The organism is Paraburkholderia sp. SOS3 (genome assembly GCF_001922345.1).
Taxonomy (GTDB): domain Bacteria; phylum Pseudomonadota; class Gammaproteobacteria; order Burkholderiales; family Burkholderiaceae; genus Paraburkholderia.
On record NZ_CP018812.1, the window covers coordinates 170,117 to 226,298 of the forward strand.

The following is a 56,182-nucleotide window of genomic DNA, read 5'->3' on the forward strand; positions in this document are numbered from 1 at the left end:
CGGGTTCTTGGCGATTTTTTGTCATTCGACGAACAGGCGTCCGTAAGGTTACGTCGGTCAGGACGTGCGGGTCGCCGGGTCCGGCCCGCCGCGCGCCCGCCGCGTTTTCCTGATTCTGTGGATTATGTAGACGCGTTGTATCGTATCCGTGACATACAGGCAAGCATATCCGCGACAAGCACGGGCACAGCCGCCATTTTCGCGTTACGTTTGCGCTTTTCCGCATTTTTCTGCGGGATCGTTTCAATGATGGGAGCGACCTTATGTACATGCCCGCGCATTTCGAAGAGCAGCGCTCCGACGTGCTGCACCGGCTGATCGACGCCAATCCGCTTGGCGCGCTCGTCACGGTGGGACCGCACGGGCTCGACGCGAACCATCTGCCGTTCGAGTTCGATCCGGCGAGCGGTGCGCACGGCACGCTGCGCGCGCATGTCGCGCGCGCGAATCCGGTGTGGCGCGAGGTGGCCGAACGGCCCGATGCGCTCGTCATTTTCCAGGGACCGACCGCGTATATCTCGCCGAACTGGTATCCGAGCAAACACGCAGCACACCGGCAGGTGCCGACCTACAACTATATGGTCGTGCATGCGCATGGCCGCGTCGCCGTACGCGACGACGAACGCTTCGTGCGCGGACTGGTCGCGCGGCTTACGCGCAAGATGGAAGCGAGCGAGCCCGCGCCATGGAAGATGGGCGATGCGCCTGAAGACTTCATTTCGCAGATGCTCGCGGCGATTGTCGGGATCGAGATCGAGGTGACGCGGCTAGTGGGGAAATGGAAGCTGGGGCAGAACAAGGAATCGGCCGACCGGCAGGGAGCGCTCGATGCGCTGCGCGAGCGCGGCAGCGACGCGCAGCTTGGGGTGTCGGTGGCAATGGAGCGGACGTTGCCGAAGGGGTGAAGAATTTCTTGACCTTCCCATCATTGGAACGTCGATACTGGGTTTTATCGAGCGGTCCATCGGCCGCTGCAGGAGCCCCATCATCATGACCGACCTTGCCACGCCAGCCACTGCGGCCGCGTCTCACACGGCGCCGGCCACCGAGCTCGAAATCCAGGGCATGACCTGCGCCTCGTGCGCGATGCGCGTCGAAAAAGCGCTCGCGAAAGTGCCGGGCGTCGCGTCCGTGTCCGTGAATCTCGCCACCGAAAAGGCCAGCGTTCAGCTGAACGGCGCGTCTGGCATCGATCAGTTGATCGCCGCCGTCGAAAAGGCCGGCTACCATGCGACGCCGCTCGCGGCCGAACCATCCGCTGCTGCCGCCGCTTCAACGGCCGGCCTCGCTAGCGCGGCGTCCGCCAAACCGCGCGACAGCGCGCGCCGCGACTTCATCGCGGTGCTCGTCGCTGCGCTGCTGACACTGCCGCTCATCGTCCCGATGGCGGCCGAACCGTTCGGCTACCACGTGATGTTGCCGGGTGCCGTGCAGCTCGTGCTCGCGACGATCGTCCAGTTCGTGTTCGGCGCGCGCTTCTATCGCGCCGCATGGCGCGCGGTGCGCGCGGGCGCCGGCAATATGGACCTGCTCGTCGCGCTCGGCACGTCGGCCGCGTACGGCGTCAGCCTTTATCAGCTCGCGATGCATCCGGGCGACACGATGCATCTTTACTTCGAAGCGTCGGCCGTCGTCATCACGCTCGTGCGCTTCGGCAAGTGGCTCGAGGCGCGCGCAAAACGCCAGACCACCGACGCAATCCGCGCGCTCAACGCGTTGCGGCCGGACCGGGCGCGGATCGTCGTCGGCAACGACGAGCGCGAGGTGCCGCTCGCGCAGGTGCGCATCGGCATGATCGTCGCGGTGCGGCCCGGCGAACGTGTTCCCGTCGACGGCGCGATCGTGCAAGGCCGCACCCATATCGACGAATCGCTGATTACCGGCGAAAGCATGCCGGTGCCGAAGCAACCCGATGACGCTGTCACGGCGGGCTCGATCAACGGCGAAGGTGCGATCACGGTGCGCACCGAGGCAATCGGTGCGGAGACGACGCTCGCGCGCATCATCCGGCTCGTCGAGACCGCGCAGGCGGAAAAAGCACCGATCCAGCGCCTCGTCGACCGCGTCAGTGCCGTATTCGTGCCCGTGATTCTCGCGATCGCCGCACTCACGCTGCTGGGCTGGCTGTTTGCGGGCGCCGGCGTCGAGACCGCGATTCTCAATGCGGTCGCCGTGCTCGTGATCGCCTGCCCTTGCGCGCTCGGCCTCGCAACGCCGGCCGCGATCATGGCCGGCACCGGCGTCGCCGCGCGCCACGGCGTGCTGATCAAGGATGCGCAAGCACTCGAGACCGCGCATCAGATCAATGTCGTTGCGTTCGACAAGACCGGCACGCTGACGGTCGGGCAGCCGTCGGTGACGGCCTTCGAGACCGTCGATGGCACCGATCGCGACGAGGCGTTGCGTCTGGCTGCAGCGGTACAACGGCATAGCGACCATCCGTTGGCGCGCGCGGTGGTCAAGGCGTTCGAGGCGCAGCGGGGTTCGCGCGCGAACGTGACGGTCCAGGCCGATTCGCCGGCATCCGGCGGCGCCCTTGCCACTGCTACTGCTGCAGCCCATGCCGTTGCGAGCGTCGGCGCGGATGCCGACGCCCACGCCGGTACCGCTCATGCCGCGCTCGCGGGAGCCACGGCATCCGCGACCGCACTTTCCGCGCGTGCGGTCCCCGGCCGTGGCGTCGAAGCCGATATCGACGGACGCACGATCGCGATCGGCAGCGGCCGCTGGCTCGCGGAACTCGATATCGCGCTGCCCGAGCGTCTCGCGTTGCGCGCGCAACAACTCGAACACGCGGGCAACACGGTGTCGTGGCTGATCGCTCGTCCAATCGCTAGCGGCAGCGCAGGCGCTCATGACGGAGCAGGTACGGGCCCCGGCGCCACGGCGCCCGCCGTGCTCGCGCTGATCGCCTTCGGCGACACCGTGAAACCGTCCGCGCGGGCGGCGATCGAGCGCCTCAGGCGAATGGGCATCAAGAGCGTGCTCGTCACCGGCGACAACCGCGGCAGCGCGGCGAGCGTCGCGGCTGCGCTCGGCATCGACGAGTTTCATGCCGAGGTGCTGCCCGCCGACAAGGCGCGCGTGATTCACGATCTGAAGATTCGCAGCGCGGGCGTCGTCGCGATGGCCGGCGACGGCATCAACGATGCGCCGGCGCTCGCCGCCGCCGACATCGGCATCGCGATGGCGACCGGCACCGACGTCGCGATGCATGCGGCCGGCATCACGCTGATGCGCGGCGACCCCGCGCTCGTCGCCGACGCGATCGATATCTCGCGCCGCACCTGGCGCAAGATCCAGCAGAACCTGTTCTGGGCGTTCGTGTACAACCTGATCGGCATTCCGCTCGCCGCGTTCGGCTTGCTCAATCCGATGCTCGCGGGCGCGGCCATGGCCTTCTCGAGCGTCAGCGTGGTGACGAATGCGCTGCTGCTGCGCCGCTGGAACGCGCGGCACAGCTGAACGGGCCGCCGCGCCGGCGCTGCGCGACCGGCACGGCACGGCACGGCACGGCACGGCACGGCACGGCACGGCCAGTCATTACACTTTGCTTTCGAAAGACTAAAGAAATCCGTCCGCGCTGCCGTTAACCCCTGACAGGTCGCGAGAACTTCAAGCGTTGGGCAATCTGCTCGCGACACGAAACTGCGCATGCAGTCCCGTCCCCGTTACCGCCAGCACTGACATGGAATTCCCCTCTTTGCGCCGCGCCAGCGTCGGCGCCAGGCTCGCCATGCTGTCGTGCGCACTGGTGGCGTCGATCTTCGCGGCTTTCACATGGGCCGTGACGCGCTCGGCCGGCGAGCAGATCAACGAACAGGTGCTCACCCGCATCGCCGAGAAAGACCGCTCGATCGCCGACACGATTTCGCTGTTCGACAAGGCGCTCGGCGCCGAAGTCGGCCGCTCGATGTCGTTGTTCGAACACTTCATGCCGTCGGACTTCGCGCTCGACGAAACGCAGAAGGTGGATATCAACGGTGTCGCCACGCCCGTCTTCAAGGCCGGCGACAAGACGCTCAATCTCGACTTCTCGATTCCCGACGACTTCCTCGCACGCAGCGGCGCGATTGCCACCGTATTCGCGCGCACCGGCGACGACTTCGTGCGCGTGACGACGTCGCTGAAAAAGCAGGACGGCTCGCGCGCGATCGGCACGCTGCTCGACCGCAAAGGCCCCGCCTACGCGCCGATTCTCGCGGGCAAGACCTACACGGGGCTCGCCGCGCTGTTCGGCAAGCGCTATATCACGCAGTACAAGCCGATCCTCGATGCGAACGGCCGCGTGATCGGCGCGCTGTTTGTCGGCGTCGGCGTCGATGCGCAGATCGATTCGATCGAAGACGGCATCCGCAAACTGAAGATCGGCGATAACGGCTACTACTTCGTGATCGACGCGTCCCATGGCGCGGATCGCGGCAAGCTCATCGTCCATCCGACCGCGGCCGGCCAGAAGGCCGACGACAACAACGCGCCGTATCGTCAGATGCTCGACGAGAAGGAAGGGCGAATCGCGTATACGTCACAGGACGCGGCGCTCGGCGAAACGAGTGCGTCCGACAAATACGCATCGTTCATTACCGTGCCCGAATGGCAGTGGCTGCTCGGCGGCATTGCGAAACGCGACGAAGTGATGGCGCAGGTCAACGCGACGCGCGACCGCTTCCTGCTGATCGGCTTCGTGCTCGTCGCGGTGTTCGTGGCGATCTTCCTGATCGTCGTGCGCCGCCTCGTGAGCCATCCGCTCGAAGAAGCGGCCAAGGCCTCCGAACGTTTCGCGGCCGGCGACCTCAGCGTGCGCGTGGGCGACGCGGGCCGCGGCCGTCGCGACGAAATCGGCCGGCTCATGCATGCGATCGACGGTATCGGCGAAGGGCTCGCGCGCATCGTGACGCAGGTGCGCGGCGCATCGTCGGACATCACCGACGGCACCGCGAAAATCGCCGCCGGCAGCGGCGATATCGCGGCACGCGTCGCGACGCAGGCGAGCAGCCTCGAAGAAACCGCGGCGAGCATGGAACAGTTGACCTCGACGGTGCAGCAGAACGCGGGGCATGCGGCGCAGGCCAATACGCTCGTCACAAACGCGTCGGCCGCGGCGGTGGACGGCGGCCGCGCGGTCGAGCGCGTCGTGTCGACGATGGGCGAGATCAGCCAGTCTTCGAAGAAGATCGCCGATATCACGTCTGTGATCGAAGGGATCGCGTTCCAGACCAACATCCTTGCGCTGAACGCGGCCGTCGAAGCCGCGCGCGCTGGCGAGCACGGCAAGGGTTTCGCGGTCGTCGCCTCGGAAGTGCGCGCGCTCGCGCAGCGCAGCGCCGCTGCGGCGAAGGAAATCGAAGCGCTGATCGCCGAATCGACGGCGCAGGTCGATAACGGTTACCGGATCGCGGAGGAGGCAAGCGTGACGATGCGCGGCATCGTCGATCGCGTCGGCCAGGTGCAGACGATCATCGGTGAAATCAGCGTCGCGTCGCGCGAACAGTCGGGCGGCATCGAGCAGGTCAATCTCGCCGTTACGCAGATCGGCGAAGCGACGCAGCAGAACGCGACGCTGGTGGTCGAAGCGGAACGTGCGGCTGCGGAATTGCGTGAGCAGGCGGACCGTTTGAGCAATGCGGTCAGCGTGTTCAAGGTCAGTGGAGCCGGGCGGAACTGAGGTAGCCCGGCATCAATCAGGCCGTCGGCCGGAACATCTCGAACATCGGGCCGATCTCCGCGTAATCCGCGCGATATCCGGCGCGCATCACCGGATGCGCGGCCATCGTATCGAACCGGCCATCCTTCAGATACTGGTTCTGAATGTGCACGCCGACCACTTGCCCGATCGCGAGGTAGTTGTCGATCGGTTTGCCGTCGAGCGAATGCAGCCGCACGACCTGCAGCAGTTTGCATTCGAGTGCTGCGGGCGATTCGCCGACGTGCGGCACCGATACATTGCGTCCCGGCACCGGCGTCAAGCCCGCGAGTTCGAATTCGTCGACTTCCGGCGGCACCGGCGCCGAAGTCTGGTTCATCTGCGCGGCGAGTGCTTTCGACGTCATGTTCCAGACGAACTCGCCTGTCTCTTCGATATTGCGGATGCTGTCCTTATACGACTCGCTGCAAAAGCCGATCATCGGCGGAAACGTCGCAAACGCGCCGAAGAAGCTGTATGGCGCGAGATTGAGCCGGCCGTTTGCGGCGCGCGTCGAAATCCAGCCGATCACGCGCGGCGCGACGATCGCTTTGAACGGATCGTGCGGCAAGCCGTGGCCGACGAGCGGATCGTAGAAGTGAACTTCGTTCATGTGGCGTTGCCTGATTCCCGGTGTGCGTTGGACGAAGTGCCCAGCATAGCGCACACACGATGCGCGTTGCCCGTAAAGGAAACCGGCCTGCCGCATGATGCGCGGCAGGCCGGTTCAACTTCGCATGCAGCGGCAAGCGCCGCTGCACTCACGGCCTGCATTCACAGCCGTTTCACATCGCACCGATTAACCGTGGTGATCGTGGTCATGGTCGTGACTGTGGAAGTCGCGGTGACGATACGGATCGTGTGCGTGCGGATGGCGGTGCATCCATTCGTCGTGCGACCAGTAGCGGTGGCCGTCCCAATAGCGGCCGTCGCCCTGCCAGCCGATGTTGATCGACAGGCCAACCGGCATCATGTGCGGTTCGCCATACACCACCGTTTGCGCAAATGCGCCGGTTGCGCCGAGCAAAGCGCCGCCCGCGAGCAGCGTGGCAATCAGGGTGCGCGACGTCTTGTTCAAGGCTTTCATGTTCGTTCTCCCGTTCAGAGTTGTTGCTGGCGCGGGCCGCGGATGCGAGTGCGTCCGGCTTTGGCCCCGCGCTTGAGACCCACTTTAGCGGCGCCGCCGATTTATAAACGTGAACACTTGTAAGCGCGCATTTCACAAAACGCCGGCCCATACGTCCCCGTTATCGGCGAATCGCCTGTCATTTCGGGACGAGGCTTGCGGCTGCACTGACAGAGTGCTTGCTTCGATGTCAGCGACCGTTACATCCCTTTCGTCCAAGAAAGCGTGGGAAAGCAGATTCGAAGGTGAAAATTTGACGGCAACGCGTTTGCGGACTACCTGCGCAGGACTGGAAAAACAAAAAGCCCGGCTTGCACCGGGCTTTCGTTACTCCGCTTTGACGACTTCGCGCGGATTACGCGTATGGGCGATACGACTTGCGCCCAGATTAGTCGGTAAGACGGACGCCGAACAGCGTGGCTTGCGCACGGCGCAGGCGCTCCGCTTCGCGTTGGCGTGCCTGGAACGAGTAATCCGAATCGAGCGGCAGGTGCGGCGACGCAAAGAGGTCGCTGACCTTTTGGTACAGAGCAAAAAGAAAGTTCATGGCGACTCCCGGCTGTTGATTGATTGGGGTTTTCCCTTAAGACCGAGTATAGGGTTTTCCCTAGATCGCGTCTAGTGCATCGCACAATTTTTTTGTAAATGCCGCGCGGCCCGGCGTCCCAGCGCTTTGTGCGTTGCATCATCGCAACAGAGGTGGCACCGGCGGGCGGTCTATGCGCCGCCCGCCGCGCTTCGGCATCAGCGCGGATGCGTCGTTGCCGTTGCGGCTGCGGACTTGTGTTTGCGCGCGTGCGCGGTCTTCGCCGGCGAATGGGGCTCGGCGGGCTGACGCGCGGCGGCCGCTGCCGGTACGTCCGGATTGGCTGGTGCATTGCCCGCGTTTCCTGCGCTGCCGATCGTCGCAGCCGGCGTCGCGGACGGACGCACGGAAGACGATTCGGTCTGCAGCAGCGTTGCGAAGGTCGCCTGCTGGCCGAGCAGCGTCTGTTCGATGCGTTGCTGCCGAACCGTCGTGTCATGCGCGAGGCGCACGAGCAACAGCATCTGCGCAACGCCGATCGCCACCGTCACGAGCAGCACACCGACGACGATCGACAGCATCCGCTTCATCCGGCGCGAATGCTCAGCGGCCGCGCGACGCTGGTCGGCAATCACGCCGTACAGCGCGTCGACGGTATCGGCGAATGCGGCCGCGCGTGCGTGGTCGAGTTCGGGTGTGGCGCGCGAGGGCGAGGGTTGCGCAGCGGCGCCGATGCCTGCAACGCCCGATGCGCCGAACGGCGTGCGAGGCGCCGAAGACGCGTACGGTTGCCTCGGCGGTGGTGCCGCGCGCGTGGCATCGGCGGCCGGTTCGGTGGTGGATCCGGTGGATCCGGTGGATCCAGCGGTGTCGGTGGTGTCGGTGGTGTCGTTTGGAGGCAAGGAGTTGGCGCCACGCGACGCGGCAAGCGTCTTCGTTTCAGTATCAAGCGCGGTCGCATTGCGTGCGGTGGATGCCGCCGCCATCGGCAGTGCATCGGACGAGACCGCACCCGCCGACGTACTCGGCTGCGCACTTGACCGCATACTCGGCCGCATGACCGGCGAAGACGCGACCGCGGACGTCTCACGCGCGCCGCCGCCGTCATTTTCACTGTTCGCCTTCGCTCGCGCCGTATCGGCAGTCGCGACAGTTGCGTTGCCCGGTTCATCTGCACGCGCTTGCAGCGGCGGCGCGTTCGTTTCGTCTGCGCCGCCCGCCGCTTCGCGTCCCGCATCGCGCACTGCATCCTGCGCATGTGCCGCGGCGCGCGCACTCCGGCGCACTGCCTTCGTCTCCACCGGCGCCTCGACAACCACCGCATCGCCGCCGTCCGCAGCCGCCGCCTCGACCGCGGCCAGCACCTCGTCGGGCAATTCGAACCCGGTCAGCGTGCCTTGCCGCACGTCGATGTTCATCGCCTCCAACGCCGCGCGCGCGGGATCGTCGGGGAACAGGTCAAGCGTGCCGTCGTCGGCGGGCACGTCGCTGAGTTCAGCGAGGCGCTGCGCCGAACGCGCGGCGCGTGCAAGCTTGTTTTCGGTTTCGGTCGAGACGGTGGAGGGAGCGGACGGGGTACGCGGCGCTTTCGAGCCGGAACGGGCGGGGCGGGAGGTCGTAGGTGCTGCGGGATCGGCCATGTTGTGTTCCAAAGTGTCCCCGGGAGAATCGGGTCGAGCGCCGCTATTATGGACGACAAGCCGCAGCGATTCGATCCCGCCGTCTCGGGTCGCCCGGTCACACGTTGTACAAAAGAGTCATTCCCGCGCGTTTTGCGCATCGCTTGCGCGTTGCTTCCCGACCGCGATCAGCCGTAACTTGCGGCTGCTTGTCCCAGCCCTTCGCATGCGCTTCGGCGAGCACCGCTGTCGTCGCGAGCCTTGCACGCACGAGGACCTGCCCGACCTGGCCTGTGCGATCGGGCCACACGCGCACTCTTAGCATCGGCAGATCGAACGGCAGCGGTGCGCCATCGGCCGTCTTTTGCGACGGCGCGAGCGTGCCGGCAGCGGTGTCGACCCAGTTGCTGAAGTAATCATTGAAGCGATGCGCGGTTTCCGTATCAAACGAAAGCGCCGTCTGCAGCGTTTCCGACACACGCCGAGCATAGGCAAGCCATGCTTGCGGCGCCTTCTCGATGCTCGCGTGATGCGCGCCCGTGCCGACCCACGCTGTGCGCGAACGCCAGCAGCGCCGCGCCGAGCGCGCCCGCTACGCCAAGCTTGCCAGCCTGATCATTGCGCGTCGGCCTTCGACGCGTCCGTCGCGCTGCTCGCGAGGCCGGCAACGGTGACGCCTGCGGCTCCTTCCCCCGCGGCCGTCGCCGGCCGGTCGCGCAGATGCAGCAGGAACTCGCGAATCAGGCGGTCCCACAGCTCGATCAGCGAACGCAGATTGCGCTCGCTCACGCCGCCCGCCACCACCACGTCCATTTCGAGCACGAGGAACGGCGCCTGTTCCCAGAGTCGCGCAAAGCGCTTCGTGCGGTTCCAGCTCGCGACGATCTCCGCCGGCAATTCGCCCTGCACCTGCAGCGCGCAGCTCAGCGTGAAGTCGAGGAACGTGCCTGCTTCGGCGGCCGCATTGCCGAAGCGCGCCGCGAAGCCGACGCCCTGGCTCGCACTCATCAACTGCACGACCCCATTCTGCTCGGCCGCCGTCACGCGGTAGCCCGCCGCCTTGAACACATCGGCCAGCTGGTCGACGCCGACGGCTTCGATGAATCTCTCGTCGTTTCCCTTCTCCAATACTGCGTTTGCCGCGGTCGTCATATCGTGTCCTGTTGTTTCGATCAATCGTGTGAACGGGCTGATTACATTTACGGGTTACGTCGATCGCCTGAGTCGAAGCAGAATGCAATGCCCGACCGCATATGGTGCGACGCCTTCGTGACTGTGTTATTTCGCCGCAGCGACTGCTGACGCGGGTTTCCCGATGCCGCTACGGCAGGCACCGGAAGCGCGTTCGGATCGTATTTGGCCGCATACAACTGATCGCCGTACCGCTGCGCGATCTCGTCGTACTTCACGCGTGCGCTGCTGCGCGGCCGAAGCCCTGTCCGCCTGCAATTGCGCCTGCGTGTGCTGCAGTTGCCGCAATTGCTCGACGGTCGAACCTGGTTGCGCGCGCAACCGGTGTTCAATGCTGCCGCTTTGCGCATGTGCCGGCATCCTGCTGCTGATCAACGCGCGCAGCGATTGCCCCTGCTTCTGGCCTTCGGCAATGTCGGTCGTCGCGTTGACCAATGCGCTCGCGATCGTCGACGCGAACCAGCGGCATCATCGCCGCCCGGTCGGTAGCCGCGTGCGTGTCGCGCTGCGCTACCGTTGCTGCCCTGGCGGGCATACGGCGCGCTTCGCCGGTTCGCTGGCGCAACCGCGATGGAGACTCGGCGCGACGGCCGCTTTCTGCGTGCTGTCGTTGCGCATGCATGCGTGGCTCGCATTCGAAGTGCCGATCTGGTGCTGGATTTCGCGCGGCACATTTGCACCCGATCGCGCAGAGCGCGCCGAGGGTCGTGCCGCCAGCGACACCGGGCCGCCCGCGCGCTGGCCGCCCGACTCCGGTTCATCGGCCGACACGCACCGCGGCGGCCATTCATAGCGCGTTCATGAGGCTGGGCAAACCCGCTTCGAATGACGACTCAAAGCTCGAAAGCAGCGCACGACATCACGCCTGCGAGCTATTGACAGCGTCATTGCCGTTGTCGCGAAACTCCTTGACACCCGGAAAGCGCCGCATCTGCTCGCACACCGCCTTGTATTCCTGCGGCGACACACGGCTGAGTACGATCACCACTTCATCGAGTTCGGGCGAGTCGTCGCACTGCTGCACGACGAACTGCTTGACGCGTACGGCCGACGGGCCGAGCGCATCGTGCAGCGAATGAAACGTCAGCGTGCCGCGTTCGACGAGCACCGTCATCTGGCGCCGCTGTCTCACGGTGATGAAGCGCCGCTCGATCGGCTTGATACCGGCCAGAATGACCAGGATGATGATCGTCGCCGCGATCGATGCGGTGTACAGACCGCCGCCGACCGCAAGGCCGATCGCCGCCACCGACCACAGACTCGCGGCCGTGGTCAGCCCGCGGACGATCTCGCCGCGCAACAGAATCGATCCCGCGCCGAGAAAGCCGATTCCCGAGACGACCTGCGCGGCGACCCGCGACGGATCGAGCACGACGTGCTCGTTCTGCAGCACATCGAAGAAGCCGAACGCCGACACGATCATGATCAGCGTCGAGCCGACGCAGACGAGCATATGGGTGCGCAACCCCGCCGCCCAGGACAGGCGCTCGCGCTCGAACCCGATCACGCTGCCGAGCGCGGCCGCCATCACGAGCCGTGCGATAAGTTCAAGATTGCCTGGCATATTGCCCCCTTGTTTTTGTTGATCAAGCAAGATGCGGTCCGCCGCGACCCGAGCGGCGTACCATAGCGGGTTATTCGGCTGCTGCGGTGCCGGCCCTGCGCCACCCGCGAGCAGCGTGCCTTATTTTCAACCTGAATTCGAAACATGAGCCGATCTGCTTCGACGCCCGCCACCGCACTCTCGCTTCGCGAACACTTTGCGCGTGTGGTCCTGCCGGCCTGGCGCGGCGCCGGTTTCAACGAGGCGCTGAATCTGCCTTACGAAGCGCTGGCCGCCGATGGCCGCCGGCCGCTGCCGGCCGTCCGTTACCGCGCGATGGCCTGTGCGCGCCAACTATTCGTATTTGCGCAGGCCGGCGAAGCCGATCACGCCCAACGGCTTTTCGAAGCGTTGCTGCATTACTTTCAGGACCGCAAAAACGGCGGATGGTTCTATAGCGTCGACGCACAAGGCGCGCCGCTCGATACGACGAAGGATCTGTACACGCATGCATTCGTCGTGTTCGCGTGCGCCGAGCATGGTGCACGTTCGGGCAATCGCGATGCGTTCGATATCGTGCATCGCACGTCGTCGATCATTCAGGATCGGTTTGCGGTGCGCGCCGGGGCGCACGCCGCGCAGGACAATCTGCATGGGCTCTATCGAGCAGCCCTCGGCGTCGATTTCTCGACCGTACCCGGCGCGCCGCTGCAAAACCCGCTCATGCATTTGACCGAAGCCTGGCTCGCGGCGCGGCAAGCAACCGGCGACGCCGCCTTCGATACCGCGCTCGAGCGCTTGTGCAGCGCGGTTGCGCGTACGTTCGTGCATACGCCGACCGGCTGCATCGCCGAACTGCCGGTCGGCAGCGCGGACAACTGGCTCGAGCCCGGGCATCAGTTCGAATGGTTCTGGCTCATGCGGCAAGCGGGCGCGTTGCTCGAGCAATCGGGCCTCGAAGCGCCGCTTTCACGCGCCTTCGTTTTTGCGCAGCGTCACGGCGTGGACGCTACCACAGGCGGCGTGGCGCTGACGCTCGACGAACACGGGGCCATCAGGGATGCGACACAACGCATCTGGGCACAATCCGAATACTTGCGCGCACTCGCGGTGCATCCCGATGCGCGCGTGCGCGCCGCGCTTGCGCAGCAGATCGAACGCTTCAGCGAACGCTTTGTGAGTCCACAAGGCTGGTTCGAATGCAGGACGGCCACAGGCGAAGTGACGCGCGACGACATGCCGTCGACAACGCCGTATCACCTTGCGACGGCCTACGCGGCGCTATAACGCCCGGCCGCGCCGCGCGCGGCGAGGGCGCGCGCCGCCCCCGCTGCTCAAAGCACGTCGAGCGGCGTCTTCAGATAGCGGATGCCGTTCGCCTCGGGCGGGGGCAGTGCGCCTGCACGGATATTGAGCTGGATCGACGGAATCAGCAGCGTGGGCGCGCCGAGCGTCGCATCGCGCGTATTGCGCATCTCGACGAATGCGCGCTCTTCCACCGAATCGTGCATATGGATATTGCACTCGCGCTGGTCGGCGACCGTCGTATGCCAGCACACGCCGCGTCCGTTCGGCGGATAGTCGTGGCACATGTAGAGCCGCGTGTCGCCGGGCAGACTCAGCAGACGGCGGATCGACGCGTACAACATGCGCGCATCGCCGCCGGGGAAATCGCAGCGCGCCGTGCCGACGTCCGGCATGAAAAGCGTATCGCCGACGAACACCGCGCCGTCGAAGCGGTAGGCGACATCGGCGGGCGTATGGCCGGGCACATGCAGCACGGTTGCTTCGAGTTCGCCGACGTGGAAGGTTTCGTCTGCAACGAACAGGCGATCGAACTGCGAGCCGTCTGGAAGAAACTCGGGCTCGAGATTGAACACGGGGCCGAAGATCTTCTGCACCGACCGGATGTGCTCGCCGATGCCGGTCGCGCCGCCCAGGTGATCGCGCAGATAAGGCGCCGCCGATAGATGATCCGCATGCGCGTGCGTCTCGAGCAGCCACTGCACCTCGAGCTTCGTATCGCGCACGAACGCGATGATGCGGTCCGCCGAATGCGTCGACGTGCGCCCCGCGCGCGGGTCGTAGTCGAGCACCGGATCGACGATCGCGCACTGCGAACCGGGGCCCGCGTGGACCACGTAACTGATCGTTGCCGTGACGGGATCGTGGAATGCTTCGATCGCAGGTTTCATCGGTTACCTCGGCTTGAACCGGCAGCACACTGCACGATAACCGACCTGATGTGGGCCCGCCAGCACCGAATCGGAAATCGCAAACGCAGCGACTGCATCTTTGAGCTGACGAGTCCGATGTGTCATCTCGTCCATCCGCACTCAACGCAAGCATGGTCGTCTGGAACGCGATGCCGTCGAATACGCCGACGATCGCGGCGATCCGGTCGGAGCTTCGCACGATCCCGCCTCCATGCATCGGCGAAATCGAGCGAGTCAACGACCCAGCCTTGATTGCTGTCGTTTTCACAATAATTACATTGCGATTTTTTCCGGATTATCTTGACTTCGCGCGTTTGCGCTTTCTAGAGTGGGTGGAACGTGACTGCGGGCCTCGCCCCGAAGGAATCCGACGATGACCGATCTTCTGGACCGCGCGCGCGGCGCATTGCACGCGCAGCCGTTCAGCACGCTGCTCGGCACGGAACTGATGTATGTCGGCGCCAACGAGCTGACGCTATGTCTGCCGATCCGCGACGAACTGCGGCAGCAGCACGGGTTTGTACACGGCGGCGTGATCAGCTATCTCGTGGACAATGCGCTGACGTTTGCCGGCGCGCTCGCGCTGGGGCCGAGGGTGATTACGGGGGAGTACAAGATCAACTATCTGCGGCCTGCCGTGAACGGCATTCTGATGGCGCGCGCGCAGGTCGTGTATGCGGGACGCCATCAGGCGACCTGCCAGTGCAGCGTGTTCGTGACCGACGGAGATCGCGAACGGCTCGTCGCGGTCGCGCAGGGGACGATCAACCGGATCGGCGACGGGACGGACAACCACAAGGGGGATGGGCTAGGCGAACCGCAGGCGGAATGACGAAGGACGCGCGGAGCGACAGAATTCGCTGCCCCGCGCGACAACGCGGGTGCGGTTATTCCGCCGCGTAAGTCTTCTGCTGCTGCTCGCCGAGCCCTTCGATGCCGAGGCGCATCGTCTGCCCCGGCTTCAGATATACCGGCGACGGCTTCACGCCCATGCCGACGCCCGGCGGCGTGCCCGTCGAAATCACGTCGCCCGGCTGCAGGCTCATGCATTGCGACAGATACGACACGAGCTTTTTCACGCCGAAGATCATCGTTTTCGTGCTGCCGTTCTGGTAGCGATGGCCGTCCACATCGAGCCACAGCTTCAGGTTCTGCGGGTCGGGCACTTCGTCGCGCGTCACGACCCACGGGCCGATCGGGCCGAACGTGTCGAAGCCCTTACCCTTGTCCCACTGCCCCGCGCGCTCGATCTGCCACTCGCGTTCGGACACGTCGTTGATCACGCAATAGCCAGCCACGTAGTCGAGCGCGTTCGCTTCGTCGACATACTTCGCTTCCTTGCCGATCACGATGCCGAGTTCGACCTCCCAGTCGGTCTTCTTCGAGCCGCGCGGAATTTCGACGTCATCGTTCGGGCCGCAGATCGCGCTCGTCCACTTGTTGAACACGACGGGCTCCGGCGGCACCGGCAGATTCGATTCGGCCGCGTGGTCCGCGTAGTTCAGACCGATACAGACGAACTTGCCGATCTTGCCGACGCACGGACCGATGCGCGGATTGCCGTCGACGAGCGGCAGCGTCGCCGGGTCTAGCGCGCGCAGTTTCGCGAGGCTCGCATCGCCGAGCACGCTGCCGTCGATATCGACGACCACCTTCGACAGATCGCGAATCTTGCCTTGTGCATCGAGCAGGCCGGGCTTTTCCTGACCTTTCGGTCCGTAACGAAGCAGTTTCATTGTTTGCAGTCTCCTGTGAATGCAAAGTAGAGCGAAAGCGTGGCGTAGACAGCGGTCAGTTGGACCAGCCGCCGTCGATCAGATGTGCGTGGCCTGTCGTGAACGCGGATTCGTCGGAAGCCAGATAGAGCGCGAGCGCCGCGATTTCCTCCGGCTTGCCGATGCGGCCCATCGGCTGGCGCGCGACGAACGCCGCCTGTACGTCGGCGACGCTCTTGCCTTGCGCCTGCGCCTGCTCGGCAATGCGCTGTTCGAGCGACGGCGACGACACCGTGCCTGGGCAAATCGCGTTACAGCGTACACCACGCGTGACGAAGTCTGCCGCGACGGACTTCGTGAGTCCGATCACCGCCGCCTTCGAAGCGCCATAGACGAAGCGGTTCGGCACGCCCTTCACGCTCGATGCCGCCGACGACATATTGATGATCGACCCGCCGCCTTTCTCGAGCATGCCGGGCAGGAACGCGCGAATGGTCCGGTACATCGCCTTCGCGTTCAGATCGAAGGCGAAATCCCAGTCTTCTTCGCTCGCTTCGAGAATCGAGCCTGCGTGCACGTAGCCCGCGCAATTGAACAGCACGTCGATCGGGCCGACCTCCTTGGCCAGCGCATTGATTGCGGCGCTGTCGCGCACGTCGAGCTTGCGTGCGTCGACCGGCTTGCCGGCAAGCGAGTCGAGCTTGATATCGGTGGCGATCACGCGCGCGCCTTCGCGCGCGAACAGTTCAGCGGTCGCAAGGCCGATGCCTTGCCCGGCAGCGGTGATCAAGGTGGTCTTGCCGGCCAGTCGTTGGGTCATCTGCGGCTCCAGAATGAGTTTTGACGCGGGTTTGATGCAGGTTTGACGTCAGTTGGAATCGGTTCGGTTGCGCCATTGCAGGCAACGCGCGCTTTCGCGGCACGCGTTGCGCAATCGGTCGATCGCGGTCAAAGGCGATAGAACGCCGCGGCGTTGCCGCCGAAAATCGCGTCACGTTCTGCCTCGGAGAGCGCGGAAAGCAGCATCGTCGCGATCGAATGCCACAGCAGGTAGTCGCCGTTCAGGTTCAGCACTGGCCAGTCGCTGCCCCACATGAGCCGCGCGGGCCCGAATGCCGCGAGCAGGTGGTCCACGTAAGGCCGCAGCGTCGCTTCGGTCCAGCCCGCGGCCGCTTCGGTCGCAAGGCCCGATAGCTTGCAGTGCAGATGCGGCAGCCGTGCGAGCCGCGTGATGCCTTCGGCCCAGGCGTGCCAGCCCGCGCTGCCGTCGCGAATCGCCGGCTTTGCGCCGTGATCGACGACGATGCGCAGCGCCGGAAAGCGCCGCGCAAACGTCTCCAGTGCGTCGACGTGGCGCGTGAAAATCAGCGCATCGAAGGCGAGGTCGTGCGCGATCAGCGCCTCGATGGCCGGCGCCAGCGCCGGGTCGGCGATCCAGTCGTCGTCGGGCAGATCCTGCAGCATCGGACGCACGCCCTTGAATTTGGGCTCGCGCGCAAGTTCCGCGATCAATGCGGGCGCGTCGGGCTCGAGCAGCGGCACCCATCCGACCACGCCGGCAATCGATGCTTCGCTGCGCGCGAGATCGAGCAGATAGCGGGTTTCCTCGACGGTCGGCGCGGCCTGCACGGCCACCGTGCGCGCAACGCCCGCGCGCTCGCGCAGCGGCGCGAGATCCGCCGGCCCGAACACGCGAAAAAGCGGCGCGAGGCCCGGCGTGAGCCACCCGTAGTCGCCACGCGACGGATCCCAGTAATGCTGATGTGCGTCGATCTGCGGTGTAGTCGCCATGTCATGCCTCCGGCACCGGCGCGCGCCGGTCGATCAGGCCCTGGTCCCGCAGCGCCTGCCACAATTCGACAGGAATCGGGCGCTCGAACGATTCGACGTTCTGACGCACTTCGTCGGCGCTGCGCGCGCCGGTCAGCACGGTCGCGACCGACGGATGCGCATACGGAAACTGCAGCGCCGCGGCGGCGAGCGGCACACCATGCGCACGGCACACGTCTTCGAGACGCGCGACGCGCTCGATCACTTCGGGCGGCGCCGCTCCATAGTTGAATTTCAGATCGCCCGACACGCCCTGCGCGAGAATGCCCGAATTGAACGCACCGCCGAGCAGGATGCTCACGTTGCGCTTCTCGCAGTTCGGCAGCAGATCGTTCAGCGTCTGCTGTTCGAGCAGCGTATAGCGGCCCGCGAGCAGCGCGCAGTCGATCTCGAACTCGACCATCATTTCGAGCACGGCGGCGCCTTCGTTGACGCCAAGGCCCACCGCCTTCACGACCCCGGCCGAACGCAACTCGTCGAGTGCGCGAAAGCCGCCGCCGTCGGTCAACTGCTTCCAGTAAGTCGGGTTCCTGTCGCCGTGCGTCATGCGGCCGATATCGTGAACCAGCAGGATGTCGATATCGACGATGCCGAGGCGCTGCTGGCTATCTTCGAACGAACGCAGAATGCCGTCGTGCGTGTAGTCGTAGATCGCCTCGAACGGCAGCGGGTTCTGCCAGCCTTCGCTGCCGTCGTACGGATGCGTGCGCGGCACGAAGCGGCGGCCCGCTTTCGTCGACAGCACGTATTCGTCGCGTGCATAGCGGCGCAACGTGTCGCCGAGCCGATGCTCGGCCTTGGTGTGCCCATAGTGCGGCGCCGTGTCGAAGAAGCGCACGCCGGCGTTCCATGCAGCGTCGACGGTGGCCTGCGCTTCCTCTTCGGTCAGATCGCGGTACAGGCCGCCCAGCGGCGCGGTGCCAAGGCCGAGGCCGCTCACTTGCAAGTTGCGGCGGCCGATTGCGCGGCGGCGGCCGACCTTCGAATCGATTGCGGATGTCATCCCTGCGTCTCCAGTCCCATGCCGAATTCCTTTTTATGTCGTGCACGACTTTGCGTCGCGCCATGTCGCAGCTTCGATGCGCCACCTCAATGCGTCACCTCAACGCGCCACCTCAACGCGCCACCTCAACGCGACGCAACACCCACCGCTCGCTGCGGCAACGCCGCATTGGACGGCAGGCAAGCGGGCCCGACCGGCTCGAACGTTTTGTACGTCAGAATAAATTCCTGATGGCCGAGCGTTTCCGATTTCGAAGGATCGCCTTGCGCCACGCCCACCGTCACGTCGAATACCTCGCGGCCGACCTCCTCGAGCGTCGCGCGACCCTCGAGTATCCGGCCCGCGTCGACGTCCATGTCGCCGGACAGATTGCGATACGTGTCCGGATTCGCGCACACCTTGATGACCGGCGAAATCGCGGAGCCGACCACCGAGCCTCGGCCCGTCGTGAACAGGATCAGATGCGAGCCGCACGCGATCAGTTCGGCGATCTCCGCATTGTCGCTGATGTTCGGGAAGCCGAAACGCGGCTCGCCGTCGGGCACCACGTCGAGCAGGTACAGGCCGCCCGTCGGCGGCACGTCACCCGGCTTCACGATGCCGACGATCGGCGACGCGCCGCTTTTCGCGTAGGCGCCGAGCGACTTTTCCTCCTGCGTCGTGAGGCCGCCGTCCGCGTTGCCGACCGCGAAGCTGCCGTGCCCGAGTATCGAGAAGTAGCGCGCGGCCTTCGCGACGCACGCGACGATCTCGTCGCCAAGATCGGGGCGCGCCGCGCGGCTTTTCATATGGAATTCGCAGCCGACCAGCTCGCCCGTTTCCTCGAAGATGCACGTCGCGCCTGCCTCGATCAACCGGTCGAACGCGCGGCCGACCGCCGGATTCGCGGTAATACCGCTGGTGCCGTCCGAGCCGCCGCATACCGTGCCGATCACGAGTTCGCTCAGCGCCATCGGCACCTTCTGCTGCTTGGCCAGTTCGGCGCGCGCCCGTGCCACCCAGTCGACGCCGTGTTCGATCGTGCTGCGCGTGCCGCCCTTTTCCTGAATCGTCAGTATCTCGACGGGCCGGCCGCTCGCGCGCACGGCGTCGGCCAGAAAGTGCTTGTTCATGCTCTCGCAGCCGAGCGAAACGAACAGCACGGCGCCGACGTTCGGATGCGTCGTCAACTGCTCCATCATCTTTTCGGCGTAGCTGTTCGGGTAGCAGCCCGGGAAGCCGATCAGATGCACGGGCGGTTCGCGCTCGGCCGATGGGTCGTCGAAGGCGTCGAGCGGCTCGCGGAAATGCGTGACGATCTCGCGCGCGACGTGATGCGCGCATTCGACGAGATACGCGACCGCGACCACATTGCGAATGCCCTTGCGGCCATCGCTGCGCAAATAGCCTTGCAGCATGGGCTGCTGCGCGGCAGTGGAGGAAATGGGGGTGTCGGTCATGATGGTTTCGCGTCGCTCGTGGCGACGCCTGGGTTGGACCTGGGTAGCTGGATGTGCCTGTTTCGGCGGCTTCACACGGTTTCTGGCCGTGCGTCCCGTCAATGTCGAACGAATGCGTGCTCCGTATCGTGCGTGTACGTAGGCAGGTAATCGCTTTCGAGGTTGTGCGTGTGCAGATGCTCGCCGCGCGCGACGTCCGCGGTGACATGGCCGATCACCGCGCCGTAGCGCAGCACTTTTTCGTCCTTGACGAGCGCGCGGCGCGCGACCTTGTGGCCGAGATCGATCGTCGTTGCGAGCGTCACCGCCTCGCCCTCGATATCGAGCGGCGTACCGGCCGCAAGCCGCGCCCCGGCAACGAGGCAGTTGTCCTCGGGGTTCAGCAGGATCAATCGGGGGTCTGTCATGGGCGGCTCTGTCGACTATTTACTAATGAACGTATTATTCATATTCGAACCTTGCCCGGTCAAGGCATGAACTTGCCGCGAACGTCCGTGTTTTCCCTGGCCACGGAGTACCGGCCGATTCCCTGGATAATGGGATGCGAACAAACAGACATCAGACGGTCACCATGGACCCGCACGTAGACGACAAAGACGACGGCGACCGTTACCGCGCACCCGCGCTGGATAAGGGACTCGACATCCTCGAACTGCTCGCGGAGCAGAAAGGCGGCCTTACGCGCGCCGAAATCACGAAGCTGCTCGGCCGCAACGCAAGCGAGATCTACCGTATGCTCGAGCGGCTCGTCGCGCGGCAATATGTGGTGCGCTCGGCTGCCGGCGATCGCTATTCGCTGAGTCTCAAGCTCTATGCGCTCGCGCACCGGCATCCGCCGATGGAACGTCTGATTTCCGAGGCGTTGCCGCTGATGCAGCGCTTTGCTGCGCAGGCGGAACAGTCGGTGCACCTGGCCGTCTATGATCGCGGCAATCTGCTCGTCATCGCGCAAGTGGACGGCCCCGGCACCTGGGGCATCGCGGTGCGCCTCGGTGCGCGCGTCGGCCTCGTCGACACGGGTTCGGGCCGCTCGATGCTCGCGTTCCAGACACCCGAACAGCGTGCGCATATGCTCGCCGAACACACGGCCGTGAAAGGCGAAGTGACGATCGATCACGACGCACTCGAAGCGGCATGCGAACGCATTCGCGAAGCGGGCTTTTCGCAGAAGGACAGCCAGCAGATTTTCGGCGTCACCGATCTGACCTTCCCCTTGCTCGGCTCATCGGGTCAGGCGATTGCCGCATTGACGTGCCCATTCCTCAAGCGCATCGACGAATACGTCGCACCTTCGCTCGCGCAAACCACCGCGCTGCTGCGCGAAACGGCGCAGGCGCTGTCGATGTTTCGCGAGTTCGGCATCGGCGACGAACCCGCCCCGCAATCAGCCACCCAGGCATTCGAATAGCGCTGGAAATCGCGCGCGCATGCGTTAGAATGTCGGCCCTTTCCGAACCCGCCGCGCAGCGTCACGCATGCGAGACGCTGCGCGCGCTTTCCAATCCGCTTCCAACACGCTTCGATACGCAATGGCCAAACTGTTGTCCGACCACGAATTCCAACGCTTCACCGAACTTCAACAGAAGCAGGCAAGCTTCACGATCACGAGCGAAGAAGCCGACGAGCTGCGCGACATCGTCGCGCGTGCACAGCAAAAGCGCGACGATCGCGCAGCCGCCATGCAGGCCATCGAAACATACATCCGCCAGTTCGAAATCACGCCGGACGAGCTGTTCTCTCCCGAGCAGATCGCCGAAGCGGCGCGTTCGTACGGACTGATTCCCGCCGCCAAAAAAGAACGCGCGTTGCCGCCGACGCTGACGTTCAACGGCAAGCCGTATCAATGGACGCGCAATCTGCCCGATGAAATACGCGTACCGCTGTTCGACGCGTTCTCGAACGGCCAATCGGTGAAATCGTTTATCGCGACACCGAAGGACGCCGCGCGTTGCGCAGCGACGATCGCGCGCCTCGAACGCGAGACCGGCACGGTCTATGCGGATGCGTGGCTCGAAGAGCTCGCGGTCTCGCGCACGCAGATCGAAGAGGCCGCAGCGAAGCTTTCGTGAGGTGCGTAGGCTCGCATGAACTCGCGTAAGAACCGTTAACCGGCCGGGCGCCGGAATTATTCCCCTACGCGCACGCAAATACAAAAATCTCGCGTGCGCGATGTCGCTGGCGCGCTTACGAACGAATTTTTTTCGCTGTCAGGAATATCTCCGTGACGGGTCATGTTTACCCGTTTGCACACCGCACAACTCGTCAAGGAGACGGAAATGAAGACATTCGCGATGTTGGCCATGGCGCTCGCAGCATTCAGTTCAGCCAACGTATTTGCACAAGGGAAAACGCGCGCCGAGGTTTATCAGGAACTCGTGCAGGCGAAGCAGAACGGTCTCGATTTCGTGACCGACGCTTCGTACCCTGACGTGAGCCCCGTGTATCAGAACACCGTCGCCTATCTGAAGCAGAAGGCGCTTGCAAAGAACGAGCAGCAAAACGCGCGCTCGACTGCGGATGCCGATACGTCGGTCGCCCGCTGAGGTGACGGACGTGCGGCACGAACACTCCCCCCCTGCCATGCAGGAACGTCGCGGCGAATCGCCTCGCCGCGGCCCGCGCGCCATGCTCGACACAGCGCGCCGCTCGAAAGGACTTCTGCTCGTCGCAGCAGCCGCTTTCGCAGTCAGCGCCTGCGCTTCGCTGCCGCCTTCCGGCGCGAACGCGAACGACGCGAATGCCTGCACCGGGCCCATCAGCTACTGCAACATCTTCTTCGGCTCCTGAGAGCCGCGCATCGACACTCAAGCCTGGCGGCTTCGCATGGCGGAAGACCGCGCCCATGCATGCCGCCTTGCACGTGTCTTTTGATGAGCCCTGTAACCGAGCCCGTGCTTTGAACGAACTAACTCAAAGGCAGTGACAGTCATGACACTGCTGACACCGGTTCATTCACCATCACGGAAGAGGTTATCGAGCATGCAAAACAGTCGGCCATTGACCGGGCTAGTCGGTTCGTTTCTGTCGGACAGAACGAAGTGCGCGTATTGGGCTCCGCTGCCGCTGCGATTTATTGTGGGTTACGGATTCATGGCGCACGGCGTAGCGAAGATCGTCAAACATCCCGAGGTCTTCGCCAATATTCTTCAGGCGCTGCACGTCCCTGCGCCGCACTTCATGGCTTGGGCGACGATCGTCATCGAGCTGCTGGGCGGGCTCGCGATCCTGCTCGGCGCATTCGTTCCTCTTGTCAGCATACCGATGGCAGTCGTGCTCGCCGTTGCCACCTTCACCGTGCACGTGCAGTTCGGCTTCACGTCGATCAAGCTGATGGCCGTGACGGCCGCGGGCCCGCAATTCGGCCCGCCCGGCTATGAAACCGATCTGCTGTATCTCGCATGTCTCGTGGCGCTGGTGCTAGGCGGCGCCGGTCCGTTTGCGCTGGACGGCTATATCGGAAACCGGCTGCGCCCCAAACTCGCATGAGCGCACCGGCCCTCTGCGACGAGATGCTCAGCCACGTACCGAAGCTTCGGCGTTACGCTCGCGCGCTACTCCTCAACCGTGAACGCGCGGACGATCTCGTGCAGGATACGCTCGAGCGCGCGTTGCGCAATGCGTCGCGATACCGTCCCGATACGGATCTGCGTGCGTGGCTCATGACGATCATGCACAACATCTTTGTCAACGATGTCGTCCGTGCTGCGAATGCGAAAGTGCATATCGCGGTGGACGACGCGAGCATCCTCGACGATCAGTTCATGGTCGACGGGCAGCACGCGGCCGGTCTCGAAATGCGCGACCTCGATAGCGCGTTGCAGCAGTTGCCGGCCGAGCAGCGCGAAATCGTGCTGCTCGTCGGCCTTGAGGAAATGAGCTATGCGCAGATTGCCGATACGTTGAACCTGCCGATCGGCACGGTGATGTCGCGTCTATCCAGGGCGCGTAACAAGCTGCGCATGTTGCTCGCGCGCGACTGACGCCATCACTGAAGCCATCACCACCGCAGCACCTTTTTACCCAGCACAGCGCCGGCGAACGTCGGTATCGCGATACCGAGCAGATACCACGTTGCCCAGAACGGCACGCTCGTCTCCGGGCATCGCAAACAGTACGCTGCCGTGCCGATCGCGCCCGCCAGAAGCCCTGCAGCCGCGCCCGATAGTCGCAAGCGTGTAGGGGCGAGACCGCGCACGACCGCGAGAATCGCAACGAGGCCCGGCACAGAGAGCGCTGCGATATTCAGCGAACAGGTTCGCCACGTGTGTCCCATGACGAGCGCTGCGCGCGTATCGCGCGGCGCGAACCACAAGACTGTCAACGCGACGATAAGGACAATGGCCGCCGGTGCGACGAGGCCGGCCCACGCGCGTCCGACTGCAACGCCGGGCCGCGCGAGCCGCACCGTTGCAACAAGCGCGGCGCAGGCAACGGACGCCGCGAATGCGACCTTGGCCCAGAAGACCGGTGTAGAGACAAGCCACGCGAGATCGGACCGTACGCCGTAACTGAACAGCAGCAACGTGACCGCGCCGCCTACGGCAATGAAAAGCGCGCAAAGCATGCGCCGCTCGACGATGCGCCGGCCGACCGGCGCGACGTCCGCCGCCAGAACTGCAATCAGGTTCTCGGTATTCATGTCTTTCCACCCCGTATTTTCAATGCCAACGCCTTCAGGCCGCGGTGCACGCCGACTTTCACAGCGGGTTCGGAAAGGCCGGTCGCACGAGCTGTCTCCTCCACGGACCGGCCTTCGACTTTCACATGCAGGATCGGCAGCTTCTGCCGGTCGGGCAGCAGATCGAGCAGCTTGCCGAGATCGCGCTTGACTTCCGCGGGCTCGATACCGGAATCGCCGAAGAGATCCGGCACGTCGTCGAGCGGATCGTTTAGCGCTTCTCGCCGCGCGTGGGCACGCAGAAAATCGGCGAGCTTGTAGCGCAGGATCGCGTGCACCCATGCGGTCAACGGTTCGTCGCGGCGGTACGTATGACGCCCCCTGTGGATCGCGAGCAGCACTTCCTGCAGGATGTCTTCCACATCGTCGCGCAGATTCGGCAGGCGTTTGCGCAGCAGCGCGCGCACGTGTTTCGCAAGCTCTTGCAGAAACACGTGGTAAGCGGCGGAGTCGCCGTCGAGCGAACGGATAAAAAGCGTTCGCAGCCGTTCTTCCACCGGGTGTGCGTGAGGTGCCCCAGTGCCCTCATTGCCTCGATTCATCGACAATTGCTCGCGCCGCTCCTGTTGTGCCGGATTGCCATGATTGCCACAGCGCGGCCTTCACGAAGATTCCGCGATCATTCTATTAGTTCGTCCGGCGGGGCAATCCGGTTACAGCGCTGCGAAAATAATCTGGCGTGAGAAGTAGAACGGAAATCGCGTGGCGCCGCAAATTGAAGGCATTTGTAAGGTAGCTCCCATCGCACGGCAGTTCATGCCACAAGGCGCGTTACGTTTCGGGGTCGCCGAGCGCCATTCTGAAAGCCATGATGGCCGGGTCGTCGGTATGCGTGATCGTAAAGCCACACGCTTTCGCGAGCCCGAGCATCGCTGTGTTCTCTCGCAGCACTTCGCCGACGAGCCAATGTATGCCGCGCGTTTTCGCGTACGCGATGATCCGTTGCGTCAGCAGGCGGCCCAGTCCGCGGCCTTTCTGGTCGGAACGAACGGCGACGGCGAATTCCGCGGTTTCGTTATCGGGATCCGAGACCGCGCGTACGACGCCGAGCGTGCGCGTCGAGCCGTCGGCCGCCGGCACTGTCGCGATCAGCGCCATTTCGCGGTCGTAGTCGATCTGCGTCATCCGGGCGAGTTGCGAATGATCGAAGCCGCGCACCGCGCCGAAGAATCGCAGACGCAGGTCGTCGGGTGTCATTGCGCCGATCATGTCGCGATGCGCCATTTCGTCTTCGGGTCGGATCGGCCGCACGGTCAGCTTCTCGCCGTGCCAGTCGAAGGTTTCTTCGTAGCGGCGCGGATACGGCACGATCGCAAAGCGGCTGCGCGTTCTCGACAGATGGATGCGCGGATCGACGACGGCGACGCGATCTTTCGTCACGCGCAACACGAGCGACAGGCCAACGATCTCGCGGATGTCGCAAACCGCCTGCGATACCGAGGTCAAGGCGGCAAGGATGGACTCGGGATCCGTGTATCGCGCGTAAGCGGAGTTCGCGACGATGTCGCGCGACAGGACCGGGTTCAGCGGCGGCAACCCGTAAAGACGCAGCGGCGGCGCGATGCCGTCTTCCGAGGGCGCGGTGAAACGAAACACCGGGCCGAAGTTGTCGTCGTCGCGCAGTTCGACCTCGATATCGACGATCGCTGGTTCCGCGCGCTGTTGCGGCGGCAACGCGACGAGGCCGAAGTGCGCGAGCAGACGCGCGGCCGCGTCGCCGTCGAGTTCCGCGATGTCCGCGTTGAGCGCCGCGCACGCTTGCGCCTGCGCCGCATCGACCGCTTCGGACACGCGGGCGTGCTGCCCTTCCGGCGTCTGCATCAGCAATTCGCGACCGAGGCGATAGTCGACGAGACGCGCGAAAGCGCGAGCCAGGCGTTGAGGCGTCGAATGCACGGGAATGCCATGCGCGTGCAGCGCATCGCGCGTGGAGAGCGAAATGCCGCCGAAAAAGCACGCGAGCAGGCCACGGTACGCGTAGCGCTGATGGGCGATCAGCGTTTGGGCGACTTCTTCTGCCGGCGCGCTGTGGGTCGATGCGTGCACAACGAATGCGGTTCCGGTGTCGCGCTGGTCGGCCAGCACTTTCAGCGCGGTGCCGAAATGCTCGGGTAGCGCGGTCCCGCCGAGCAGCAGCGGATTGCCGGGCGTGGCAAGCGGCAACGCTTCGCGGATCGCAGCGATGTTTTGCTGCGAACACGGCGCGAGTGTGTCGCCGGCCGCGCGAAACGCATCGTGCGATAGCGTGGCGAGGCCACGGTCGCTGGTGATCAGCGTCGCCGATGAGCCGGCCGCGACACGGCCGAGACCGAGTGTTTCGATTTCATCGAGCAGATCGTCGAGCGCATCGACGCGCACCATGCCCGCGCGGCGAAACGCTGCGGTGTAGAGCGCATCGGTCGGATCGTCACGGCCCGAGCGCAGCGCGAGCACGGGCTTGTTGCGCGCGGCGGCGCGAGCGGCCGACATGAATTTGCGCGCGGCGTGGATCGTATCCACTTCGAGCAGGATCGCGCGTGTGCCGGCGTCGCTTGCGAGATAGTCGAGCACGTCGCCCGCGTCGACGTCGGCTTCGTCGCCGAGCGCGACGGCGTGCGAGAAGCCGAGGCCGCGTGCGTCGGCCCAGCCGAGCACGGCGTTCGTCAGCGCATTCGATTGCGACACCCACGCGACGCCGCCCGCTTTTACCGTACACGCCGGCGCACCCAGATGCGCGCGCAGTGCCGGCGTGATGAGGCCGAGACTGCCGGGGCCGAGAATGCGCAGCAGGTGCGGGCGCGCAGCCGACAGCGCGTGCTGCAGATGCGTGCGGTCTTCGTCGCTGCGCGTTTCGCCGACGATGATCACCGCACGCGTGCCATGGCCGCCCAGGTTGTGCACGATCGCGGGCCAGGTGGCGGGCCGCGTGCACACGATCGCGACGGTGGGCGGTTCGTGGAGGTCGCCCACGTCGCCGACGCTCGCGTGGCCGTCGAGGATGTCGTACTTCGGATTGACTGCCCAGATGGGGCCGCTGAACCCGCCTTCGGTCAGGCGCTTCCAGACCATCGCGCCGACGCTGCCCGGACGGTGCGATGCACCGATGACAGCGACGGATGTCGGGCGGAATAATGCATCGAGATTGCGGACGGTCACGGACGCTCCTCGAGGACTTGAGTATCGTCAGATGGAGGGCACGCGCGTGGAAGGTCGAGGCCGAGCCGCGCGTGTTTTGTCAGGATAGGCGAAGTTGCGGTGCGGTGGGATTTTTTGCAGGCCGCGCGCGGAGGTACGCAAAATCGGAGCGCAGATCGGCCTGCGAAGGTGCTGCGGTCGGATCAGATCGCCTTCGTGAACGGCGCCCCCGAGCGCTCGCGCAATTCGTTGAAGACGATCTTCGGCCAGGCCTTCTGCGCGACTTCGATCTCGGAGATATGCGAGGCCAGATAGGTCGGCGCATTGGATGCGTCGAGCGCGATGCGCGCCGAATACGAATCGAGAAAGCGCCGCAGTTCGCCCGCATCGTCGCACGTGACCCAGCGCGACATCTTGTAGCGTGCCGACATCATGCGCACGTCGACCTTATATTCAGTCGAAAGCCGGTGCGACACGACTTCGAACTGCAGCTGACCGACCGCACCGAGAATCATCAGGCCGCCGACAACGGGCTTGAACACCTGGATCGCGCCTTCTTCGCCGAGCTGCTTCAACGCTTCACCGAGTTGCTTCGCGCGCATCGGGTCGACCACTTCGACGGTCTGGAAGATTTCCGGGGCAAAGAAAGGCAGACCGACGAACTGAAGGTCTTCGCCTTCGGTCAGCGTGTCGCCAAGGCTCAACGTACCGTGATTCGGAATACCGATGATGTCGCCCGCGTACGCCTCGCTGACGGTTTCGCGGCGTTGCGACAGAAACGTGACGACGTTGTTCGCGCGGAACGTCTTGTTCGAGCGCGTGACCTTCAGTGCCATACCGCGTTCGAAGCGTCCGGAACACACGCGAATGAACGCGACGCGGTCGCGGTGCGCAAGGTCCATGTTTGCCTGCACCTTGAACACCACACCGGTAAATTTCGGCTCGTCGGGTCGAACCGGGCGTTGCACGGTCATGCGCGCGGACGGCGGCGGCGCAAGATCGACAAGCGCGTCAAGGATTTCCTTCACGCCGAAGTTGTTGATTGCGGATCCGAACAGCACGGGCGACTGCTGGCCCGCGAGAAATTCGTCGCGGTCGAACGTCGGTGTGGCGCCCGTGATCAGATCGACTTCGTCCTTTGCCTTGGTCCAGGCGTAGCCGAAACGCCGTTCGCCATCTTCATCGCTAATAGCCTGCAACGTTTCGACGTCGCCGCCCAGCGTGTCTCGCCCTGCGCGAAATACGCGGACCTGATCGCGCTGGATGTCGTAGACGCCCTGGAAATCTTTGCCCATGCCGATAGGCCACGTAAATGGCACGGCTGCGACGCCGAGGTGCTGTTCGATTTCGTCGAGCAGTTCGAGCGGCTCGCGCACTTCGCGGTCGAGCTTGTTGATGAACGTGACGATCGGCGTCTTGCGGCTGCGGCACACCTCGAGCAGCTTCAGCGTCTGCGCTTCGACGCCGTTCGCGCCGTCGATCACCATCACCGCGGCATCGACCGCGGTCAGCACGCGGTAGGTGTCTTCCGAGAAGTCTTCGTGGCCCGGCGTGTCGAGCAGGTTGATCACCGCGTCGCCGTACTCGAACTGCATGACCGAGCTGGCAACGGAAATGCCGCGCTGCTTTTCGATTTCCATCCAGTCGGATGTTGCGTAGCGGTTGCTCTTGCGGCCCTTCACGGTGCCGGCGATCTGGATTGCGCCGGAGAAAAGCAGCAGCTTTTCCGTGAGCGTGGTTTTGCCCGCGTCAGGGTGGGAAATAACCGCAAACGTGCGGCGGCGCTGGAGTTCGGAGAGTGACATGGGTAAAAAAGCCCGCTTGGGCACGTCGCCGCGCGACAGCAGGGCTCACCGCGATAGCGGTGGCAATCTCCTGCAAAAAGGGCGGCAGAAAAGACCGAAAGCGCGATGATACACGGGCTTTAGCCAACAAGTCGTAAAGGCCCGGCTTCCAGAAGCATGCCGAACCGCGCCCCCGCGCGACGTCGAAGGCGCATTCGGCGATTACTTTGCCTGCGCTTGAATCGACGTCATTCCCACGCAATGTGCCTGTACCGACAAATAGGCGTCCGGAGCCTTCCCGCTCTGCTTCGGCAACGCGTAATTCACCTGGCACTGCTGCCCCGCCTCGTCGCCCCACTTCACCACCAACGCGCCGTGATCCTCCAGGCCGCGCACAAAAATCCGGCTATCCTGCGCCACCACCCCAACGTTGCGTCCATTCTGGTCCACCACCTCGGCACCGAACGGCAACGCTTCGCCACCGAGCCGCGGCGCCTGAATCAATGCGGCGCGGCCTGCCACCGTCTTGTACTTCAGCATCACGACCGATCCCGCGCGCGGGACCGCATGCTCCGACGTCGATTCGAATTCGACATCCGTCGACGTGCCCTTCGTATCGATGTCCACGGTATTCATGCCATACGGCGTCAGATACGGCACGACCGCGTAACCGCTACGGTTCACTTTGACCCCTTGCGCGCTCGTCACGCGAGCGCCTTCCGCGCCCTTCGCTTCCACGACGCCGAACGTATCGCCGACCGTCTGCGAGAATGTCACGCCGCCCGGGTGCGCGACAATCGAGCCGCTCACCCCCGCGGAAACCTGCGCCGAATGCGCGCCTGCGCTCGCCGACGCAGTCACCTGCGCATACGGTGCGCGATACACGCCGCTCACGCCTGCATTGCCGCTTCCCGAGCCCGCGCTCTGTCCATATGTGCCATACGCGTTGTACGACAGCTGATTGTTCTCGCCCGCCGTGCCGCTCACGCTGGCCTGCAGATTCGAGGTATCGCCGTTCTTCGACAGATTGGTGGTCAGCATCGGCGCATGTTGTGTGTGGCCGAGCGGAATCGTCGTGCTCAACATGATCTCGTTCGACATCGACCCGTCCGAGTTGCGCGTGCGCCCCGCAGTAATGCTGTAGGTGCCGTACTTGTAGCTATTCGAATAGCCTGCCTGAAAGAACGTATCGCTGCCGCTGCGATTCCAGTAGTGCTGCGTCGAGGCCGTGAAAAACACACTGCCGCGATCCTTCAGGTTCTGGTTGATCGTCACCTGCATGCGGCCGCGCTCGCGGTCCACGGTGCTCAGGTCACCGCCGTGCAACGCCGCGTCACGCAGTGTGGCCGCATCGGAAAAGCTCATGTAGCCGGCCGTCGAATAGCGATAGGCCGCCACCGTGATGCTCGTGTCGGTCGGATCGATGAACTTGCTGTAACCGATCCGCAGGCTCGTGCCATGCATTGCATTTTGTCCGGGCACCTGCGTTTGCGATGCGGTCACGTCCGCCGAGAATGCGCCGTATTTTGTATTGAACGCTGCGCCAGTGTTTGCCGCGAGATATCCGTTCGACACGATCGCGCCGCCATAGACCGTCAGCATGTTCGTCAGGCCGCGCTGCATCGTGAACTGCGCGAAGTTCGGCTTCGTCTGCAATGCGTCGTTGCGCAACTGGCCTGCTGTGAACGCGAAACGCGTCGTGCCCGGCCGCAACGATTGCGCAACCGATGCATACGGCACCGTAAAGCTTTTCGTGCGGCCGTCGGCTTCGGTCACCGTCACATCGAGATTGCCGCCGTAGCCTGTGGCGTAGAGGTCGTCGATCTCGAACGCGCCGGGTGAAACCGTCGTTTCATAGATCACCTGACCGTTCTGGCGCACCGTTACGCGTGCATTGGTCTCGGCCGTGCCGCGTACGACCGGCGCGTAACCGCGCAGCGACTCGGGCAGCATGCGGTCGTCGGTGGCAATTTGCGCGCCGCGAAACGACACGCTGTCGAATACGTCGCCCGTCGTATAGGCGTCGCCCAGCGTGACCTGCGAGCGCAGTTTCGCCACGTCGCGCTGCACGTAAGTCGCCACGTTATCGAATCTCGTCGCCTGCCCCGTCGCGGCCGTCACGGACGACTGGTGGCGAAAGTGCCATGCGCCGAGATTGAGGCCTGCGTTCAGGCCCAGGTACTCCTGCGTCGAATGCATGCCAGAGCCGTCCGCACGGTAGGCGTTCGCGTTGTAGCTGACGAAGCCCGCGTTCACGCCCTGCTCCCACATCTCGGGCGGCACATAGCCGCGCGCCGAATTTCGCATATATTTCTGCGGCACGGTCACGACGATCTTCTGCTCGGAGAAGTCGAACTCGACCGTTGCGCCCGGCACCACAGCGCCGAGATCGACGCATTCGCCGGCATCGTTTGACGATGCGTCATCGTTGGCGCTCGGCTTTGCGCCTGTATCGGCCGCGGCTTTCGCAAAGTCGACGCCGAACCCCTGCAACGACTTCCGGCTAAGACACGGACGCGCGCTTTCACCTGTTTGCGCCGGCACAAAGCGAACGTCCTCGTGCGCGACGCGTGCGTCGTTGACCCAGATGTCCACCGAATACACACCCGGCGAAACCGGATTGCCACGCGCAAAACGCGCGACATCGAGCTTTTGTGTGGGATCGGTCTGCAGGAATGTCGTATCGAATGAAACTGCCGCGTTCGAACTGGCGGCGCTATGAGACGAAGTCGGTGCATCTGCCGCCTGTGCGGTGCCCAATACCGCAAAAACGGACAACACGACCGTCGTGATTGGCTTGAGAGTGGATGCGACTGCATCGATCTTGAGATTCAGGTGCGACTGTTGACGGCTTGAGGTCTTCATTCGGCGAACATCGAATAGGTGGTTGCTATCTCGAAAAGCTCAAACCGATGTTATTTTTTCGAGATAACGAAGTACCTAGGACGAGTCCGATTTATGAGATGACCTTTTAAGACACGCGTCGACTTCGCGTCCGATCAGCGTTCGGAGCACAAAATCTGACGCTTATAAGAAACGTTAGGAATCGAAAGCGGGCAAGGGCGACTGCCCTGCCGCGAAGAAGAACCGCGCTCAGTGATGCAATGGTGCGTCGCCCGTCAACGCACCGCCGTAATCGTTGATCGCCGTATATCGAACCGTAGCGGCCCCAGACACCGCATCCATCTTCGGCATCGCCAGCACCGTCGTACCGAGCGGCGGCACCATGCCGCCCGCTTCATTGCGCCAGCTTTGCGAACCATTCACGACGTCGACCTCGCTAAACGAAACGAAATACGGCGTCGGATTCGACACGGACAGCGCTTGTCCTTTTCCTTGCGGCGCCGGCACGAGTTTCCATTCGAGCTGACGCGGCGCGTCGTCCGGGCTGCCCGGCAATTTCGGCGGCCGCACGAACACCTTGATGCGTGTGCGGAAAGCAAACTGCAGCGAATTCGTGTCAGCCTTCTGTTCGGCTTTCGGCGGAATATCGAGCACGTTGAGCCAATAAACGGACTCGCGGTCCTGCGGCAGCGCGGCATCGCCGCTGAAAATCACGCGCAGCATCTGCGCCTTGCGCGGGTCCATCCGGAAAATCGGCGGCGTGATCACGAACGGCACTTTCGCTTCTCCCGGCTTCGAATCCGCGTTGCCATCGTCCATCCATACCTGCACGAGCGAAGGATTCTTGCTGTCGTTTTCGAGCTTGACGGTGACTTCACGCTGATCGAGCGGATAGATGACGCGCGTACCGCCGATTGTCACGCTCGCGTTCGCCCCGCCGATCAGAGCCATGCCGGCGAGGACAGCCGCGATCATTGTCTGAACGAAAGATTTCATCGCATTCACCTTTGCCGCGGAATCGCATCTCAAAAATTGAGGCTTAAAAAGGCGTTTGTGTTTGCAAACGCCTTTTCAAATCTTTACTGGTATTGCATCGTGTATTCGACCGAAGTCGTGACGGGCCCGGCTTCCGCTTTCCCGGTCGCAATATATTGCGCGAAATAATTAAGGATAGCTGAGCCACCGGTGATCGGCTTGCCATTCTCGGAGATTCTGTTGTTGTTGCCGTTGCGAATGTCGATCGGCTGAAGCTGATCGTTCAGCAAACGAATCTCAACGTTTTTCGCGCCGTTGCCGAGGAATTCGTTTTTCAGAAAACCGGTCTCCTGATCGACCGTCGGACCGTTCTCAAAACGCGCGATCGCCTTCGTGGCCAGTCCCGTGCAACCGCTGAGCGACATCTGGATGTCGCCCATGTGCGACGTACCGGCAACCTCGCCGGCGACCACCAGAGAACCCGCCGGGACCACCGGCAGGTTCACGTCGATGTTGGTCTGCGAACCGGACGCGACGCCGTTGATCGAGCACGTCGTATCCGCAACGGCGCCTCGAATGGCAAGGGTGCCGTCCGCTGCATGGGCATTGAGCGACGCCACGCCGAACACACCGGCTGAAATGAATGCGAGCGTAGAAAGACGAGATTTCATGCCTATTTCCAGAAAAGATCGAAGAAGATTGCAAACGCCAGGAGGGCATCGCACTTGCGACGCCCTTTATCCATGACTTACTGGTATTGCATCGTGTATTGCACCGACGTCGACACATTGCCCGCCTCGGCCTTGCCCGTCGCGAAGTACTGCGCGAAATACTTGAGCACCGCCGAACCGCCGGTAATCGCCGTGCCGTTGCTGGCGACATCGTTGTTCTGGCCGGTCACGATATTGATCGGCTGCATGCTCGCATTGAGCAAACGCACCTGGACGTTCTGCGCGCCGTTCGTGCCCGCCGTGTTCTTCAGGTAGCCGGAGGACTGGTCAACCGTCGAGCCGTTTTCGAAACGTGCGACAGCCTTCGTCGCCGCGCCGGAACAGCCGCTCAGAACCATCTGAATGTCGCCCATGTTCGACGTGCCGGCGACCGCGCCCGCCGACGCCAGCGAGCCTGCCTGGACCGTCGGCAGCGTGACCGAAATGTCGGCCGGCGTACCGGATGCGGCGCCGTTGATCGAACACGTCGTATCCGATACCGAACCCTGGATCGTAATCGTGCCGTCAGCGGCGCGAGCATTGATCGATGCGATACAGAAGAGACCACCCGCAACCAGAACGAGCGTGGAAAGGCGCAGTTTCATGTTCATGTTTGACACTCCGAAAGCGAAAATGCAGGTTGAGATCGGTATCGCTTCAGTTCCTATCGTCTGGCGGCACCGTTCCTGATTGCCGCGTCGCTGACACCTCGTGATCGGAGGCTTCGTTGCAGCGCTGAAGCAGTCATCAGGTTGAACAGAATCTTAAAAATGTCGCGACTAAGAGTCCGTAAGACGACTCTTAAATTTGAGATGTTTGTCTCGGCAAAGGATTGAGGCGCGATGGGAGGCAAGCGTCGCAAAGGTGAGGATTTCCGGGAGTCGCGCAAAAGAAAACGCCGCATCGGTTGCCCGGTGCGGCGGCGTCCAGCGGGAAAGGTGAGGATATTCGGGAAATGAATGGCGCTGCTATACGACAGCGTCGTTACACGACAACCGGCTCCGCGGCACGAAGCGCGTGCCGCGCGAGGCGATGCTGCGAGCGTCGCCGGCTACTCTTCGATGAGGAACCGGTCGCGATTCTTCCCAGCCAGCCAGCCCGGGGCGCGGCCGCGGCCGCTCCAGGTCTCGCCAGTCTTCGGGTTCCGGTACTTGGGCGGAAGAGCCGCTTTGCGCGTCGCCTGGCGTTTGCTCGAAAAACCGAGCTCCTCGGCGGTAATGCCGTATTCGGCAATCTTCTCCTTGATGTCGGCAATGGCTTGCGCGACTTCCTTATCGCGCGCAAGCGACATTTCCTTATGAAGTTTTTCGAGTTGCGCAGTCAGCTGCTTATATGTGGCCATCGAGCATCGTCTCCTTTCAGTGTCGAGTACGGCAGATGTGACCGTACCAGACACAAAAAGTGCCGGGTAGCCTGTATTGTCCCGACAAAGCGCTTTTGTGAGCGCGATCAGGTCTTTCGCGCGCGTGCCTCGAGCGCCTTCAAGGCCTCGCTGAGCTTCTTGACGCGGTCCACCTGCGCCGGCACCAATACCGCGCCGGAAACCGAATTGATACGATTTCGCCAATACGACAACGGAATGCCATCATTAGGCGAAATGCGTGGAATTATCCGTTCAAGGTGCTCAATGTCCTTTTCGATTTGATCGTGATTCATCGCGTTCCCCGTATTGACCGTATCTCGAGTCGTTCGTCTTTGCGAAAACGGTATTACTGAAAACCAGTTGCACCATTTCACGTGTCTATTATTTTTTCGAACGTCTTTCCGGTATTGCATGAAACGGCACGCCAGCTCGATCTGCCATGCATCGTCGCCGCGAACGACTGCGAACGAATATAGGACGTCGATCTGAAGGTGTCCGTTGCCCGCCGCACGGAAGTCGTCAGTCCGACTGCCTCGCATGCCGGCGCGCATGCTGTATAGGAGGAAATAAGAACGAGCGCCTGGTTCGCTCAATGAATCGACAGGAAATAAAATCCGACGTCCGGCAAATTATGCTGATTGACTAGGAAAAAAGCCGCTAATTTCGGAATAAGCGAGTCAGCAATCAGACAATGGGTAATCCAATCGGCTTTCACCCGTTTGTCGCGGTGCAGACGCGCCAGACGCGAGTCGCGACTCGTGCGCGTTTCCCGGGGTTCGCGCACGTTCCGCTTCTATTTGCCCTTGCACGCATACAGCAGATTACGAACACCGCTTTCCACCGTCTGGCGTACGACCTCATAGCCCGCGCCGCTGCAACTGGCCGCCGCCTGCTGGTCACAGGAATCCGAGCCGTTCGTACATTGGACGAGCGTCGTCGGACGACCGTCGGATGCAAACAACGGTGCGCTACTGCCGCAGCCGGCCAGAGCGGACACTGCCGCCAGCGCGGCCACGGTGCACATGGCTCGAACCGGACCGAACGCGCGAGCCGTACGCGCCGCCTCGAATAATTGACTGCCGGAGACCTGACTGCATTTCATGGGCAACCCCGCCTGGATCTGTTGGACCTGTTGGACCTGTTGTTTTTCGACGATGAGATTGTGCCATGCGAGCGCTACATTGCGTCATTGCGCATCGTCGGCGCCGGTTGGCCGGTCCGGCGCGGCAAGCGTCTTGTAGGGGGCAGGCGCGCTCACGCCCGTTCCTACGCGGATAAACACCTGCTCGACGTCCGGAATCGCCTCGAGCTGCTGGCGCAGCGCCTGCCGGTCGAATGACGCCGGCGCGCACCCCTCGGCGTAGACGAAGCGACGCTGCACGGTGATCCACAGGCTCGTGCCGTCGAACTGGCGGGAATCGGCGAAATGCGCGCGGATCGCCTCGGCAATCGGCTGATCGTACATATAGGAGTTCGGTTTCGTGCATTTGTGCGCGAGCCAGCAGGTCGTGCCGCGTTCGACCCGGTAATGCGCGTCGTCCTCCATCTGCGCGCGGGTCATCAGCGGGCCTAGCGGAAGCGGACAGCCGGGAAGCGTGTGGGACAGTGCGAAGAACGGGTCGTTGAACCAGTTCTTGCGTTCGAGCGGCGGCGCGACGGCGGCCGATGCAGCCGCTGAAGCCAGCGGGCCCGCGTACGACGGCAGGCCATGGCACAGGCACAGCGCTGCCGCCACGGACAAAAACGCGCGGACCGCCCGGCCGGGGACGCCCATGCGCATACGGCGATGTCGGCTACCCGAGTGTGTCATTCCTCCTCCTCACGCCGTGTCGGCACAGGCGCACCTCGCCAGCACGATCATTAGCACCTGCGTCCCGCCCGACGCTTAATTTCTCGACCGTCAGCACAACGTAAATCGGGTATTCTCATGAGCCTCGCGAAAGCGCGGGCACGGAATCTGTCGAAACGGGCGCCGGCAGCGGCGTGGGCCCGAGCGGCACCCACCGGTCGCGCGCCCACGGCGGGTTCACAGCCGATGTGGAAAACGAAGTTTTGGAGACGCCCCTTGTCCTTTGTCATCGTCCTTGCCGCTCTGGCATTTCTGATGTTCGCCGCCTACCGCGGCTACAGTGTGATTCTCGTCGCGCCGATCGCCGCGCTCGGCGCGGTGCTGCTGACCGACCCTGCAGCCGTCGCGCCGGTCTTTTCCGGCATCTTCATGGAAAAGATGGTCGGCTTCGTCAAGTTGTACTTCCCGGTATTTCTGCTGGGCGCCGTATTCGGCAAGGTCATTGAGCTCTCCGGCTTTTCCGAATCGATCGTCGCGGCCGCGATCCGTTACATCGGCCGCTCGCGCGCGAACGCGGTGATCGTCGCGGTCTGCGCACTGCTGACGTACGGCGGCGTGTCGCTGTTCGTCGTCGTGTTTGCCGTGTATCCGTTCGCAGCTGAACTCTATCGGCAGAGCAATATTCCGAAACGCCTGATGCCGGGCGCAATCGCGCTCGGCGCATTTTCGTTCACGATGGATTCGCTGCCGGGTACCCCGCAGATTCAGAACATCATCCCAACCACGTTCTTCAAAACCACCGCGTGGGCCGCGCCGGGCCTCGGCATCGCGGGGTCGCTGTTCATCATCGTCGTCGGACTCGCGTTTCTCGAATGGCGGCGCCGTTCGGCGATGGCCAAAGGAGAAGGCTACGGCACGTCGCTCGTCAACGAGCCGGAGCGCGTCGAGACCTCGCAATTGCCGCATCCGCTGCTGGCGGTCGCGCCGCTCGTGCTCGTCGGCGTCGCGAACTTCGCACTCACACGCTGGCTGCCGCAATGGTACGGCGCGTCGTACACCGTCGCGCCCGACGTATTGCCGGGCGTGCATGCACCCGTTACCGCGACGATCAAATCAGTGGTTGCGATCTGGGCAGTCGAAGGTGCGCTGCTGCTCGGCATTCTGCTCGTTGTGGCAACCGCGTTTGGCCGTGTGAGCGAACGCTTTGCAACCGGCACCAAAGCGGCGGTAGCGGGCGCACTGCTCGCGTCGTTGAATACCGCATCGGAGTATGGATTCGGCGGTGTGATTGCAGCGCTGCCCGGTTTTATCGTGGTTAGCGATGCGCTGAAGAGCATTCCGAATCCGCTCGTCAATGCCGCCGTGTCCGTCAGTTCGCTGGCCGGCATCACCGGTTCCGCGTCGGGCGGGATGAGCATCGCGCTCGCCGCGATGTCGGATCTGTTCATCAAAAGCGCGGAGGCCGCGCATATTCCGATGGAAGTGCTGCATCGCGTGGTGGCCATGGCAAGCGGCGGCATGGATACGCTGCCGCATAACGGCGCGGTCATCACGCTGCTGGCGGTGACCGGGCTCACGCACCGCGAGTCGTATCGCGACATTTTCGCTGTGACGGTGATCAAGACGCTCGCGGTGTTTTTCGTCATCGCGCTCTATTACGCAACCGGACTGGTTTAAAGCAGTCGCGAAAGCGGACCGGGCTGCCTGCTTCGGTCCGCTGCCCGGCATACGCCGCCTTGACGCCGTTTGCCGTGCCTCGGCGATGCAGAGGAGCACCAAGCCTACGCCCTTCCTCTTGCCGCGCGCCGATCGATACCGTCAAACATCGGTCAACCGGTGGACGACCATGTGCGGCGCGAGCGCCGCCACGGCCTCCTCCAGCGCCATGCGGCGCTCACGCAAATATTCTCCCGGCGCCGCAAACGCCATCCTGTCGCGCCCGTGGTAAGCCGACCGCGACCGCAGTGTGCAGCGACGCCGTTACCTAGCCTTTACCTAGCCTTTACCTAGCCGTTGCCGCCGTGAAACAACGTCAGCTTGTTCGACACCGATGTCACGCCCGGCACCGAGCGAGCGATCTGTTCGGCTTGAGCAATCTGCGAACCGTCCTTCACGCTGCCGCTCAACGTGACCGCACCGCCGCGCGCCTTGACGAACACGCCCGACGCATCGAAACCCTGAGCCTTGCTAAAAGCGCGCCGCACTGCTTTGGCGAGCGCCCGGTCCGCCTGTTTCGACGACTGCGCGGGGGCAGCAGTCGTCGCTGCATCATTTTGCGCGAGCGCGGGTGGAATCGCGAGCGCCAAGCCGGCCGTTAGCAACAGCACCTGAATGATCCTTCGTTTCATATCGCCTCCTCTTTGCGCGTTGTCGCCGTTATCGGCGGAAACGGCCCTGATTTTTAGCACTGTAGGCGATTCGGAAGAAATCCGCAGAGAAGCCCTGTGCGGCCTTGCCACGTAAGGAAGCAAGCCGCCAACAGGGCAAATCGAAGCGTGCCGCAGAGATTCAGCGAACGCTAAACACCGCGACCTGGCGTGCGAGGTCCTGCGACTGCTGATCGAGCGCCTGGGCCGCTGCGCTCGCCTGTTCCACGAGCGCAGCGTTTTGCTGCGTGATCGAATCCATCAGACTGATCGCCGTGTCGACCTGTTCGATGCCCGTGCGCTGTTCGAGCGCGGCCGCCACGATCGCGTTCATCACCAGCGCGAAGCGTTGCACTGTGCCGAGCACCTGCTGCATCGCGTGCTCGGCTTCGGTGACCAACCCGGTGCCGTCGGCCGCGGCACTCACCGAATCGGCGACCAACTCGCCGATCTGTTTCGCCGCGGACGACGAATGCTGGGCAAGTGCGCGCACTTCCGCGGCGACCACGGCAAAACCGCGGCCATGTTCGCCGGCGCGTGCCGCTTCAACGGCAGCATTCAACGCGAGAATATTGGTTTGAAACGCAATGCCGTCGATGATGCCGGTGATATCGGCGATCTTGCGCGAGCTCACGTCGATGCGGCTCATCGTGTCCGTCATGCGGCCAATCACACCACTGCTGCTTTGCGCGGCCGATGAGGCGTCATCGGCCAGACCGCGCGCCTGCTGCGCATGGTCGGCGTTCTGCTTGACGGTTGCGGTCAGCTCGCTCATGCTCGCCGCGGTTTCTTCGAGCGAAGCCGCCTGCTCTTCGGTGCGCGTCGACAGGTCGAGCGTGCCGGCAGCAATCTCACGCGTCGCGGTGCCGATCGCTTCGCAACTGTCGCGCACGGCCGTTACCGTCTTCGATAGTTGCACCTGCATCGTTTTCAAGCCGGCAAGCAATTGCCCCATTTCGTCCGCACGGCGAGTTTCGATGCTGCGGCTCAGGTCACCGGCCGCGATCGCATTGAAATGGCCAAGCGCATCCTCGAGCGGACGCATGATCGCGCGGCGCAATGTGATCCAGCCGACAATGGCGGCCAACAGCCCGATTGCGATCAACGTCGACGACGCGATCAGAAAAGTTCTGAACGAATGTTCCGCCTCTTCGTAACGGCGTTGCGCATTCGTGTAAAGCGTGCGCTTCAATGTTTCGTCGGCAACGGTCAAGTCGTTGAAGAGCGGGCTCAATTGCACGGTGCCGATGCGGTCGGCCGCCGCGCGTTCGCCCTTTTTCAGCGCGTCCATAAACGCGAGCATTGCATTGCGCAATGCCTCGCGATGCTGGTTCGCCGCTTCGATCAAGGACGCTTCGCCCGGCTCGTGCGGCTGTCCGACGAAGCGCCGCCAGGCGTCGTCCGATTGCGCAAGGTATTCGGTCGCACGCGCAATCTGGCGTCGCGTCACGGCATCGTCGACGTTGGCCGTTGCCGCGCCGAGCACAAGACGCATGCGCGCGATCAACAGTTCGGCCGCGCCGATATGCATCGTGGCCGCAAGCTTGTTCTGATACGTGTCGCGATTCGCACGGTTCGCCGTGTAACCGCCTTGCAGACCGAAGCCACCGATCGCAAGCATCAAGGCCGCAAGCAAAGCGACCGTCAGCGCAATGCGCGCTTGCAGTGTGAAGGCGCGGCGGCGTCTTGGCGTGAAGCGGCCGCTTGAACCAGCAGCGGCGTCGTCATGTGATGCGTCAACCGCATCGGCGGCCAGAGCGTACGTCATCGAATCAGGTCCCCGTATTCATCTTCTTATAGGTTGGATCGGCCGATTATGAATCGCCGAGCACTGAACTTCTTTGCATCGGTTCTACCGCGTTGGAGGCAACCGCATCAGGTTGGGCCTTGTTCTGCTGGGTGTTCGGTTGCACATCGCGGGCATGTTGAGAGCCGAAACGCACGCGATACAGCACCGACAGGACCGCCGAAAACACCGCCGTCACCACGAATAGCAGTGCAGCCGCATAGAAAAGCTGTGCGATCGGCAAATGTATCGACAGCAGCAAGCCGCCGATCACAGGCCCCGATACCGAGCCGATCTTACCGACCGAAATGGCACTGCCGACACCCGCCGAGCGGAACGAAGTCGGATAAATCATGCCGGCCACCGCGTACAAGCCATATTGCGCGCCGACCACGCAGAAGCCCGTCGCAAACACGGCAAGCATCAGCCATGCTTGCGATGTCGTGAAGCCGAGCGCGGCGGCGACCGGGGCGCCCAGCGCGGGCAGCGAGATAATCGCGAGCACGCCGTGGCGGTCGACGAAACGGCACAGCACGAGGCCGCCGATCACTCCGCCAACCGAGAACATCGTCGTGATGAGCCCCGCGCCTTGCGGATTGATGCCGATGCCTTCCATCAGAATCGGCAACCAGTTCTGCAGGAAGTAGAGCGTCATCGAGTTAACGATAAACACGATCCACAGCAACGGCGTGATGCCGGCCAGGCCGTCGGAGAAAATCAGCTTCAGCACGAAGCGCTTTTTCTCCTGCACTTCACCCGCGACGAATTGCGCATCCGCGGGAATCTGCAACTCCGGGCGCAGCCGCGCGACGAGTTTGCGCACCGCATCCACGCTGCGCTGGCGCACCACCAGCAGCTTCGCCGATTCCGGCAACGTGAAAATCAGCAGCACGGCGACGAGCAGCGATCCGCCGCCGCCGACCACGAACATCACCGGCCAGCCATAACGATGAATAAGCGACGAAGAAACGATCCCGCCGGAACCCGCCCCGATCGAAAAGCCCGAGAACATCAACGTGACCCACGTCGCGCGCAAACGCTTCGGCGCATATTCGGCCACGAGCGCAACCGAATTCGGAATCACGCCGCCCATACCGATGCCGGCGATGAAGCGCAGCAGCATCAATTCGTTCAACGACGTGACCCAAACCGATGCGAGCGTCAGTGCGCCAAAAAACAGGCTGCCCGAAACGATCGCCTTCTTGCGGCCGAAACGGTCGCCGATATATCCGAAGATAAACGAGCCGATCAGCGTGCCCAGCAGGCCCGCGCCGAACACCGCACCGAATCCGCCTCGCGCGACATGCCACTCCTTGATGATGGCGGGCGCCGCGAACGACACGGCCGTCTGATCGTAGCCGTCCATCAGCATGATCATGAAACACCAGAACAACAGCCCGACGGCGAAGCGCCCCGTCGTTTGTTCTTCTACCAGTGTCGCGATATTGAATGTCCGGTCTGCTTGCATGTGCGTTCCATATGCGTCGTCAGCGCACCGCGCATTCACGCGTGTGCGTTGCCGTGTTCTCCTCATGATCCTGCTTCTGCCCGTTGCAGCGCCGCTGCCCGGGAGCCACAATATAAGGCTCGCCGTGCAGCGGCAGAATCAAAAAATAGCAATGAAGAGATAGAAAAAAGTGAATAAAGCCGCTTATCTCTCACCTCTCGTCACGCCATAGCGCCTCCACGTCAGAACATATGGTTGATGCCGATCCGCCCAACCGTCTGTGTATTCGAGCTCGACGCGAGATAGCCGAACTGTTCGGCGTGCGCATTCGGTCCCGACGCGCGCTGCAGGCCGACGCCCGCGTAAACCTGCGTCACCTTCGACAGGTAGTGGGTAAAAAACAGGTTGTACTGATTGAACGCAAGGTTGTCGAACGTCGAGTGGTCGTACGTCACGCGCAGTATGTAAAGGTGTGCACCGCCGCTCAGATCGATATTCACGCCGGTCTGATAGTTGCGCTCGTGCTCCGCGCCCTGCGCGTTTTCGAGCTTGACGTCCGTGTACGTGAAGTGTGGCGTGAATGCGCCGATCACCACCGACCCGCCCACGGCAATCGTGCTGTAGCGGCTTGCGTTGAACTGCACGCCGGCGCGCAGCGGTTGGCCCAGCAGCGACGTCAGGCTAAAAACGCCGAACACATCCGCCGTACGGTTGTGCGACATCGTGTACGCGGCGCCGAATTTCACGATGCCGTTCCCGTATCGCACGCCGAAGCTGTACTGCCGTCCCGCGCTGAAATCGCCGGCCTGGTTGCCGAAACTGTTCATCACGCCGGCCTGAAAGCCGTGAAAATTGATCGTCTGGTACTTCACCGAGTTGTTCAGCGGATGCGTATTAGCAAGTCCGTCGAGATTGCCGATCGTATAGAACGACGAAATACCCGGTACCGAGTTGTTCAAGGCACCGACGTACTCGTAGATGTAGTCGGGAATATTGCCGAAGCTGAGCGAGCCCCACTTGTCATTCGCAAGCCCGACGTACGCATCGCGGTTGAAGAAGCTGTTCGGGTTGATTTGCGCCCCGGTATTGGACAGGTAGCCGGATTCGAGCCGCGCGAATGCGGAGTTGCCGCCGCCCAAGTCTTCCCGAAGCAGAAAACCCCAGCGGTCGGGCGTCCGTTTGCCTGCCGATTCCTGCACCAGATGGCCTCCGTGCGCGTTCGTCACGAAGTCGATACCCGTATCGATACTCCCGTATATCGTGGCAGACGACTGCGCGAGCGCAGGACAACTCAATAGCGCGGCACATCCGCCGACGAGCAATGGTGTCTTCAACTTGCCTCCAAATATTGTTTTGCGATGTTGTTATCGTGTCCGGCCGTGGTCTCCTTGACCGGCACGGCTGTCTGTCGTGCGTGAAGACCCGCGCTTCGCGTCATCGTCTCCAGTTGATTCGCTTCGCGCGTCGACAGTCTGTTGACGCAGCGCAAAGTTTAGCGATGTCATTTACGATTTTGAATCGTGAAATATTTATCAATCGATAGAACAATGCGAATACTCGCCTGGGGTATTTACCAGGGGATCCCGAAAAAACCGATTACGCGTCTTTAATCGCCGCTATTGCGCGTGCTACCATCCGCGCGATCAAAACGAGTTTCGAAACGGGAAAAATCCGCTCTCGCGGAGGAGAACAGAATGCAAGTCAGGGCAGTCCCGCCGCGGCGCATGGTCGTCGGCATCAGCGGAGCATCGGGCGTCGTATACGGCGTGCGGCTCCTGCAATTGCTCCGCCAGATGGACATCGAAACGCACCTGGTCATGAGCCGCTCCGCGCAGGTCACGCTCGCGCACGAATCGGACTACAGCGTCGCCGACGTGCGCGCACTCGCAACCGTCTGCTACTCGAACACCGACATCGGCGCCGCCATTTCGAGCGGCTCGTTCCCCGTGATGGGCATGATCGTCGCGCCCTGTTCGATCAAAACGCTATCGGAAGTCGCCACAGGCGTGACCAGCGGGCTGCTCTCGCGCGCCGCGGACGTCACCTTGAAGGAGCGCCGCCGGCTCGTGCTGATGGTGCGCGAAACGCCGCTGCATCTGGGCCACCTGCGCAGCATGACGAGCGTCACCGAAGCGGGCGCGATCGTCTATCCGCCGGTGCCCGCATTCTACGCGAACCCGGAATCGATTGAGGATATGGTCGACCATACGCTCGGCCGCGTGCTCGACCTGTTCGGCATCGAGACCTCGGTCGTGCATCGCTGGGGCATGTAGCCGGCATGCCTCCCGTCATGCGCCGCAATTAACAAAATTGCTCGATGATTCGTTCGGATTCTTTTGCTTCTTAAGTGTCAGGCGTTGTTTTAAAGTTCATTTCGGTTTCAACGGGTAATCCATTAAAACGGCATTAAAAAGATTTATCGATGGATTGATAAATTAACCCGATAAAACACGCCCAACACGAAAAGAGGTTGATTCGACGAATGAAGATAGTCATTGCGGGAGCCGGAATCGGCGGGCTGACGGCCGGCGTTGCGTTACTGAAGAAGGGCTTCGACGTCACGATTCTCGAGCAGGCGCAGGCGCTCAAGGAGATCGGCGCCGGCGTGCAGTTGAGCCCGAATGCGACGCGCGTGCTTTACCAGATCGGCGTCGGCGACACGCTCGAGGGCCTTGCGTGCGAGCCGCCCGGCAAGCGCGTGCGGCTGTGGAACACCGGCCAGTCGTGGCGCCTCTTCGATCTCGGCGCGGCGTCGCGGGAGATCTATGGCTATCCGTACTTCACGCTGCACCGCGCCGACCTGCACCAAGGGCTCGCCGACGCGGTCTATGCGCTCGCGCCGAACGCGATCCGCCTCGGCGAAAAGGTAGAAGGCATCAAGCAAAGCGGCGGGACGGTCGAGGTCACCACGGTTCAGGGCAACGTCTACGAGGCCGATCTGCTGATCGGCGCGGACGGCGTGCACTCGCGCGTGCGGCGCGCGCTGTTCGGCCCCGACGAACCCGTCTATTCGGGCGTGATGGCCTGGCGCGGCGTGATCGAAGCGGAAAAACTGCCCGAACATTTGCGCACCGCTTACGGCACGAACTGGGTTGGACCGGGCGCGCACGTCATTCACTATCCGTTGCGCGGCCACAAGCTCGTGAACTTCGTCGGCGCGGTCGAGCGTGACGGGTGGCAGGTCGAATCGTGGTCCGAACGCGGTACGCTCGACGAATGCCTGAAAGATTTCGAGGGCTGGCACGACGACGTGCGCGCGCTGATTTCCGCGATCGATATTCCTTACAAGTGGGCGCTGATGGTGCGTGAACCGATGACGCGCTGGAGTTCCGGTAACGCGACGCTGCTCGGCGATGCATGCCATCCGACGTTGCCGTTCCTCGCGCAAGGCGCCGGCATGGCGATCGAAGACGGTTATCTGATCGCGCGCTGCCTCGAACGCTACGCGGGCGACCTGCCGCGCGCGCTCGAGCGTTACGAAGCGTTGCGTCTCGACCGCACCGCGCGGGTCGTGCGCGGCTCGGCCGCCAACGCGACGCGCTTTCACAATCCGCAACTTGCGCACGCCGAAGGCGCGGCCGAATACGTCGACCGCGAATGGAGCGAGGAGCGCGTGAAAGAGCGCTATAACTGGCTGTTCGAATACAACGTCGATACGGTCGAAGTCTGATTTCAGCCGCCTGCCCTCGCGGGCGAAAGCCGGAGTAAGCGCACGAGCGCCACTCCGGCTACAGCACAAAGGAGACGATAGATGGCCACGATACCCGCCGTCCTCGGACTGCACCACTTTGCGTGGCGTTGCCGCAATGCCGAGGAGACGCGTCATTTCTACGAAGACATCCTCGGCCTGCCGCTCACGCACGTGATCCGGCTCGACCGCGTGCCGAGCACCGGCGAGTACTGTCCGTACGTGCATCTGTTCTTCGAACTCGCGGACGGGTCGAACATCGCGTTCTTCGATCTCGGAGACAATACGGCGGCGCTGCCGTCGCCGAACACGCCCGCGTGGGTCAATCACATCGCGTTTCGCGTTGCGTCGCTCGACGAGCTCGAAACGATGAAGCAGCGTCTCGTCGAGAATGGCATCGAGGTGCTCGGCGTGACCGATCACCACTTCGTGCGCTCGATCTATTTCTTCGATCCGAACGGATTGCGTGTCGAACTGACCACGGTCGTCGCCGATGCCGCCACGCTCGAAGGCTTTAAACTACGCGCTCGCGGCACGCTCGATGCGTGGACCGCGGAACAGAAAAAAGCAGCATTGGAGACACGCGCCGCATGAGCGAGCTGAATTCCACTCACGACCCCGCTCTGCGCAGCTGGGTCGAATCGGCCAATCTGCCCGGCGCGGACTTCCCGATTCAAAACCTGCCGTTCGGCGCATTCGAGCGCGACGGCAACGCTCGCACCGGCGTGGCGATCGGCGATCGCATCGTCGATTTGCAGGCGCTGCACGATGCGGCACTGTTCGACGGCGATGCCGCAATCGCGTGCGCAGCCGCCGCTTGCGGCGATGGCACGCTGAACCGCCTGATGGCGCTCGAACGCCGTTATCTGAGCGCGCTGCGCCGCGCACTCTCCGCGCTGTTGCGCAGCGATTCGCCGATGCTGTCGCAGGCGCAGGCGCTCGCGGCTGCCCTGCTGCCACGCATGGCCGACGTGACGATGCGGCTGCCGTGCGAGATCGGCGACTACACCGATTTCCTGACGTCGCTGCATCACACCGAACGGCACGGCCGCTACAAGGGTCTCGCCGATCCGCTGCCCGCCGCGTTCAAATCGCTGCCGATCGCGTACCACGGCCGTGCATCGTCGCTGCGCGTGAGCGGCGGCGACGTGCGCCGCCCGCACGGTCAGTATCGCGATGCACAGGGCAATGTGCGTTTTGGCCCGGCACCCGCGCTAGATTTCGAACTCGAACTCGCCGCGTTTATCGGCCGCGGCAACGCGCTGACGCAACCCGTCGCGATCGACGACGCACACCAGCACATCTTCGGCTACTGCCTGCTCAACGACTGGTCCGCGAAAAGCATTCAGTGGTTCGAGCAGGTGCTCGGGCCGTTCCTTGGCAAGAGCTTTCACTCGAGCCTCTCGCCGTGGATCGTCACCGCGGAGGCGCTCGCGCCGTTCCGCAAACCGGCGCCTGCGCGTGCTGCGGGCGATCCCGTCATCATGCCGCATCTGAACGGCTCCTTCGACCAGCGAACCGGCGGCCTGAACATCGAGCTCGACGCGTTCCTCTCGACCGCGAAACTGCGTGCCGCGGGCGCTGCGCCAATGCGCATCACGCGCACGCATCTCGACAATCTGTACTGGACGTTCGCGCAGATGGTCGCACATCACACGAGCAACGGCTGCAATCTGCGCACTGGCGATCTGCTCGGCAGCGGTACGATTTCCGGCGCCGACGATCTTTCGCGCGCATGTTTGACCGAGCTGACGAACGCGGGCAAAGATCCGCTGCAGTTGCCGAACGGCGAAACGCGCACCGCGCTCGAAGACGGCGACGAAGTGATTTTCCATGCACGCGCCGTGCAACCGGGCGCCGTGACGATCGGCTTCGGCGAATGCCGCGGCACGATTGCGCCGGCATTCGATACGTCGCGCCCGACCGGAACGACGCCAGCGCGCAGCGAGGCCCACGTATGACCGCTCTGAACGGATATGTGCAGGTCGGTCATGGCCCGCGCAAAGTGATCGCACTGTCTGGCTGGTTCGGCAGTTCGGCCGACTGGCAAACGCTCGCACCGGCGCTCGACACCGACACGTTCACGTACGCTTTCTTCGACTATCGCGGCTACGGCGAATCGCTCGAACGCGACGGCGCTTTCACGTTCGCCGAAGCGGCAAGCGACGTGCTCGCGCTTGCCGATCATCTCGACTGGCCGCGCTTCAGCCTGATCGGGCATTCGATGGGCGGCATGGCCATGCAGCGCGTGCTGCTCGCGGCGCCGCAGCGGATCGAGCGGATGGCCGGCATCTCGGCGGTGCCCGCATGCGGTTCGCGGATGGATGCGGCGCGCCTCGCAGGCTTCAGTGCGACCATCAACGATGTGTCAAAACGCGCAGGCATCATTGCCTTTTCAACCGGTAATCGACTCACGCCGCGCTGGAGTTCGCATCTTGCGAACGAATCGATGCGGCTGTCGCGCCGCGAGGCGTTCGCCGGCTATCTTCCCGAATGGGCGACGCGCGATTTCTCGGCCGAACTTGCAGGAAGCGCGGCCGCACAGGTGCCAGTCAAGCTTTTTATCGGCGAGCACGATCCGACACTGACCGCCGATCTGATGAATCGCACATGGCTCGCGTGGTACGAGCACGCAACGCTCGAAACGCTCGCGAATGCGGGCCACTACGCGATGTACGAAGTACCCGTTGCGCTTGCAACGAAGCTGGAAGACTGGCTGAAACAAACGACGTAGCAACACCGGCTGCGCGCCGTGGTCCGGCGTGCGACCGCAGGAGACTTCATGTACGAGACCACCTATCTGCGCGCATCGACGCTCGAAGAAGCCGTCGCGTGGCTGCGCGAACATGACGAAGCGCGGCCGCTATCGGGCGGCATGACGCTAATTCCGACGCTCAAGCAGCGGCTCGCGGCGCCGTCCCATCTGATCGATCTCACGCGTATCGACGCGATGCGCGGCATCGCGGTCGAAAACGGCGTGCTGCGCATCGGCGCGTTGACGCGCCATGCGGAAGTCGCCGCTGCGCCGCTCGTCGCCGACGCCATTCCCGCGCTTGCGCAGCTCGCGAACGTGATCGCCGACCCGCAAGTGCGCAATCGCGGCACGATGGGCGGCTCGGTCGCGAACAACGACCCCGCCGCCGACTATCCGGCCGCCGTCATGGCGCTGAACGCGCACGTCGTCACGTCCGGGCGTCGTATTGCCGCCGACGACTACTTCGTCGATACGTTCGAAACCGCGCTCGCGCCCGACGAACTCGTCACCGCGATCGAATACGCGATTCCGCTGCGCGGCGCGTATGCGAAGTTCCGGCAGCCGGCCTCGGGTTATGCGGTGGTCGGCGTATTCATCGCGCAGTACGACGACGCTGTGCGTGTCGGTGTAACGGGTGCCGGCGCATCGGTATTCCGCTGGCACGACGCCGAGGAGGCGCTGACTCGCGAGCTTTCCGAAGCATCGCTGGCGCCCGTGAAAATGGACACGTCGACACTGCCCGACGATCCAAACGCGTCGGCTGCCTATCGCGCGCACCTGATCGAAACCTACGCGCGCCGCGCATTGCAGACGCTGCTCGCGCAGCCGCTGCGCCCGCGCGCCTAACGCAACCTTTGTATGGCCGGGAGTACGCGCTGAAGCGCGCACGCTCATCGCCTTGCCGCCAGGAGACAAACACATGGAATTCACCGGATCGCAAACCATCGCTGCATCGCGCGAACACGTATGGCGTGGCCTGAACGACGCAGCCGTGCTGCAGGCCTGCGTGCCGGGCTGCGAAGCCTTTACCGCCGAAAGCGACGACGAGTTCAAGGCCGTCGTGGTCGCCTCGGTCGGGCCCGTCAAGGCGCGCTTCAAGGGCACGCTGCTGCTGTCCGAGCGCGATGCGCCGAACGGCTACAAGATTGCAGGCCAGGGCGAAGGCGGCATTGCAGGCTTCGGCAAGATGACTGCGACCGTCACGCTTGCGGACGCCGAAGAAGGCGGCACGTTGCTCACGTATGTCGCTGAAGCCCAGGTGGGCGGCAAGCTCGCGCAGATCGGTTCGCGGCTCGTTACGTCGGTGGCGAACAAGCTCGCGGCGGAATTTTTCAAGCGGTTCAACACGACGATGAGCGCATCGATGAGCGCGGACGCTGAAGAACCCAGCGCTGCAGCGAAGTAAGCGTCCCCGCGTGCGACCGTTATAGCAAGGAACAGGTGAATCATGGTTGAAGTTCAGTTGCAGGTGAACGGCGTCGATGTCCGGCATGAAGTACCGGACCAGATGCTGCTCGTCGAATTTCTGCGCGAGACGCTGCGCCTGACCGGCACGCACGTCGGCTGCGACACGAGCCAGTGCGGCGCATGCACGGTCAATCTCGACGGCGTTTCCGTGAAGTCGTGCACGGTGCTCGCCGCGCAGGCAAGCGGCGGCCGCGTCGTCACCGTCGAAGGGTTGAAGCCGAACGAAACAACAGGCCTGCACCCGGTGCAAAACGCATTCGTGCAATGCCACGGCCTGCAATGCGGGTTTTGCACCCCGGGCATGATCATGTCGTGCGATTTCTATCTGCGCGAAGCGCCAGCTCTCGACGAAGCGAGCATCTGCCACAGCCTCGAAGGCAACATCTGCCGTTGTACGGGCTACGTGAACATCATCGAAGCCGTGAGGCACGCGGCGCGCGAGATGTACCCGGAGCATGCGGCAGGCGCCGCGCATCGGGAGGAACAGCACTCATGATCGGCAAACCGATACCGCGTGTCGAAGACCAGCGCTTCGTCACCGGCAAAGGACAGTACACCGACGATTTTCGCGTCGAAGGCCAGCTTCACGCGGCCTTTTTGCGTTCGCCGCACGCCCATGCGGCACTCAACTCGATCGACACGAGCGCGGCGCGCGAGGCGCCCGGCGTCGTCGCGGTGCTCGTCGGCCAGGACTACGTCGACGACGGTTTGATCGGCTGCGACCATGTACCGAATCCGATCGACGCCGTCGATGCGACGAAAAAGGCATTTGCCACGTCGCTGACCGGTTCGATCTTCAATCAGCTGCATATTCCGCTGCCTGTCGATCGCGTTCGCTATGTCGGCGAGGCAGTCGCGATGGTCATCGCCGAAACGCCGCTGCAGGCGCGCAATGCGGCCGAGATGATCGAGGTCGACTACGACGTGCTCGACGCCGTCGTCAATGGCGCCGATGCGATGCAGGAAGGTGCGCCGCAGTTGTGGGACGGCGCGCCCGGCAACCTGTGTTTCCAGACGCAAATCGGCGATCGCGACGAAGCGCGCCGCATTCTCGCGACGGCCGACCATGTCGTGCAACGCGAGTTTCACCATAGCCGGCTCGTCAATTGCCAGATGGAGCCGCGCAGCGCGATCGGCGACTACGATGCGCAAACGGGCACCTACACGCTTATCTCGGGCAGCCAGGGCGCCGTGCGTCAGAAACTCGTGCTCGCCGGCGCGTTGAAGGTGCCGCCCTCGCAGGTGCGCGTGGTATGCCCGGACACCGGCGGCGGCTTCGGGCCGCGCTCGTTCGTCTACGTCGAGCAGCTCGCGGTCGTGTGGGCCGCACGCCGCATCGGACGTCCCGTCAAATGGACCAGCGATCGTAGCGAAGCGTTTCTGTCCGACTATCAGGGCCGCGACCAGATCATTCGTTCGACGATCGGTTTTTCGAAAGACGGCCGCATTCTCGCGATCGACAACGAATGGATCGGCAATGTCGGTGCGCATACGGTGTCGTATGTGCCGATGTCGAATGGAACGCGCATCATGACGACCGTCTACGATGTGCCGGTCGCGGCCGTGCATGTGAGCGCGGTGCTGACCAACACGGTGCCGACCGCGCCATACCGCGGCGCGGGCCGGCCCGAGGCGCACCATGTAATCGAGCGCATGCTCGATATCGCCGCCGCGCAACTCGGCATCGACCGCACGGAGATTCGCCGGCGCAATCTGATCGCACACGAAAAGCTGCCTTATCGCAGCGCGATGGGCCTCACTTACGACAGCGGCGAGTTTTCGCGCAATATGGAACGCGCGCTCACGCTGGCCGAATGGAGCACGTTCGAAACGCGCCGCGCGCAATCGCGCGCACGCGGCAAGCTGCGCGGCATCGGGCTCGCGAACTACATCGAGTCGCCGGTCGGTGCGCCGCGCGAGCGGATCGAGCTGACGGTGCTGCCCGGAGAACAGGAAAGCGGCCACATCGAGATCGTGTCGGGCACGCAATCGACAGGGCAAGGCCACGAAACCACGTTCGCGCAGGTCATCGCGCAACATCTGGGCGTGCCGATGTCGGCGGTCAAGCTGCGCACCGGCGACACCGCATTCGTCAGCGTCGGCGGCGGCAGCCACTCGGACCGCACGATGCGCCTCGGCGGCATGCTGCTCGTCGATACCGCCGCGCAGATCATTGCGACCGGCAAGCGCGTTGCCGCCGCGCTCTTCGATATCGCGGAAAACAAGGTCGAATTCGCCGACGGCCATTTTGTCGATTCGACGACGAGCCGCCGCGCAAGCCTCTTCGAAATCGCGCGCCGCGTGGCGAGCGACGGCATGCCGGGCGAGCCCGGCAAGAAAAAGCTCTATGCGGAAGCGGAAGTCAATACACGCGTGCCCGCGCATCCAACCGGCTCCGCGATCTGCGAACTCGAAGTCGATCCCGATACCGGCGTCGTCACGCTCGTCAACTACACGTCGGTCGACGATGTCGGCCAGCCGATCAACCCGCTGATCGTCGAAGGTCAGGTGCATGGCGGCCTCGCACAAGGAATCGGCCAGGCGCTCTCGGAAACCTGCTACGTGGACCGCGAAACGGGCCAGGTGCTGACCGGCTCGTATATGGATTACGGCATGCCGCGCGCCGGTGTCGTGCCGCCGCTGCGCGTCGAGCTGACCGAAGACCCGACGCACGGCAACCCGCTGCGCGTGAAAGGCGGCGGCGAAAGCGGCATTACGCCGGCCACGGCGACGATCTTCAATGCGCTGGCCGACGCGCTGAAAGAGATCGGCGACGAAGAGCTCGACATGCCGGCCACGCCGAAGATCGTCTGGGAGTACATCCATCGCGACGCCGCGTAAAAGTCGCACCACGTAGAAGCGTGGCTCTGAACCGAACACAAGGAACCTGCAGCATGTCCACTGAATTCGTTGCAATCAGGCGCGACGGTCCGCTCGTCGACATCGTGCTCGACCGGCCGGAAAACGGCAATCTGATCAACGCCGAGATGAGCGAGGCGATTATCGCCGCGGTGTCGAATATTGACGACGATGTCAAGCTCGTGCGCATCGTCAGCAGCAGCGCCGATTTTTGCAAGGGCCGCCAGTCGCCGATGCCGCCCGCCGACGCCAAGCCATCCGCGGAGACGCTGCGGCGCGTGGTCGCCGCGCCGCCGCTCGCGTTGTACGACGCGTTGAAGGCAGTGCGCGTGCCGGTGGTGTCCGTCGTGCGCGGCGAGGCGATCGGCGTCGGTTGTGCGCTCGCCGGTGTCTGCGACATCGCGCTCGCGGCCGACAGCGCCGTGTTCCAGATCCCCGAAATGGAGCGCGACATTCCGCCGACGCTCGTGATGTCCGCCTTGATCGGCCGCGTGCCGATCAAGACCGTCGCACATATGGTGCTGAGCCGCGAACGGCTGAGCGCCACCGAAGCGCTGCATGCGGGGCTCGTGAGCCGCGTGGTTGCCGCGAGCGAACTCGATGCGGCCGCGCAAACGCTCACGCAGACGCTGCTTGGCTGCAGCGCCGTCACGTTGCGCGCGGTCAAGCAGTTCTTGCATCTCGCGCCGGAAATGCCTGCGTCGGGCGCGAGCGGTTTCGCCGCGCACCTCGCCGCGACGGCGCTGTCGGCGCGCTTCTGATTTTCCGGTCGAAGCGGCACGCTGCAGGCGCAAGACGGCGTGCCCGAACGACACAAGCAGCACACAAGCAGGACACAAGGGGCCTACAAGCAAACCGCAAGCAGTCCATCAGTAGCCCATAAGCATACGCACGACTTACCCATACGCATCGCACGAGGACCCTCCCTTGAGACCGAAGACAGTCATCCCCTCCACCGTGCAAGGCGCGGCGGCCCCGGACCTCGAACAGTTCCGCCTGCGACGCTTTCTCGAAGCGCTCGGCGAAGACGAACTCGAACCGCGCGAAGAGCCGGTCGATCTCGCGGACGTTGCCGGGATCATGGAAGGCAACCCGCGCGCGGTGTGGTTCAAGCAGCCGGGCGGCAGCAGTTTTTCGCTGGCGGGCAGCGTTGCCGCAGGCCGCACGCGCCTCGCGCAAGCATTCGATACGACGCCGCAGAACCTGCTCGCCACCGTGCGCGAGCGGCTCGCAGTCAAAGGCAAGCTCGTCGAGGTCACGCGCGAGGAAGCGCCCGTCCAGCAGGTCGTGCTGACCGGCGAGGCATGCGACTTCACCGCGCTGCCCGTACATTTGCAGCACGATCTCGACGGCGCGCCGTATATTTCCGCGTCCATCGATTTCGCCGTCGATCCTGAAACGGGCTGGACCAACGTCGGCATTCGCCGGCTCATGCTGCGCGGCCGTCGCACAGCGGGCGTCGACCTCGTCGCGCCGTCCGATCTGCGCGCGATCAGCATTGCGCATTCGAAGCGCGGCGAGCGTCTGCCGATCGCGTTCGCGGTCGGCACGCATCCGGTCGATCACGTCGGCGCGACGATGCGCATTCCCGCCGACGAGCTCGAACTCGTCGCGGCATTGCGCGGCACGCCGATGGGCGTCGTCAAATGCGTGACGAACGATCTGCTCGTCCCCGCCGACGCGGAATTCATTCTCGAAGGCTATCTCGACGAGCGCGGCCACGCGGAGCCCGAAGGCCCGTACGGCGAATTCCTCGGCTACTACGGCGGCGTCAAGACCAACCCCGTCTTCCATCTGACCGCGATCACGCACCGCCGCGACGCGGTGTTCCAGACCTGCACGATCGGCGGGCGCGCGATGGCGCGCACCGATACGGCCCAGCTCGCCGCGCTGCGCACCGAAGTGACCGTGTGGCGCGCGCTCGAAACCGCCGTGCGCGAAGTGAAGGCCGTCTACTGCAGCGCAGCGACAGGCGGCATGTTCAACGTGCGCGTCGCACTGCAGCAGCGCGTGCCGGGCGAAGCGCGCAACGCGATCGCCGCGGTGTTCGCGTCGCTCGCAAACGTCAAGCACGTGTTCGTCGTCGACCCGGACATCGATATCTTTTCCGAAGAGCAGATGGACTGGGCGCTCGCGACGCGTTTCCAGGCGGACCGCGATCTCGTCGTGCAGAACGGCTTGCGCGCGATGCCGCTCGATCCGTCGCTGCATGGCCTCGCGCACGGCACGGCGAGCACCGCGAAGGCGGGCTTCGATCTCACGCTGCCGCTGCTCGCGCCCGGCGCGGTGCGGCCGCTCGAGCATCGCGTGCCGACGCCGCCGCAATATGCGGGCGCGCGCTTCGAGTCGCTCGAAGCCGCGCTCGAGGACGGACCGAAGCGCTTTGCAGAACTGATGGCGGCGACAGGTACTCGCGACGGACGCGAAGTCGTGCGCTGGCTCGAAGACATCGAGGCGACGCGCACGATCACTCGCGACGGCGAAGGACGGTACGCGTTTTCGTAACATCGGTCTCGCAGGCGCCAAACCCGCGTGAAATGCGGCAGTAACAATGGCGTCTGCGAATCGATGCTTCTGTGCACGAAGCGAACGGGATAGAATCTGCGGCAACCGTTGGTCGGAAACGAAGGGTCGCCGTAGATATGAATTTGTCCATCAAGCAGCTG

55 protein-coding genes (2 of these 55 cut by a window edge) are annotated in these 56,182 nt (G+C 63.7%); 24 read left to right on the forward strand and 31 right to left on the reverse strand.

Translation table 11 applies throughout. The features are described from left to right. Window positions 1-25, reverse strand: the beginning of a protein-coding gene (locus BTO02_RS20810) for a DUF1254 domain-containing protein (RefSeq protein ID WP_083615290.1). Its footprint begins 1,448 nt before the window's first position; the window shows 25 of its 1,473 coding nt (coding positions 1-25); the start codon lies at window positions 23-25; the stop codon falls past the left edge of the window. A gap of 238 nt (window positions 26-263) precedes the next feature. Here BTO02_RS20810 and BTO02_RS20815 point away from each other — a divergent pair, with 238 nt between their 5' ends. From BTO02_RS20815 to BTO02_RS20825, 3 genes are all read left to right on the forward strand, one after another. Next, window positions 264-905, forward strand: a complete 642-nt coding sequence (locus BTO02_RS20815; protein ID WP_075159162.1) for an FMN-binding negative transcriptional regulator — start codon at window positions 264-266, stop codon at window positions 903-905. 85 nt (window positions 906-990) lie between these two features. Beyond that, window positions 991-3,465 carry a heavy metal translocating P-type ATPase gene (locus BTO02_RS20820; RefSeq protein WP_075159163.1) on the forward strand — a complete coding sequence of 825 codons (2,475 nt, stop codon included), beginning with the start codon at window positions 991-993 and terminating at the stop codon, window positions 3,463-3,465. Window positions 3,466-3,688: 223 nt separating this feature from the next. Beyond that, window positions 3,689-5,665 (forward strand): methyl-accepting chemotaxis protein, encoded by a 1,977-nt coding sequence (locus BTO02_RS20825; RefSeq protein ID WP_075159164.1) that lies wholly within the window; start codon window positions 3,689-3,691, stop codon window positions 5,663-5,665. A gap of 16 nt (window positions 5,666-5,681) precedes the next feature. Here BTO02_RS20825 and BTO02_RS20830 read toward each other — a convergent pair whose 3' ends face one another. From BTO02_RS20830 to BTO02_RS20850, 6 genes are all read right to left on the reverse strand, one after another. Then, window positions 5,682-6,296 carry a flavin reductase family protein gene (locus tag BTO02_RS20830; protein ID WP_075159165.1) on the reverse strand — a complete coding sequence of 205 codons (615 nt, stop codon included), beginning with the start codon at window positions 6,294-6,296 and terminating at the stop codon, window positions 5,682-5,684. Between the two features lie 186 nt (window positions 6,297-6,482). Continuing rightward, window positions 6,483-6,770 carry a hypothetical protein gene (locus BTO02_RS20835; RefSeq protein ID WP_075159166.1) on the reverse strand — a complete coding sequence of 96 codons (288 nt, stop codon included), beginning with the start codon at window positions 6,768-6,770 and terminating at the stop codon, window positions 6,483-6,485. Between the two features lie 427 nt (window positions 6,771-7,197). Next, window positions 7,198-7,356, reverse strand: coding sequence for a hypothetical protein (locus BTO02_RS34830; protein ID WP_198039299.1), 159 nt, complete (start codon window positions 7,354-7,356; stop codon window positions 7,198-7,200). A gap of 197 nt (window positions 7,357-7,553) precedes the next feature. Further along, a complete protein-coding gene (locus tag BTO02_RS20840) occupies window positions 7,554-8,975 on the reverse strand; it encodes a hypothetical protein (protein ID WP_075159167.1) in 1,422 nt (473 codons plus the stop codon). A 97-nt stretch (window positions 8,976-9,072) separates the two neighbouring features. Further along, complete coding sequence (locus BTO02_RS20845) at window positions 9,073-9,432, reverse strand: hypothetical protein (protein ID WP_075159168.1); 360 nt, start codon at window positions 9,430-9,432, stop codon at window positions 9,073-9,075. A gap of 137 nt (window positions 9,433-9,569) precedes the next feature. After that, on the reverse strand, window positions 9,570-10,106 hold the full coding sequence (locus BTO02_RS20850; RefSeq protein ID WP_075159169.1) for a YbjN domain-containing protein: 537 nt from the start codon (window positions 10,104-10,106) through the stop codon (window positions 9,570-9,572). 370 nt (window positions 10,107-10,476) lie between these two features. On the opposite strand from BTO02_RS20850, the gene BTO02_RS20860 reads away from it, so the two are divergent. After that, window positions 10,477-10,938, forward strand: coding sequence for a hypothetical protein (locus BTO02_RS20860; protein WP_156883934.1), 462 nt, complete (start codon window positions 10,477-10,479; stop codon window positions 10,936-10,938). 66 nt (window positions 10,939-11,004) lie between these two features. Here the strand turns inward: BTO02_RS20860 and BTO02_RS20865 are convergent, their stop codons facing one another. Beyond that, window positions 11,005-11,709, reverse strand: a complete 705-nt coding sequence (locus BTO02_RS20865) for an MgtC/SapB family protein (RefSeq protein WP_075159172.1) — start codon at window positions 11,707-11,709, stop codon at window positions 11,005-11,007. 144 nt (window positions 11,710-11,853) lie between these two features. Here BTO02_RS20865 and BTO02_RS20870 point away from each other — a divergent pair, with 144 nt between their 5' ends. Beyond that, complete coding sequence (locus tag BTO02_RS20870) at window positions 11,854-12,975, forward strand: AGE family epimerase/isomerase (protein WP_075159173.1); 1,122 nt, start codon at window positions 11,854-11,856, stop codon at window positions 12,973-12,975. A 47-nt stretch (window positions 12,976-13,022) separates the two neighbouring features. Here the strand turns inward: BTO02_RS20870 and BTO02_RS20875 are convergent, their stop codons facing one another. Further along, entirely contained in the window at window positions 13,023-13,883 is an 861-nt protein-coding gene (locus tag BTO02_RS20875) for an MBL fold metallo-hydrolase (RefSeq protein WP_075159174.1), read from the reverse strand. Between the two features lie 394 nt (window positions 13,884-14,277). Between BTO02_RS20875 and BTO02_RS20880 the strand changes: the two genes are divergently transcribed. Then, complete coding sequence (locus BTO02_RS20880; RefSeq protein ID WP_075159175.1) at window positions 14,278-14,736, forward strand: PaaI family thioesterase; 459 nt, start codon at window positions 14,278-14,280, stop codon at window positions 14,734-14,736. A gap of 55 nt (window positions 14,737-14,791) precedes the next feature. Here the strand turns inward: BTO02_RS20880 and BTO02_RS20885 are convergent, their stop codons facing one another. The 6 genes from BTO02_RS20885 to BTO02_RS20910 form a co-directional block, all read right to left on the reverse strand. After that, a complete protein-coding gene (locus BTO02_RS20885; RefSeq protein ID WP_075159176.1) occupies window positions 14,792-15,640 on the reverse strand; it encodes an ureidoglycolate lyase in 849 nt (282 codons plus the stop codon). 55 nt (window positions 15,641-15,695) lie between these two features. Next, the gene (locus BTO02_RS20890; RefSeq protein ID WP_075159177.1) at window positions 15,696-16,439 is read right to left on the reverse strand and encodes an SDR family oxidoreductase; all 744 of its coding nucleotides are present in this window, start codon (window positions 16,437-16,439) and stop codon (window positions 15,696-15,698) included. Between the two features lie 128 nt (window positions 16,440-16,567). Beyond that, window positions 16,568-17,410: an amidohydrolase family protein gene (locus tag BTO02_RS20895; protein ID WP_075159178.1), complete on the reverse strand. Its 843-nt coding sequence runs from the start codon at window positions 17,408-17,410 to the stop codon at window positions 16,568-16,570. Window position 17,411: 1 nt separating this feature from the next. Continuing rightward, window positions 17,412-18,452 carry an aldo/keto reductase gene (locus BTO02_RS20900; protein ID WP_075159179.1) on the reverse strand — a complete coding sequence of 347 codons (1,041 nt, stop codon included), beginning with the start codon at window positions 18,450-18,452 and terminating at the stop codon, window positions 17,412-17,414. Between the two features lie 125 nt (window positions 18,453-18,577). Further along, window positions 18,578-19,891, reverse strand: coding sequence for a UxaA family hydrolase (locus tag BTO02_RS20905; protein WP_075159180.1), 1,314 nt, complete (start codon window positions 19,889-19,891; stop codon window positions 18,578-18,580). 98 nt (window positions 19,892-19,989) lie between these two features. Continuing rightward, window positions 19,990-20,298 carry a UxaA family hydrolase gene (locus tag BTO02_RS20910; RefSeq protein WP_075159181.1) on the reverse strand — a complete coding sequence of 103 codons (309 nt, stop codon included), beginning with the start codon at window positions 20,296-20,298 and terminating at the stop codon, window positions 19,990-19,992. A gap of 164 nt (window positions 20,299-20,462) precedes the next feature. On the opposite strand from BTO02_RS20910, the gene BTO02_RS20915 reads away from it, so the two are divergent. From BTO02_RS20915 to BTO02_RS20935, 5 genes are all read left to right on the forward strand, one after another. Continuing rightward, on the forward strand, window positions 20,463-21,299 hold the full coding sequence (locus tag BTO02_RS20915; RefSeq protein WP_075159182.1) for an IclR family transcriptional regulator: 837 nt from the start codon (window positions 20,463-20,465) through the stop codon (window positions 21,297-21,299). A gap of 121 nt (window positions 21,300-21,420) precedes the next feature. After that, complete coding sequence (locus BTO02_RS20920; protein ID WP_075159183.1) at window positions 21,421-21,960, forward strand: hypothetical protein; 540 nt, start codon at window positions 21,421-21,423, stop codon at window positions 21,958-21,960. 207 nt (window positions 21,961-22,167) lie between these two features. Beyond that, entirely contained in the window at window positions 22,168-22,434 is a 267-nt protein-coding gene (locus tag BTO02_RS20925; RefSeq protein ID WP_075161237.1) for a DUF4148 domain-containing protein, read from the forward strand. 436 nt (window positions 22,435-22,870) lie between these two features. Further along, a complete protein-coding gene (locus BTO02_RS20930) occupies window positions 22,871-23,377 on the forward strand; it encodes a DoxX family protein (protein WP_083615292.1) in 507 nt (168 codons plus the stop codon). Then, window positions 23,374-23,871, forward strand: a complete 498-nt coding sequence (locus BTO02_RS20935) for an RNA polymerase sigma factor (protein ID WP_075159184.1) — start codon at window positions 23,374-23,376, stop codon at window positions 23,869-23,871. Before BTO02_RS20930 ends, BTO02_RS20935 begins: the two co-directional genes overlap by 4 nt. A 17-nt stretch (window positions 23,872-23,888) precedes the next feature. Here the strand turns inward: BTO02_RS20935 and BTO02_RS20940 are convergent, their stop codons facing one another. The 12 genes from BTO02_RS20940 to BTO02_RS20995 all read right to left on the reverse strand — a co-directional run bounded on the left by BTO02_RS20940 (window position 23,889) and on the right by BTO02_RS20995 (window position 37,169). Continuing rightward, window positions 23,889-24,530 carry a DUF1109 domain-containing protein gene (locus BTO02_RS20940; protein ID WP_075159185.1) on the reverse strand — a complete coding sequence of 214 codons (642 nt, stop codon included), beginning with the start codon at window positions 24,528-24,530 and terminating at the stop codon, window positions 23,889-23,891. Further along, window positions 24,527-25,111, reverse strand: a complete 585-nt coding sequence (locus BTO02_RS20945) for a sigma-70 family RNA polymerase sigma factor (protein ID WP_075159186.1) — start codon at window positions 25,109-25,111, stop codon at window positions 24,527-24,529. The genes BTO02_RS20940 and BTO02_RS20945 overlap by 4 nt, the downstream gene beginning before the upstream one ends. 229 nt (window positions 25,112-25,340) lie before the next feature. Next, entirely contained in the window at window positions 25,341-27,704 is a 2,364-nt protein-coding gene (locus BTO02_RS20950) for a GNAT family N-acetyltransferase (RefSeq protein ID WP_075159187.1), read from the reverse strand. Window positions 27,705-27,886: 182 nt separating this feature from the next. Beyond that, entirely contained in the window at window positions 27,887-29,488 is a 1,602-nt protein-coding gene (locus BTO02_RS20955) for a peptide chain release factor 3 (RefSeq protein ID WP_075159188.1), read from the reverse strand. Between the two features lie 201 nt (window positions 29,489-29,689). Next, window positions 29,690-32,332, reverse strand: coding sequence for a fimbria/pilus outer membrane usher protein (locus tag BTO02_RS20960; RefSeq protein WP_075159189.1), 2,643 nt, complete (start codon window positions 32,330-32,332; stop codon window positions 29,690-29,692). A gap of 228 nt (window positions 32,333-32,560) precedes the next feature. After that, window positions 32,561-33,307 carry a fimbrial biogenesis chaperone gene (locus tag BTO02_RS20965; protein WP_075161239.1) on the reverse strand — a complete coding sequence of 249 codons (747 nt, stop codon included), beginning with the start codon at window positions 33,305-33,307 and terminating at the stop codon, window positions 32,561-32,563. Window positions 33,308-33,390: 83 nt separating this feature from the next. Continuing rightward, entirely contained in the window at window positions 33,391-33,957 is a 567-nt protein-coding gene (locus tag BTO02_RS20970) for a fimbrial protein (RefSeq protein ID WP_075159190.1), read from the reverse strand. A gap of 77 nt (window positions 33,958-34,034) precedes the next feature. Further along, the gene (locus tag BTO02_RS20975; RefSeq protein ID WP_075161240.1) at window positions 34,035-34,601 is read right to left on the reverse strand and encodes a fimbrial protein; all 567 of its coding nucleotides are present in this window, start codon (window positions 34,599-34,601) and stop codon (window positions 34,035-34,037) included. 446 nt (window positions 34,602-35,047) lie between these two features. Further along, the gene (locus BTO02_RS20980; RefSeq protein WP_075159191.1) at window positions 35,048-35,338 is read right to left on the reverse strand and encodes an H-NS histone family protein; all 291 of its coding nucleotides are present in this window, start codon (window positions 35,336-35,338) and stop codon (window positions 35,048-35,050) included. 107 nt (window positions 35,339-35,445) lie between these two features. Further along, a complete protein-coding gene (locus BTO02_RS20985; RefSeq protein WP_075161241.1) occupies window positions 35,446-35,652 on the reverse strand; it encodes a hypothetical protein in 207 nt (68 codons plus the stop codon). Between the two features lie 500 nt (window positions 35,653-36,152). Further along, window positions 36,153-36,383 (reverse strand): hypothetical protein, encoded by a 231-nt coding sequence (locus BTO02_RS20990; RefSeq protein ID WP_075159192.1) that lies wholly within the window; start codon window positions 36,381-36,383, stop codon window positions 36,153-36,155. 162 nt (window positions 36,384-36,545) lie between these two features. Beyond that, complete coding sequence (locus tag BTO02_RS20995; protein ID WP_232243626.1) at window positions 36,546-37,169, reverse strand: BON domain-containing protein; 624 nt, start codon at window positions 37,167-37,169, stop codon at window positions 36,546-36,548. A 255-nt stretch (window positions 37,170-37,424) separates the two neighbouring features. On the opposite strand from BTO02_RS20995, the gene BTO02_RS21000 reads away from it, so the two are divergent. Then, window positions 37,425-38,825, forward strand: coding sequence for a GntP family permease (locus tag BTO02_RS21000; protein WP_075159193.1), 1,401 nt, complete (start codon window positions 37,425-37,427; stop codon window positions 38,823-38,825). A gap of 329 nt (window positions 38,826-39,154) precedes the next feature. Here the strand turns inward: BTO02_RS21000 and BTO02_RS21005 are convergent, their stop codons facing one another. From BTO02_RS21005 to BTO02_RS21020, 4 genes are all read right to left on the reverse strand, one after another. Continuing rightward, complete coding sequence (locus tag BTO02_RS21005) at window positions 39,155-39,496, reverse strand: BON domain-containing protein (protein WP_075159194.1); 342 nt, start codon at window positions 39,494-39,496, stop codon at window positions 39,155-39,157. 160 nt (window positions 39,497-39,656) lie between these two features. Further along, complete coding sequence (locus BTO02_RS21010; RefSeq protein ID WP_075159195.1) at window positions 39,657-41,282, reverse strand: methyl-accepting chemotaxis protein; 1,626 nt, start codon at window positions 41,280-41,282, stop codon at window positions 39,657-39,659. Window positions 41,283-41,328: 46 nt separating this feature from the next. After that, window positions 41,329-42,768 (reverse strand): MFS transporter, encoded by a 1,440-nt coding sequence (locus BTO02_RS21015; protein WP_083615293.1) that lies wholly within the window; start codon window positions 42,766-42,768, stop codon window positions 41,329-41,331. Between the two features lie 221 nt (window positions 42,769-42,989). Further along, window positions 42,990-44,081, reverse strand: a complete 1,092-nt coding sequence (locus tag BTO02_RS21020) for a porin (RefSeq protein ID WP_075159196.1) — start codon at window positions 44,079-44,081, stop codon at window positions 42,990-42,992. Window positions 44,082-44,441: 360 nt separating this feature from the next. On the opposite strand from BTO02_RS21020, the gene BTO02_RS21025 reads away from it, so the two are divergent. The 12 genes from BTO02_RS21025 to BTO02_RS21080 form a co-directional block, all read left to right on the forward strand. Beyond that, window positions 44,442-45,020, forward strand: coding sequence for a UbiX family flavin prenyltransferase (locus tag BTO02_RS21025; protein ID WP_075159197.1), 579 nt, complete (start codon window positions 44,442-44,444; stop codon window positions 45,018-45,020). Between the two features lie 209 nt (window positions 45,021-45,229). After that, window positions 45,230-46,417: an FAD-dependent monooxygenase gene (locus tag BTO02_RS21030; RefSeq protein ID WP_075159198.1), complete on the forward strand. Its 1,188-nt coding sequence runs from the start codon at window positions 45,230-45,232 to the stop codon at window positions 46,415-46,417. Window positions 46,418-46,498: 81 nt separating this feature from the next. After that, a complete protein-coding gene (locus tag BTO02_RS21035; protein WP_075159199.1) occupies window positions 46,499-47,029 on the forward strand; it encodes a VOC family protein in 531 nt (176 codons plus the stop codon). Beyond that, complete coding sequence (gene fahA / locus BTO02_RS21040) at window positions 47,026-48,396, forward strand: fumarylacetoacetase (protein WP_075159200.1); 1,371 nt, start codon at window positions 47,026-47,028, stop codon at window positions 48,394-48,396. Before BTO02_RS21035 ends, fahA begins: the two co-directional genes overlap by 4 nt. Continuing rightward, window positions 48,393-49,169 carry an alpha/beta fold hydrolase gene (locus BTO02_RS21045; protein WP_075159201.1) on the forward strand — a complete coding sequence of 259 codons (777 nt, stop codon included), beginning with the start codon at window positions 48,393-48,395 and terminating at the stop codon, window positions 49,167-49,169. Before fahA ends, BTO02_RS21045 begins: the two co-directional genes overlap by 4 nt. Window positions 49,170-49,217: 48 nt before the next feature. Further along, the gene (locus BTO02_RS21050) at window positions 49,218-50,036 is read left to right on the forward strand and encodes an FAD binding domain-containing protein (protein WP_075159202.1); all 819 of its coding nucleotides are present in this window, start codon (window positions 49,218-49,220) and stop codon (window positions 50,034-50,036) included. Between the two features lie 73 nt (window positions 50,037-50,109). Continuing rightward, window positions 50,110-50,595: an SRPBCC family protein gene (locus BTO02_RS21055; protein ID WP_075159203.1), complete on the forward strand. Its 486-nt coding sequence runs from the start codon at window positions 50,110-50,112 to the stop codon at window positions 50,593-50,595. Between the two features lie 42 nt (window positions 50,596-50,637). Further along, window positions 50,638-51,153: a (2Fe-2S)-binding protein gene (locus BTO02_RS21060; protein ID WP_075159204.1), complete on the forward strand. Its 516-nt coding sequence runs from the start codon at window positions 50,638-50,640 to the stop codon at window positions 51,151-51,153. Then, on the forward strand, window positions 51,150-53,498 hold the full coding sequence (locus tag BTO02_RS21065; protein WP_075159205.1) for a xanthine dehydrogenase family protein molybdopterin-binding subunit: 2,349 nt from the start codon (window positions 51,150-51,152) through the stop codon (window positions 53,496-53,498). The genes BTO02_RS21060 and BTO02_RS21065 overlap by 4 nt, the downstream gene beginning before the upstream one ends. A gap of 53 nt (window positions 53,499-53,551) precedes the next feature. Next, entirely contained in the window at window positions 53,552-54,277 is a 726-nt protein-coding gene (locus BTO02_RS21070; RefSeq protein WP_075159206.1) for an enoyl-CoA hydratase/isomerase family protein, read from the forward strand. A gap of 166 nt (window positions 54,278-54,443) precedes the next feature. Continuing rightward, a complete protein-coding gene (locus tag BTO02_RS21075) occupies window positions 54,444-56,021 on the forward strand; it encodes a UbiD family decarboxylase (protein ID WP_075159207.1) in 1,578 nt (525 codons plus the stop codon). Window positions 56,022-56,158: 137 nt separating this feature from the next. Next, a protein-coding gene (locus BTO02_RS21080; protein WP_075159208.1) for a LysR family transcriptional regulator crosses the window boundary here: on the forward strand, window positions 56,159-56,182 show its 5' end (the start). The gene runs 945 nt beyond the window's last position; the window shows 24 of its 969 coding nt (coding positions 1-24); it begins with the start codon at window positions 56,159-56,161; its stop codon lies off the right edge, out of view.

What these genes read in the sequence shown, in the direction of transcription:
- BTO02_RS20815 (WP_075159162.1), top strand. Translation starts at nt 264, where the DNA reads ATGTACATGCCCGCGCATTTCGAAGAGCAGCGCTCCGACGTGCTGCAC.
- BTO02_RS20820 (WP_075159163.1), top strand. Translation starts at nt 991, where the DNA reads ATGACCGACCTTGCCACGCCAGCCACTGCGGCCGCGTCTCACACGGCG.
- BTO02_RS20825 (WP_075159164.1), top strand. Translation starts at nt 3,689, where the DNA reads ATGGAATTCCCCTCTTTGCGCCGCGCCAGCGTCGGCGCCAGGCTCGCC.
- BTO02_RS20830 (WP_075159165.1), bottom strand. Translation starts at nt 6,296, where the DNA reads ATGAACGAAGTTCACTTCTACGATCCGCTCGTCGGCCACGGCTTGCCG.
- BTO02_RS20835 (WP_075159166.1), bottom strand. Translation starts at nt 6,770, where the DNA reads ATGAAAGCCTTGAACAAGACGTCGCGCACCCTGATTGCCACGCTGCTC.
- BTO02_RS34830 (WP_198039299.1), bottom strand. Translation starts at nt 7,356, where the DNA reads ATGAACTTTCTTTTTGCTCTGTACCAAAAGGTCAGCGACCTCTTTGCG.
- BTO02_RS20840 (WP_075159167.1), bottom strand. Translation starts at nt 8,975, where the DNA reads ATGGCCGATCCCGCAGCACCTACGACCTCCCGCCCCGCCCGTTCCGGC.
- BTO02_RS20850 (WP_075159169.1), bottom strand. Translation starts at nt 10,106, where the DNA reads ATGACGACCGCGGCAAACGCAGTATTGGAGAAGGGAAACGACGAGAGA.
- BTO02_RS20860 (WP_156883934.1), top strand. Translation starts at nt 10,477, where the DNA reads ATGCTGCCGCTTTGCGCATGTGCCGGCATCCTGCTGCTGATCAACGCG.
- BTO02_RS20865 (WP_075159172.1), bottom strand. Translation starts at nt 11,709, where the DNA reads ATGCCAGGCAATCTTGAACTTATCGCACGGCTCGTGATGGCGGCCGCG.
- BTO02_RS20870 (WP_075159173.1), top strand. Translation starts at nt 11,854, where the DNA reads ATGAGCCGATCTGCTTCGACGCCCGCCACCGCACTCTCGCTTCGCGAA.
- BTO02_RS20875 (WP_075159174.1), bottom strand. Translation starts at nt 13,883, where the DNA reads ATGAAACCTGCGATCGAAGCATTCCACGATCCCGTCACGGCAACGATC.
- BTO02_RS20880 (WP_075159175.1), top strand. Translation starts at nt 14,278, where the DNA reads ATGACCGATCTTCTGGACCGCGCGCGCGGCGCATTGCACGCGCAGCCG.
- BTO02_RS20885 (WP_075159176.1), bottom strand. Translation starts at nt 15,640, where the DNA reads ATGAAACTGCTTCGTTACGGACCGAAAGGTCAGGAAAAGCCCGGCCTG.
- BTO02_RS20890 (WP_075159177.1), bottom strand. Translation starts at nt 16,439, where the DNA reads ATGACCCAACGACTGGCCGGCAAGACCACCTTGATCACCGCTGCCGGG.
- BTO02_RS20895 (WP_075159178.1), bottom strand. Translation starts at nt 17,410, where the DNA reads ATGGCGACTACACCGCAGATCGACGCACATCAGCATTACTGGGATCCG.
- BTO02_RS20900 (WP_075159179.1), bottom strand. Translation starts at nt 18,452, where the DNA reads ATGACATCCGCAATCGATTCGAAGGTCGGCCGCCGCCGCGCAATCGGC.
- BTO02_RS20905 (WP_075159180.1), bottom strand. Translation starts at nt 19,891, where the DNA reads ATGACCGACACCCCCATTTCCTCCACTGCCGCGCAGCAGCCCATGCTG.
- BTO02_RS20910 (WP_075159181.1), bottom strand. Translation starts at nt 20,298, where the DNA reads ATGACAGACCCCCGATTGATCCTGCTGAACCCCGAGGACAACTGCCTC.
- BTO02_RS20915 (WP_075159182.1), top strand. Translation starts at nt 20,463, where the DNA reads ATGGACCCGCACGTAGACGACAAAGACGACGGCGACCGTTACCGCGCA.
- BTO02_RS20920 (WP_075159183.1), top strand. Translation starts at nt 21,421, where the DNA reads ATGGCCAAACTGTTGTCCGACCACGAATTCCAACGCTTCACCGAACTT.
- BTO02_RS20925 (WP_075161237.1), top strand. Translation starts at nt 22,168, where the DNA reads ATGAAGACATTCGCGATGTTGGCCATGGCGCTCGCAGCATTCAGTTCA.
- BTO02_RS20930 (WP_083615292.1), top strand. Translation starts at nt 22,871, where the DNA reads ATGCAAAACAGTCGGCCATTGACCGGGCTAGTCGGTTCGTTTCTGTCG.
- BTO02_RS20935 (WP_075159184.1), top strand. Translation starts at nt 23,374, where the DNA reads ATGAGCGCACCGGCCCTCTGCGACGAGATGCTCAGCCACGTACCGAAG.
- BTO02_RS20940 (WP_075159185.1), bottom strand. Translation starts at nt 24,530, where the DNA reads ATGAATACCGAGAACCTGATTGCAGTTCTGGCGGCGGACGTCGCGCCG.
- BTO02_RS20945 (WP_075159186.1), bottom strand. Translation starts at nt 25,111, where the DNA reads ATGAATCGAGGCAATGAGGGCACTGGGGCACCTCACGCACACCCGGTG.
- BTO02_RS20955 (WP_075159188.1), bottom strand. Translation starts at nt 29,488, where the DNA reads ATGTCACTCTCCGAACTCCAGCGCCGCCGCACGTTTGCGGTTATTTCC.
- BTO02_RS20960 (WP_075159189.1), bottom strand. Translation starts at nt 32,332, where the DNA reads ATGAAGACCTCAAGCCGTCAACAGTCGCACCTGAATCTCAAGATCGAT.
- BTO02_RS20965 (WP_075161239.1), bottom strand. Translation starts at nt 33,307, where the DNA reads ATGAAATCTTTCGTTCAGACAATGATCGCGGCTGTCCTCGCCGGCATG.
- BTO02_RS20970 (WP_075159190.1), bottom strand. Translation starts at nt 33,957, where the DNA reads ATGAAATCTCGTCTTTCTACGCTCGCATTCATTTCAGCCGGTGTGTTC.
- BTO02_RS20975 (WP_075161240.1), bottom strand. Translation starts at nt 34,601, where the DNA reads ATGAAACTGCGCCTTTCCACGCTCGTTCTGGTTGCGGGTGGTCTCTTC.
- BTO02_RS20980 (WP_075159191.1), bottom strand. Translation starts at nt 35,338, where the DNA reads ATGGCCACATATAAGCAGCTGACTGCGCAACTCGAAAAACTTCATAAG.
- BTO02_RS20985 (WP_075161241.1), bottom strand. Translation starts at nt 35,652, where the DNA reads ATGAATCACGATCAAATCGAAAAGGACATTGAGCACCTTGAACGGATA.
- BTO02_RS20990 (WP_075159192.1), bottom strand. Translation starts at nt 36,383, where the DNA reads ATGTGCACCGTGGCCGCGCTGGCGGCAGTGTCCGCTCTGGCCGGCTGC.
- BTO02_RS20995 (WP_232243626.1), bottom strand. Translation starts at nt 37,169, where the DNA reads ATGACACACTCGGGTAGCCGACATCGCCGTATGCGCATGGGCGTCCCC.
- BTO02_RS21005 (WP_075159194.1), bottom strand. Translation starts at nt 39,496, where the DNA reads ATGAAACGAAGGATCATTCAGGTGCTGTTGCTAACGGCCGGCTTGGCG.
- BTO02_RS21010 (WP_075159195.1), bottom strand. Translation starts at nt 41,282, where the DNA reads ATGACGTACGCTCTGGCCGCCGATGCGGTTGACGCATCACATGACGAC.
- BTO02_RS21015 (WP_083615293.1), bottom strand. Translation starts at nt 42,768, where the DNA reads ATGCAAGCAGACCGGACATTCAATATCGCGACACTGGTAGAAGAACAA.
- BTO02_RS21025 (WP_075159197.1), top strand. Translation starts at nt 44,442, where the DNA reads ATGCAAGTCAGGGCAGTCCCGCCGCGGCGCATGGTCGTCGGCATCAGC.
- BTO02_RS21030 (WP_075159198.1), top strand. Translation starts at nt 45,230, where the DNA reads ATGAAGATAGTCATTGCGGGAGCCGGAATCGGCGGGCTGACGGCCGGC.
- BTO02_RS21035 (WP_075159199.1), top strand. Translation starts at nt 46,499, where the DNA reads ATGGCCACGATACCCGCCGTCCTCGGACTGCACCACTTTGCGTGGCGT.
- fahA (WP_075159200.1), top strand. Translation starts at nt 47,026, where the DNA reads ATGAGCGAGCTGAATTCCACTCACGACCCCGCTCTGCGCAGCTGGGTC.
- BTO02_RS21045 (WP_075159201.1), top strand. Translation starts at nt 48,393, where the DNA reads ATGACCGCTCTGAACGGATATGTGCAGGTCGGTCATGGCCCGCGCAAA.
- BTO02_RS21050 (WP_075159202.1), top strand. Translation starts at nt 49,218, where the DNA reads ATGTACGAGACCACCTATCTGCGCGCATCGACGCTCGAAGAAGCCGTC.
- BTO02_RS21055 (WP_075159203.1), top strand. Translation starts at nt 50,110, where the DNA reads ATGGAATTCACCGGATCGCAAACCATCGCTGCATCGCGCGAACACGTA.
- BTO02_RS21060 (WP_075159204.1), top strand. Translation starts at nt 50,638, where the DNA reads ATGGTTGAAGTTCAGTTGCAGGTGAACGGCGTCGATGTCCGGCATGAA.
- BTO02_RS21065 (WP_075159205.1), top strand. Translation starts at nt 51,150, where the DNA reads ATGATCGGCAAACCGATACCGCGTGTCGAAGACCAGCGCTTCGTCACC.
- BTO02_RS21070 (WP_075159206.1), top strand. Translation starts at nt 53,552, where the DNA reads ATGTCCACTGAATTCGTTGCAATCAGGCGCGACGGTCCGCTCGTCGAC.